At 40.7% G+C, this 57,671-nt stretch carries 49 protein-coding genes and 3 pseudogenes (2 of these 52 running past the window's edge); 22 read left to right on the top strand and 30 right to left on the bottom strand.

All coding sequences use genetic code 11. The annotated features are described in order from the left end of the window. On the top strand, positions 1–45 hold the 3' end of the coding sequence (locus OIZ54_RS01875; protein WP_264389541.1) for a YHYH protein. 945 nt of this gene lie to the left of the window's left edge; 45 of the gene's 990 nt are visible here — the last part of the coding sequence; its start codon lies off the left edge, out of view; its stop codon occupies positions 43–45. 23 nt (positions 46–68) lie between these two features. Continuing rightward, positions 69–593 carry a hypothetical protein gene (locus tag OIZ54_RS01880; RefSeq protein WP_264389543.1) on the top strand — a complete coding sequence of 175 codons (525 nt, stop codon included), beginning with the start codon at positions 69–71 and terminating at the stop codon, positions 591–593. Positions 594–648: 55 nt separating this feature from the next. On the opposite strand, the gene OIZ54_RS01885 is transcribed toward OIZ54_RS01880, so the two are convergent. After that, positions 649–2,466 (bottom strand): protein kinase domain-containing protein, encoded by a 1,818-nt coding sequence (locus OIZ54_RS01885; protein ID WP_138576310.1) that lies wholly within the window; start codon positions 2,464–2,466, stop codon positions 649–651. 235 nt (positions 2,467–2,701) lie between these two features. On the opposite strand from OIZ54_RS01885, the gene OIZ54_RS01890 reads away from it, so the two are divergent. After that, positions 2,702–4,717, top strand: a complete 2,016-nt coding sequence (locus OIZ54_RS01890; protein WP_264389544.1) for a TonB-dependent receptor — start codon at positions 2,702–2,704, stop codon at positions 4,715–4,717. 60 nt (positions 4,718–4,777) lie between these two features. Here the strand turns inward: OIZ54_RS01890 and OIZ54_RS01895 are convergent, their stop codons facing one another. Together OIZ54_RS01895 and OIZ54_RS01900 are read right to left on the bottom strand one after the other, a co-directional pair. Then, the gene (locus OIZ54_RS01895; RefSeq protein WP_054982492.1) at positions 4,778–5,437 is read right to left on the bottom strand and encodes an NADPH-dependent FMN reductase; all 660 of its coding nucleotides are present in this window, start codon (positions 5,435–5,437) and stop codon (positions 4,778–4,780) included. A 162-nt stretch (positions 5,438–5,599) separates the two neighbouring features. Further along, positions 5,600–6,400: a hypothetical protein gene (locus OIZ54_RS01900; RefSeq protein ID WP_264389545.1), complete on the bottom strand. Its 801-nt coding sequence runs from the start codon at positions 6,398–6,400 to the stop codon at positions 5,600–5,602. Positions 6,401–6,829: 429 nt separating this feature from the next. Between OIZ54_RS01900 and OIZ54_RS01905 the strand changes: the two genes are divergently transcribed. Continuing rightward, complete coding sequence (locus OIZ54_RS01905; protein WP_024032231.1) at positions 6,830–8,029, top strand: Nramp family divalent metal transporter; 1,200 nt, start codon at positions 6,830–6,832, stop codon at positions 8,027–8,029. 13 nt (positions 8,030–8,042) lie between these two features. Here OIZ54_RS01905 and OIZ54_RS01910 read toward each other — a convergent pair whose 3' ends face one another. The 4 genes from OIZ54_RS01910 to OIZ54_RS01925 form a co-directional block, all read right to left on the bottom strand. Beyond that, positions 8,043–8,948 (bottom strand): cation diffusion facilitator family transporter, encoded by a 906-nt coding sequence (locus OIZ54_RS01910; RefSeq protein WP_264389546.1) that lies wholly within the window; start codon positions 8,946–8,948, stop codon positions 8,043–8,045. 76 nt (positions 8,949–9,024) lie between these two features. Further along, on the bottom strand, positions 9,025–9,480 hold the full coding sequence (locus tag OIZ54_RS01915; protein ID WP_264389548.1) for a hypothetical protein: 456 nt from the start codon (positions 9,478–9,480) through the stop codon (positions 9,025–9,027). Between the two features lie 17 nt (positions 9,481–9,497). Beyond that, complete coding sequence (locus tag OIZ54_RS01920; RefSeq protein WP_264389549.1) at positions 9,498–9,734, bottom strand: hypothetical protein; 237 nt, start codon at positions 9,732–9,734, stop codon at positions 9,498–9,500. A gap of 71 nt (positions 9,735–9,805) precedes the next feature. Continuing rightward, a complete protein-coding gene (locus tag OIZ54_RS01925) occupies positions 9,806–10,819 on the bottom strand; it encodes a DUF5924 family protein (protein ID WP_024032227.1) in 1,014 nt (337 codons plus the stop codon). A 556-nt stretch (positions 10,820–11,375) separates the two neighbouring features. Here OIZ54_RS01925 and OIZ54_RS01930 point away from each other — a divergent pair. Together OIZ54_RS01930 and OIZ54_RS01935 are read left to right on the top strand one after the other, a co-directional pair. After that, on the top strand, positions 11,376–12,350 hold the full coding sequence (locus OIZ54_RS01930; RefSeq protein ID WP_138576296.1) for a DUF1852 domain-containing protein: 975 nt from the start codon (positions 11,376–11,378) through the stop codon (positions 12,348–12,350). A gap of 29 nt (positions 12,351–12,379) precedes the next feature. Beyond that, positions 12,380–13,411 (top strand): methionine synthase, encoded by a 1,032-nt coding sequence (locus OIZ54_RS01935; RefSeq protein WP_138576294.1) that lies wholly within the window; start codon positions 12,380–12,382, stop codon positions 13,409–13,411. A gap of 113 nt (positions 13,412–13,524) precedes the next feature. Here OIZ54_RS01935 and OIZ54_RS01940 read toward each other — a convergent pair whose 3' ends face one another. The 8 genes and pseudogenes from OIZ54_RS01940 to OIZ54_RS01975 form a co-directional block, all read right to left on the bottom strand. Then, entirely contained in the window at positions 13,525–14,328 is an 804-nt protein-coding gene (locus OIZ54_RS01940; RefSeq protein ID WP_138576292.1) for a Stf0 family sulfotransferase, read from the bottom strand. 449 nt (positions 14,329–14,777) lie between these two features. Next, positions 14,778–14,990 (bottom strand): annotated as a pseudogene (locus OIZ54_RS20325) (hypothetical protein); the annotation flags it as partial. A 38-nt stretch (positions 14,991–15,028) separates the two neighbouring features. Further along, complete coding sequence (locus OIZ54_RS01950; RefSeq protein ID WP_264389551.1) at positions 15,029–16,918, bottom strand: putative bifunctional diguanylate cyclase/phosphodiesterase; 1,890 nt, start codon at positions 16,916–16,918, stop codon at positions 15,029–15,031. 502 nt (positions 16,919–17,420) lie between these two features. Beyond that, positions 17,421–17,675: pseudogene (locus OIZ54_RS01955) on the bottom strand (transposase); the annotation flags it as partial. Between the two features lie 88 nt (positions 17,676–17,763). Next, on the bottom strand, positions 17,764–18,129 hold the full coding sequence (locus OIZ54_RS01960; RefSeq protein WP_138576288.1) for a hypothetical protein: 366 nt from the start codon (positions 18,127–18,129) through the stop codon (positions 17,764–17,766). 118 nt (positions 18,130–18,247) lie between these two features. Continuing rightward, a complete protein-coding gene (locus OIZ54_RS01965) occupies positions 18,248–19,549 on the bottom strand; it encodes a S41 family peptidase (RefSeq protein ID WP_264389552.1) in 1,302 nt (433 codons plus the stop codon). 160 nt (positions 19,550–19,709) lie between these two features. Further along, complete coding sequence (locus OIZ54_RS01970; protein WP_264389553.1) at positions 19,710–20,147, bottom strand: DUF695 domain-containing protein; 438 nt, start codon at positions 20,145–20,147, stop codon at positions 19,710–19,712. Between the two features lie 115 nt (positions 20,148–20,262). Further along, a complete protein-coding gene (locus OIZ54_RS01975) occupies positions 20,263–20,622 on the bottom strand; it encodes a hypothetical protein (RefSeq protein ID WP_138576282.1) in 360 nt (119 codons plus the stop codon). Positions 20,623–20,862: 240 nt separating this feature from the next. Between OIZ54_RS01975 and OIZ54_RS01980 the strand changes: the two genes are divergently transcribed. Further along, positions 20,863–21,114 carry a site-specific integrase gene (locus tag OIZ54_RS01980; RefSeq protein ID WP_264389554.1) on the top strand — a complete coding sequence of 84 codons (252 nt, stop codon included), beginning with the start codon at positions 20,863–20,865 and terminating at the stop codon, positions 21,112–21,114. Positions 21,115–21,252: 138 nt separating this feature from the next. Next, positions 21,253–21,790: pseudogene (locus OIZ54_RS01985) on the top strand (tyrosine-type recombinase/integrase). Between the two features lie 276 nt (positions 21,791–22,066). Here OIZ54_RS01985 and OIZ54_RS01990 read toward each other — a convergent pair. From OIZ54_RS01990 to OIZ54_RS02020, 7 genes are all read right to left on the bottom strand, one after another. Then, the gene (locus tag OIZ54_RS01990) at positions 22,067–22,837 is read right to left on the bottom strand and encodes an SDR family oxidoreductase (protein ID WP_264389555.1); all 771 of its coding nucleotides are present in this window, start codon (positions 22,835–22,837) and stop codon (positions 22,067–22,069) included. Between the two features lie 9 nt (positions 22,838–22,846). Further along, a complete protein-coding gene (gene mmsB / locus OIZ54_RS01995; RefSeq protein WP_004587907.1) occupies positions 22,847–23,746 on the bottom strand; it encodes a 3-hydroxyisobutyrate dehydrogenase in 900 nt (299 codons plus the stop codon). Between the two features lie 10 nt (positions 23,747–23,756). Further along, positions 23,757–24,908 (bottom strand): enoyl-CoA hydratase/isomerase family protein, encoded by a 1,152-nt coding sequence (locus OIZ54_RS02000; protein WP_264389556.1) that lies wholly within the window; start codon positions 24,906–24,908, stop codon positions 23,757–23,759. Continuing rightward, positions 24,908–25,693, bottom strand: coding sequence for an enoyl-CoA hydratase (locus OIZ54_RS02005; RefSeq protein WP_248442405.1), 786 nt, complete (start codon positions 25,691–25,693; stop codon positions 24,908–24,910). The genes OIZ54_RS02000 and OIZ54_RS02005 overlap by 1 nt, the downstream gene beginning before the upstream one ends. 10 nt (positions 25,694–25,703) lie before the next feature. Continuing rightward, the gene (locus tag OIZ54_RS02010; protein WP_138611235.1) at positions 25,704–26,861 is read right to left on the bottom strand and encodes an acyl-CoA dehydrogenase family protein; all 1,158 of its coding nucleotides are present in this window, start codon (positions 26,859–26,861) and stop codon (positions 25,704–25,706) included. Positions 26,862–27,002: 141 nt separating this feature from the next. Next, positions 27,003–28,493, bottom strand: a complete 1,491-nt coding sequence (locus OIZ54_RS02015) for a CoA-acylating methylmalonate-semialdehyde dehydrogenase (protein WP_264389557.1) — start codon at positions 28,491–28,493, stop codon at positions 27,003–27,005. Positions 28,494–28,596: 103 nt separating this feature from the next. Continuing rightward, a complete protein-coding gene (locus tag OIZ54_RS02020; RefSeq protein WP_264389558.1) occupies positions 28,597–29,778 on the bottom strand; it encodes a thiolase family protein in 1,182 nt (393 codons plus the stop codon). A 330-nt stretch (positions 29,779–30,108) separates the two neighbouring features. Between OIZ54_RS02020 and OIZ54_RS02025 the strand changes: the two genes are divergently transcribed. From OIZ54_RS02025 to OIZ54_RS02065, 9 genes are all read left to right on the top strand, one after another. Further along, positions 30,109–30,543, top strand: a complete 435-nt coding sequence (locus OIZ54_RS02025) for a MerR family transcriptional regulator (protein ID WP_004587901.1) — start codon at positions 30,109–30,111, stop codon at positions 30,541–30,543. Between the two features lie 48 nt (positions 30,544–30,591). After that, on the top strand, positions 30,592–31,767 hold the full coding sequence (locus OIZ54_RS02030; RefSeq protein WP_024034119.1) for an isovaleryl-CoA dehydrogenase: 1,176 nt from the start codon (positions 30,592–30,594) through the stop codon (positions 31,765–31,767). 10 nt (positions 31,768–31,777) lie between these two features. Then, positions 31,778–33,385, top strand: a complete 1,608-nt coding sequence (locus OIZ54_RS02035) for a carboxyl transferase domain-containing protein (protein WP_248530904.1) — start codon at positions 31,778–31,780, stop codon at positions 33,383–33,385. Between the two features lie 13 nt (positions 33,386–33,398). After that, entirely contained in the window at positions 33,399–34,169 is a 771-nt protein-coding gene (locus OIZ54_RS02040; protein WP_264389561.1) for an enoyl-CoA hydratase/isomerase family protein, read from the top strand. 8 nt (positions 34,170–34,177) lie between these two features. Then, the gene (locus tag OIZ54_RS02045; protein WP_264389562.1) at positions 34,178–36,169 is read left to right on the top strand and encodes an acetyl/propionyl/methylcrotonyl-CoA carboxylase subunit alpha; all 1,992 of its coding nucleotides are present in this window, start codon (positions 34,178–34,180) and stop codon (positions 36,167–36,169) included. Further along, positions 36,169–37,071, top strand: coding sequence for a hydroxymethylglutaryl-CoA lyase (locus tag OIZ54_RS02050; RefSeq protein ID WP_264389563.1), 903 nt, complete (start codon positions 36,169–36,171; stop codon positions 37,069–37,071). Before OIZ54_RS02045 ends, OIZ54_RS02050 begins: the two co-directional genes overlap by 1 nt. Positions 37,072–37,116: 45 nt before the next feature. Next, positions 37,117–37,815, top strand: a complete 699-nt coding sequence (locus OIZ54_RS02055) for a CoA transferase subunit A (protein ID WP_264389565.1) — start codon at positions 37,117–37,119, stop codon at positions 37,813–37,815. 15 nt (positions 37,816–37,830) lie between these two features. Further along, on the top strand, positions 37,831–38,487 hold the full coding sequence (locus OIZ54_RS02060; protein ID WP_264389566.1) for a 3-oxoacid CoA-transferase subunit B: 657 nt from the start codon (positions 37,831–37,833) through the stop codon (positions 38,485–38,487). A gap of 315 nt (positions 38,488–38,802) precedes the next feature. Continuing rightward, positions 38,803–39,684 carry a LysR family transcriptional regulator gene (locus OIZ54_RS02065; protein ID WP_004587893.1) on the top strand — a complete coding sequence of 294 codons (882 nt, stop codon included), beginning with the start codon at positions 38,803–38,805 and terminating at the stop codon, positions 39,682–39,684. Between the two features lie 855 nt (positions 39,685–40,539). Here the strand turns inward: OIZ54_RS02065 and OIZ54_RS02070 are convergent. Beyond that, positions 40,540–41,295: a substrate-binding periplasmic protein gene (locus OIZ54_RS02070; protein ID WP_256845974.1), complete on the bottom strand. Its 756-nt coding sequence runs from the start codon at positions 41,293–41,295 to the stop codon at positions 40,540–40,542. Positions 41,296–41,411: 116 nt separating this feature from the next. After that, entirely contained in the window at positions 41,412–42,701 is a 1,290-nt protein-coding gene (gene msrA, locus OIZ54_RS02075) for a peptide-methionine (S)-S-oxide reductase MsrA (RefSeq protein WP_264389567.1), read from the bottom strand. 196 nt (positions 42,702–42,897) lie between these two features. Here msrA and pxpB point away from each other — a divergent pair, with 196 nt between their 5' ends. From pxpB to OIZ54_RS02095, 4 genes are all read left to right on the top strand, one after another. Beyond that, positions 42,898–43,557 (top strand): 5-oxoprolinase subunit PxpB, encoded by a 660-nt coding sequence (pxpB, locus tag OIZ54_RS02080; protein ID WP_264389568.1) that lies wholly within the window; start codon positions 42,898–42,900, stop codon positions 43,555–43,557. A gap of 1 nt (position 43,558) precedes the next feature. Next, positions 43,559–44,491, top strand: a complete 933-nt coding sequence (locus OIZ54_RS02085; RefSeq protein WP_264389569.1) for a biotin-dependent carboxyltransferase family protein — start codon at positions 43,559–43,561, stop codon at positions 44,489–44,491. 438 nt (positions 44,492–44,929) lie between these two features. Then, positions 44,930–46,603, top strand: coding sequence for an asparagine synthase B (asnB, locus tag OIZ54_RS02090; RefSeq protein WP_264389570.1), 1,674 nt, complete (start codon positions 44,930–44,932; stop codon positions 46,601–46,603). Then, the gene (locus OIZ54_RS02095; RefSeq protein ID WP_264389571.1) at positions 46,587–47,426 is read left to right on the top strand and encodes a PhzF family phenazine biosynthesis protein; all 840 of its coding nucleotides are present in this window, start codon (positions 46,587–46,589) and stop codon (positions 47,424–47,426) included. Before asnB ends, OIZ54_RS02095 begins: the two co-directional genes overlap by 17 nt. 4 nt (positions 47,427–47,430) lie before the next feature. Here OIZ54_RS02095 and egtD read toward each other — a convergent pair whose 3' ends face one another. After that, positions 47,431–48,405 (bottom strand): L-histidine N(alpha)-methyltransferase, encoded by a 975-nt coding sequence (egtD, locus tag OIZ54_RS02100; RefSeq protein ID WP_264389572.1) that lies wholly within the window; start codon positions 48,403–48,405, stop codon positions 47,431–47,433. After that, positions 48,402–49,676 (bottom strand): ergothioneine biosynthesis protein EgtB, encoded by a 1,275-nt coding sequence (gene egtB / locus OIZ54_RS02105; protein WP_264389573.1) that lies wholly within the window; start codon positions 49,674–49,676, stop codon positions 48,402–48,404. Before egtB ends, egtD begins: the two co-directional genes overlap by 4 nt. Before the next feature lie 435 nt (positions 49,677–50,111). Here egtB and OIZ54_RS02110 point away from each other — a divergent pair, with 435 nt between their 5' ends. Further along, positions 50,112–51,692, top strand: a complete 1,581-nt coding sequence (locus OIZ54_RS02110) for a BCCT family transporter (protein WP_264389574.1) — start codon at positions 50,112–50,114, stop codon at positions 51,690–51,692. Positions 51,693–51,810: 118 nt separating this feature from the next. Here the strand turns inward: OIZ54_RS02110 and OIZ54_RS02115 are convergent, their stop codons facing one another. The 4 genes from OIZ54_RS02115 to OIZ54_RS02130 all read right to left on the bottom strand — a co-directional run. Next, positions 51,811–52,515, bottom strand: a complete 705-nt coding sequence (locus OIZ54_RS02115) for a 3'-5' exonuclease (protein ID WP_264389575.1) — start codon at positions 52,513–52,515, stop codon at positions 51,811–51,813. Positions 52,516–52,518: 3 nt separating this feature from the next. After that, a complete protein-coding gene (locus OIZ54_RS02120) occupies positions 52,519–54,414 on the bottom strand; it encodes a DUF294 nucleotidyltransferase-like domain-containing protein (RefSeq protein WP_264389576.1) in 1,896 nt (631 codons plus the stop codon). A 137-nt stretch (positions 54,415–54,551) separates the two neighbouring features. Continuing rightward, complete coding sequence (locus OIZ54_RS02125) at positions 54,552–57,629, bottom strand: efflux RND transporter permease subunit (protein ID WP_264389578.1); 3,078 nt, start codon at positions 57,627–57,629, stop codon at positions 54,552–54,554. Between the two features lie 2 nt (positions 57,630–57,631). Further along, a protein-coding gene (locus tag OIZ54_RS02130; RefSeq protein ID WP_264389579.1) for an efflux RND transporter periplasmic adaptor subunit crosses the window boundary here: on the bottom strand, positions 57,632–57,671 show its 3' end. 977 nt of this gene lie beyond the right edge of the window; 40 of the gene's 1,017 nt are visible here — the last part of the coding sequence; its start codon lies off the right edge, out of view; it ends in the stop codon at positions 57,632–57,634.

Here is a 57,671-nt window from a genome sequence, read left to right on the forward strand (position 1 = left end):
GATACTTACCCGTTTTTTCAGCGCTGTGTGAAAGGCGAACTGTAAATTAGACTATAGGCAAAGTGAGTATGATGAATATACAAAAAAAAGCACTGGTTGCGCTTATATTAGTAGCTAACATGGTTATAGCTCCAGTTGCTTATGCACATTTAATGGTGGCTCAACATGGAACATTAAACGTGATTGATAATCATGCCTTTATAGTTCTCTCGTTGCCTATTTCGGCATTTAATAACCTTGATGACGATTTGAACAAAAAAGTCTCTTTGGATGAATTTAACGCCCATAAAAAGCAAATCCGCAAAACCATAATGCGAGGGGTTTATTTAAACGATCATCATTATAAGTTTTCTTTAGAGGGCTTATTACTAAACCCTGAAGTGTCGCATACTGATACTAATAACATTGAGTACATAACGATTACGGGCCGATATACAGTGCCCGATATAAGCGCACAGCTAAAATTAAACGTTAGGTTATTTAGTCAAAATTCTGATTTAAATAAGTACCACATTACCGCCACTAACAAACAGCAAAAAATGACTCATCAGTTTGCCTTAACACCCCGTACGCCTTTTAGCACAGTGTTTTAAACTAACAATTAAGTAGCCAAGGGCAGACTTAATATTTAGCTGCCCTTTTTTATTTTTACTGCGCTAATAATTTTGGATTTTTAGGAAAGAAATTCTCTGGTTGTTTTTCACAAAGCGAAAATTCGCGAGTGTTTTTATAAGGAAGCTTCATAAATCCTGCTACACCCACATCAGTAATGTTAACTGCATACTGCATTAATTTATTAAGTAACCGTTTAAACTCTACTTCTTTGCTTTCATCGAGTAAGCGATAGTAATGGTGTATTTTCATTCTATCTGGCAGTGCTTCAAATATAATACAGCCAGTATGATGAATTTGGTTTAGCTCAAACACGCATCTAATCACTTTTTTAGGCAGTTGTAGCTGCTCATCAGGGTCTTTACCGTCTTCAAAGTAAGAATGTGGACGTGCAATTTCGTTTGCCTTCATACTGACCACTTCATAATCAAGCTCAGGGAGGTTATCAAACTTAAACGCCCCGGTTCCATCTCGCTCTAACTGAATGGTTTTACGCGCATCAAATAAACAACACTTAAATAAACCTTTTTGACTTATTGCTTGAGCAAGCATCACGGTATTATTAATGGCATCGGTAAAGGCTGTTTTTAAACTTTCATCATGCATAATAAGCGATGACTCAACAAACACCGACTCATCTTTCCAATGAAAACTCAATCCACCCACTACCGGGTATTTAGCTAGGCGGCTGATAGAGGCCAAAAAGGCTTTTTCGGTATCGCCGGTATCAAACAAAAACTCTTTATAGTAGCGGTCTAATTGAGCATCGTTAACATCTAGCAGCTGCTGATTATGATCGGCTTGTCGTAAAAACTGTTTGCGCGAGCTATATACTACGGTGTCGGGCTTATCACCTTTGCCAAACCAATACGGGATAGCAGGACGAGGCTCCGCTTTTTTAAGCTCAGGTAAATACGCCTGAGCCATTTTGGTAATGTTACGCATAAAGTAATCGCCTGCGCCATCGCGTATGGTTTTATTTTTAGACAGCATGCCATCAATTACATTGGCAAGCTCTTTGGGTAAGCCAAGCGAGCTTGCAGGAATGGCTTGCGCACCAAAACGACACGACTGAGCGGAGGCAAGTGCATATAAAGTAGAAGCCACGCCTTGTTCATCAAAGCGTGGTGATGACTGCTCACCCGACATTTGCGCATCACCTATAAAATACACATCGCCCATTCTGGCATTAGTAGTGCTTAAATCTCCCGACATTAAATCCATAAAATTACTGGCTATAGGCTCCCCCTTACTATCAACCTGTGCGTAAACAGAGCTTCCCCAATCAACTAAAGACAGCGCATCGCTTTGCTCATCCCATACTAAGTTAGAAGGTTTAATATCGCCATGCACTATAGGTTGAGGGGTTAAACCATTTTTATGATTACGCAAATCAATTAATACATTACGCAGCCGCACCGCTAATTGCATTATATGGGCGGCACTAAAACGCCCTTTTTTTAGCGATACTTTTTCAAGGTCTTCTCCAATGGCACGGGCCATCATTAGAATACCTTGCTTTTTTATACGCTCAAAAGCATAAAAGGTAGGCACTAGCGGGTTATTAATTTGCGAGAGCATATACGCTTCGTCTTCTAGGCGGTCGCGCACACTTTGGGCAAGCGTAATACGCGAGAACTTAAACACCCAAGGTAAGGCGTTTTCGTCATTGCCAGCAAACACAAACCCAAACGCCCCTGAGCCAATCATCTCTACATTTTTATACCCAAGCGCACTCAGTTGTTTAATACAAATATTAAGCCATTGACGGTGTTTTTTGGCATCTCTATGTGACAGCAAATAAACAGATTGCTCTTCGTTAATATAAAAATTGCGAATTTCTTTGGCTTTCAATACAGGCTCTTTGTTTTATAGGTTAAATAGTGAGTTAGCCACTTGATTATTAGTGTTATATAGCCAGATTACAATACTCACTAGGTAGTTTTTACTAATACCTAAAGAGCTAACTAGCCAAGTGCTAAACATGCACTATTACACCTTGCTAACAAATGTTGCATCCAATCGATTAGCTAAGCCGTATTTAAACTATCTGCTTATTTTAGATAGTAAATACATAGGGATTTTAGCGATGAAGAGATTAGCTTTACTTACACTGAGCACGTTATATAGCATTAGCACCTACGCTAATATAGAGACCCTTACTGTTTATGGGCATAGAGATGGTTTAATTGGCGAGTCTATAAGTGCCTCAAGCGGTATCATTGGTCAAGGAGAAATACAGCAGCGCCCCATGCTCAGAAGCGCCGAAATGTTAGAGCTTATTCCAGGCATGGCGGTTACACAACATAGTGGCTCGGGTAAGGCTAATCAATACTTTATTAGAGGCTTTAATTTAGATCATGGCACCGACTTTGCCACCAGCATTGAGGGCATGCCCATAAATATGCGAAGCCATGGACACGGGCAAGGTTATACCGATCTTAATTTTATTATTCCAGAAGCTATTTCAACTATTAATTACCAAAAAGGATCATACAGCGCTACACAAGGGGACTTTTCAAGTGCGGGGAGTGCGCAATTTAATTTAGCTAATAACTTAAAGCACAAGCAAATAGAGCTAAGCATTGGTGAAGATAACTATAAACGTGCAGTAGTGCTTAGTGCAGTTGATGTATCTAATGCCAAGTTAATAGCAGCAGCTGAGTGGCAAGGCTACGATGGCCCATGGGATGATATAAACGAAAACGTAAATAAAAAAAATGCCCTACTTCGTTATGTTGGCAAAGCTTTAAATGGAGATTTATCTATTACAGCAATGGCCTACGACAACACATGGCAATCAGCCGATCAAATTCCACAGCGCGCAGTGTCACAAAATATAACGTCACCCTTAGGGTCGCTTGATACCACCCTTGGGGGGAGTTCGAGTCGCTATAGCCTATCAAGTGTTTGGCAAGGCAAGCATATAAAAACCAGTATTTATGCCATAAATTACGATTTAACGCTGTTTTCTAACTTTAGCTATTTTTTAAACGACCCTATAAATGGCGATCAGTTTAACCAACAAGATAGCCGCACTATTTATGGTGGTGAGCTAAGTTATCAATTTGACTCCCTTACTGCTGGTTTAAATATGCAGCACACTGCTGGGCTTGAGGTTCGCCATGACGATATAGACAAGGTAGGACTTTATAACACTAAAGCGCGAGAGAGACTCAATACAATAAGACAAGATGCCATAAAACAAACAAGCTATTCGAGTTATTGGCAAACAAAAATACTTTTCACACCTAAATTAGAGGCAACAGCAGGCGTGCGGTACGACTATTTTGATACCGATGTAAGCAGTATCACACAGGTAAATTCGGGCAAAGCAAACGATGACTTAGTAAGCTTTAAAGGCAGTTTAAATTATAAACTTACTGATTTGTTAGTCGCTTATGCAAACTGGGGGCAGTCTTTTCATTCAAACGATGCCCGCGGCACTACCATTAATATTGACCCTGTTAGCCAACAAAATGCCGAAAAAGTAGATTTACTGGTAAAAAGTGAAGGTGCTGAACTAGGCCTGCGTTTTGCCGATGATCAAAACGTTAATTTATCCGCCGCTTTATGGTGGCTTACACTCGACTCAGAGCTTTTATTTGTAGGTGATGCGGGTAATACAGAGCCCAGTGATGCATCAAAACGTTATGGTCTAGAGCTAAGCGCGTATTACTGGATTAATGAACGCTTTAGCCTAGACATGGAAGCCTCGTTTACTCGTTCAAGATTAAATATAAACTCTGACAAGAACTATATAGAAGGCGCAGTACCTGTTGTTGCAAGTGCAGGTTTAAATTGGCATATGAGTAAAATGTGGCAATCATCATTTAGAGTACGCCACATAGGTAAACGTACGCTTTCTGACTCTGGTGATATTCGCTCTGAACCATTAACGGTAGTTAATAGTGCTATTAGCTATAAACAAACTCACTGGAAAGTCGATTTTGAACTACTGAATTTATTTGATAGTACCGATCACGATATAGAATACTACTACGCTTCGCGCTTACCGGGCGAGCCTGCACAAGGTGTAGAAGATAACCACTTTCATCCTATTGAGCCTCGCACAGTCCGCTTATCAATTAGCTTATTATTTTAACCGAGCAAAACACTGTATATAAAAACAGTGCACATATAAAAGCGCACCTTAATACATTTTTTAAGGTGCATTTCGCTGAGATGGCGCTGTTTTAAAACTTTTTAACATAGCGTGGGGATCTACGTTTTTACTATGTTGGCTGCTCGCCTGTGCCCACCACATCAGTTGGCTAAAAGTACGCGAATAATAATTAAACCACGATTTTTCTTCTTCGCCCTCTTGCATTGAACCATCGCTATTTAGCACCTCTTGCGCCTTTGGTACATGAACCATTGCAGAGACTGGCAAACACCCAAGTTCTGATAAAAAGGTACGTAAACTAATTGCCGCACGTAATCCTCCCCATTGCCCTGCCGAATAGGTGACAATAGCGCTTGGCTTATACGAGAACAACGAGCTGCCAAAATGGTTTAGCAAATCAGCTAATGCCGGGCTCATACTATGATTGTACTCTGGGCTTACCATTATATAGCCATCTGCTTGGGTAATTTTATCTGCTAAGGCTGTTAAATGTGCTGGAGCTTGGCTTTTTGCATAGGCAAAATGAGGTTTAAATACATCCTCTGAAGGAAAGTCGAGCGCGTCTATAAGTTCAAACTCGTGCTCGCTGTAGCGCTGATTTAAACATTTGAGGCATGACTCAGCCACTCGCTCTCCTAATCGTGCTGGCTTAGGGGGTGTGCTATCTCTAACGGTGCCTAAAAAAACTAAAAATTTCATAAAAGCCTCCTTAATTGAGTGTTGTACCCACTATACCTTAAACCTAAAACATATTAAAAATGCGAGACTTTTATTTGTTTGCACAATTTTTAGCACTCTAAACAAAAATTAATAAGGGTGGCACCCATCACTTACGCTTTAACGCTAACGCCAAGCCTACCCTCAATTAAATTGATAACTAACACCAAACCCTGCCCAAAATAAGGAGCGTAAATGTTCATCATCGCTATAGTGTGCTGCATCTTTGTTTATTGCAACGCTGTAACTGGCATAGCCAGATAGCATGACATTATTTAATAGTTGATAAGATAAATTAGCAGCAAGTTTTACGTTATTAAGGCCATTGTGCCCATCGCTTACATAACCACTATTAAAACCCGCCGTAGTTTGCAGCTCCAATCGCATTAAATCACTAAATGCATACTCTTTTGTAATTGCCAGCTCTATAAAAGAGCCACTGAGCGATAACGAGTGGTAAATACTCGCCATTGCATGTATATCCCAATCATATGCATAGCTTATATCGAGGCTAAGCTCATTATCATGGGAATTTACTCCTTCCTCGCGTGCTTTTATATGGTTGTAACCTGCATACAAAGTTAGGTGCTCTGCAAGCTCAGTTGAATAAATAGCATTTAAATTTAGCTCATCGTAGTCATTATCAGTGCCTGTTGCTAACCAAGGGATAAACGTAAAGTCATTGTAATTTATTTCGCCCGCAATAGAGGCTAAAGCGCTACCGGGCAAGTTATCGCGCCCTTCTGTCACATAATGGCTTTCCCATAAAGGATGAATATGAAAATTTAATTTTTCATTTTCGTGGTCAGGGTGTGCAACGCTTTTTATATTCCCGCCTACACCTACCTCAAGCTCGTGTAGCGATTCATTCGCAGCGCTTTTACTCGTACCTAAAGCCAGCGAAATAATGCAGATTAAGTGAGAGATTTTTAAATTAGTTTTCATTAAAAGGTCCAAAACCAAAAAGTTGCGCATAATAGTGCTATTTAACGAAGCTCAGCATTAAAAAGATGCCTTTTTAAACAATTTATTTAAAAAATGGCTCACATCATTAAAAAACTAAGTAACTTGCTCATTTTACAATCTATAAGGTAGGATAAAAATGAGAAACCAACAACGCACATGGCTGATTTATAAATATAACTCGCGCATATTGTGCAATTAACAAGCAGGTAAGCGTTTGGCTCTTTAAATCTATATATAAGTTGGTATCCTACGCGGCTTTTTGATAATCATATTAAAATAATTACCCAGAGTTTAAGGTTAATTAGCCAAGGTGGGGCTCTCGCTGCATGGCACGTAAAGTGGCAGCAATCTAGGTTCAACGTAATAAAACGTTGTTCTAAATTTAAAAGCAAATATTAAGGTAACAGTATGCGATTTGGCCCAGGATTACTTGTAACAGCCGCATTTATTGGCCCCGGAACAATCACAACGGCAAGTGTTGCCGGTGCAAACTTTGGGTTTGCATTAATTTGGACATTACTTTTTTCGGTTATTGCCACTATTTTGTTGCAGTCTATGGCTGCTCGATTAGGAGTAGCAACAGGGCAAGATTTAGCACAAGCGTTACGTGCACACATTAAAACCCCTTATCTTAAAGCGCTTGCTAGTTTTTTAGTAATAAGTGCTATTGGTGTAGGTAGCGCTGCATATGAAGCCGGAAACCTCAGTGGTGCAAGTATGGGGTTGGTTGGTATTTTCCCAGGGGTAAGTGCACAAATATGGACGCCGTTAATTGCCGTATGTAGCGCTATTCTTTTATACAGTGGTAAGCACAAAGTGGTAGAAAATGCATTAATACTGCTGGTGATCCTTATGAGCCTGGTATTTATATCTACCCTAATTATGGCTGCGCCACCAATGGCTAAAGTACTCGCTGGGTTTATACCTACAATGCCAAGTGGTTCAATTACAACGGTATTAGCCCTCATTGGCACAACCATTGTACCGTATAACTTATTTTTGCACTCTGGTGTTTTGGCAGCGCAAGATCATTCTAAAAGTGATAAAGACACTGTTATTAAACAAACTAACTTAGATACAGGTTTATCAATTACGCTCGGTGGGGTGATCACCCTTGCCATTTTATCAACCGCGTCTGTTGCCTTTTATGGCACCGATGCCGGTAAAATTAGTGCAGCAAATATGGCCGTGCAACTTGAGCCATTACTTGGCGAAGCAGCGCATTACTTTTTTGCTATTGGCTTATTTGCCGCGGGATTAACCAGCGCAATAACAGCACCATTAGCAGGCGCGTATGCGGTATGTGGCATGCTTGGTTGGTCAAGCGAAATGAGTAACACCCGTTTTAAAACAGTCGCCATTACTATTTTAGCTTTTGGTGCATTTGTGGCCTCACTGGGGCTTGACCCTGTTGCGGTAATAATATTCGCACAAGCTGCAAATGGATTACTACTGCCCATCATTACCGCGTACTTGGTGTGGTTAGTGAATCAAAAATCAGTCATGGGAAAATACACCAACTCAACACTTTTAAATGTGGTTATATTACCCGTGCTACTACTCATTTTTTCGTTAAGTTGTTACAAGCTATCAGGGTTAATTTTTTAAAACCAATTAACGTTTAACCATGGGAATGCCCATGGTTAAACATACAACCTGTGCTGCCTTGGCTGCTCTCAACTTGAATGGTGGCGTGTTCAATGTCAAAGTGGTCATGTAAATGGTGCTGTACTTCAATTAAAAAGTCGTTATTTAATGCGTTGTTGTCAGTTACTAAGTGAACAATAAGCGCAGACTCTGTGGTACTTAGTGGCCACACATGTAGCCCATGCACACCTGTTACATGCTCAATGCTTAAAAAATACTGCTTTAGTTTTTCTATACTAATATTTTTGGGTACGGCGTCTGTGGCGTATTTGAGCGAGTCTTTAAATAATCCCCATGTGCCAATAAACACAATCACGACAATACTCAAACTTACAACAGGGTCTACCCATTGCCAGTTTTTAAATAAAATAACAATGCCAGCAATTACCACCCCTAAAGACACCGCTGCATCGGCCGCCATATGTAAAAAAGCACCTCTAATATTTAAATCGTGCTTTTGCCCCTGCACAAACAACAACGCAGTTAATGTGTTAATTACCACACCAATAAGCGAAACCACTATAACCGTCATGCCTGTAACCGGCTGAGGGTTTTCAAAACGCTCTATGGCATGCCAAGCTATGCTAGCAAGGGCAGCCATAAGTAAAACAGAGCTCATTAAAGACGCTAACACCGTTGATTTTTTATAGCCAAAGGTTCGCTTGTCGGTAGCGGCTTTACTTGCCAAAACATTTGCCCCCCACGCAAGTAATAAACTAACCACGTCGCTTAGGTTATGCCCTGCATCGGCTAAAAGCGCGAGGGAGTTGGCAAAAAAACCGTACCCGGCTTCTATCACGACAAATATAAGATTGAGTAAAACGCCTATAGCAAACGCGCGATTATAGTTACTAATATGATGGCTGTGATCGTGACTCATGTTACTCCTTACATAGTAAATAACTTAATTAACCTGAGCTGTGAAAAATCTATTTTTAGCGCTCACTGTGTTTAATTTATAAGGCTGATGAGGTATGTGTTCGGAAAAGTTTAAGCGTACCTAATAAATAAAACAGCCCATAAATACTGCATACAATTGAGCTTACAATCCAAAATACAATTGAGTTGTGATGAATTAACTGACTGGTTGTTACAAAAGGAGCGATTAATCCTGCTATCCCCCTTAGTAAATAAACGCCTGTTATTAATACTAAAGCCGTTTTTAATAAAGGCAGCTTTAAAATAACGCCCGCGCCAGAGAGCGCATACATGCCCCATATAGCAAGTATGGCTGATATAATTAATGTAACAAAGGTAGGATACGTACTTCCCTGCTCAGCCAACTGCGCCATGTGTTCGCCAGCACCAAAAAAGCGATACCAATCAGGGCCGCCAAAAATACAGGCAATATGTAAAAGTGACGCTATAAAACTTAAACCCCCTGCTATAACCAATAGCTTATTAAACTTCATATACTTATAAGCCTAAGTTACTGGCTTAGGTAAGCAACAAAACCAATTAACGCTGCGTAAAAACTAAAACCAAGCAAACATATTAGGTAAACGTTTTTGGCTTTATTTGCCTTAAAGCTCACATAATCTTTAATGTCAGCTTTAAACTTACCAAAGGTGAATACGTTTAAAATTGCACAGCCGGTAGAGTACAAAATAAACCCTAAAATGGTTTCTATCATTAGCCACATAACAATATCTAAAGCAATGCTCATAACACTCATCCATTAAGTAATGTAAAAACAGCGTATCAAATCTCTAGTTGATTATCAGCGTATTTATAGCGTTAAGGTGTAACAATAAATTTCGTAAGCCCTATTAATTGCCCCGACTCAGTTACCACTTTTACTTGCCACTTGCCTTTAGCATCATGCGGAAAATTTACTTTATGAGTCCATGCTCTGTAGCCTTGTTTTCGCCCGCCATTAATATTGAGCGTAATTCTGTCGACCTCTTTTTTATTGTGTATCCATACATGAAATATTTTTTCGTTTAGACCTCTTGGCGCTTTTACTGCGGTCCATGTGTATAACCCTTCATGATGAAGTGTATATAAATCAAGAGTATCTATACTTCCTAGTGGTTTTTTATGCTCAACATCTACTTTGTGTGCCAAGGTAATATCGGTTAAACGCAGGGCTGCTGGCGGTACAAAACTGCGAAGCTGCCAAACCCCGGCGCTTATTACGCATAAAATTAAAACTAAAATAGGAAAACGCCACCAGCGCGCATCAGGCATTAAGTTTGTTAAGCTAGGTAAAGTAATAAGCACTGAGGTTACAAGCGCAATTGCTAAGCTTTGGCTCGTAGTTAGGTTTAATAAAATAGGTAACGTAACAAGCAAAACCACAAATAATGCAAAGTTATGAAATACTGTAAACAGCGTGCGGTTTTTAGCTAACTTTTTATAGTAAAATGGATCTATTACCGATATAAAGGCACATATAATAATCAGCGATGTAAAGAGTGCTTGTGGGTGATCCCACTGGGTAACCGCTAAAAAAAACGGTAACGCAAAAAATAGGCTTTCTTGCTGCACCATTTGCAGTGCAAAGCGCATTACATTAGGAGATACGGCTACCCCAAAGCGCTCTTGTACTTTATCGCGTAGCCAATTGTCGATGATCAACCAAAACCAGCTCACCAGTAAAACAATGGCAATAACTTGCGAGAACGACTCTTTTCTATCAACCATTACATAGCTTGCAACACCTGAGCAAAACGCCAATACAGCCAATAGCCCTGGTCGCTTTTGCATTGCCACTATAAATTGAGTAATGAGATTTTTTAGTTTGTTCATTTATTTTAGTGTCCGTACATAATGTACTTTATTATTATCAAGTTAGTTAAGTCAGTGTAACTAAGCGTAGATGAACAACACATAGATGCCTGCGGGTATTATTGTTAGTTGTTGCATTAAAAACCACTCCCTTTTAACCGCTATTTTAATAAATAAGTGCCTATAACTCGCCGTAAAATTACAGTAATTTTTAAAACTGTAATTTTAAGCGTTAATTAAAATAAGGGTTACAGCCGTGCCTGAATTTTATTAATGCGCAACGTGAATTTGTCACAATAAACACTTCTAGACGTCTAAGCACCTATAAATTATACGCTGCACTATTTTTTTACATGCCCAAACACAGGTATATGTTCTCTCAGTAACACATTTAATTTATATAAATGAATCAAACTCATGTTTTATGTGAAATTAAACCGTTTTTATTAAAGCACCAATCAACGTATAAATTATCCATCGGCCAGCGCTTATAAGCATTAAGCCTGTTTATTACAAAACCACCCTTTGAGCACGCTAAAGGCTCAGGTTTTAAATATACAATATGGATAGAGTCACCATGAGTAAAAACATTACATTCAATATTAAAAGTCAGCGCCTTGATGAAAACTACCAACCCGCTGAAAACACCCGTATAACCACTAATTTTGCAAACTTAGCACGAGGCGAACACCGCCAACAAAACTTAAGAAAAGCGCTAAATATGATCAACAACCGCTTTAACACTCTTGCTAATTGGGATAACCCAACCGCTGAGCGCTACAGTGTAGAGCTTGAGATTATTTCTGTAGATATTGGTTTAGATGAAAACAGCCAAAGCTTTCCTTCTATAGAAATATTAAAAACGAATATTATTGATACCAAAACAAACAAGCGCATAGAAGGTATTGTTGGTAATAACTTTTCATCGTACGTTCGCGACTACGACTTTAGCGTGTTACTGCAGCAACATAATAAAAATAAACCACAATTTAGTATTCCCGATAATTTTGGTGAGCTGCATGGTAAATTATTTCAATCGTTTGTAAGCTCAAAAACCTATAAGCAACACTTTAAAAAACCACCGGTAATATGCCTCAGTGTGTCAGATAACAAAACCTATCATCGCACTGCCAACCAGCACCCTATTTTAGGTATTGAATACCAACCAAACGAATCTTCGTTAACAGAGCAATACTTTAAAAAAATGGGCCTACAGGTGCGTTACTTTATGCCTGCAAATAGTGCCGCACCCTTTGCCTTGTTTTTCTTTGGTGACTTACTAAACGATTACACCAACCTTGAGCTAATAAGCACCATTAGCACAATGGAAACCTTTCAAAAAATTTATCGCCCAGAAATTTATAACGCCAATGCCAAAGCGGGTAACGCCTTTAAGCCTAATTTAAAAAATGCCGACCACTCACTCACGCAAATTATTTACGACAGAGATGAGCGCAGTAAATTAGCCGCAGAACAAGGCAAGTTTGCTGAAGAGCATTTTATAAAACCGTATAAATCAGTGCTTGAGCAATTTACATCAGCAAACGTCTAACCTTATTTTAATAAAGGGTCACTCTTTTTATGAAAACATTATTACCTACATCTACAGCTGGCAGTCTACCAAAGCCCTTATGGCTTGCAGAGCCAGAAACCCTTTGGTCGCCGTGGAAGCTTCAAAACAACGAACTTATTGAAGGCAAAAAAGACGCCCTGCGCATTGCACTTCACTCACAACAACTCGCTGGTATTGACATAGTGAGCGATGGCGAGCAAACACGTCAGCATTTTGTAACTACATTTATAGAGCACCTAAACGGTGTTGATTTTGAAAAACGAAAAACCGTAAAAATACGCGACCGTTACGATGCAAGTGTTCCAAGCGTAGTGGGCCCTGTTAGCCGTCAAAAACCTGTATTTGTAGAAGACGCTAAGTTTTTGCGCTCGCAAACTAACCAACCTATAAAGTGGGCACTACCCGGCCCAATGACCATGATAGATACTCTTTATGACGACCACTACAAAAGCCGCGAAAAATTAGCCTGGGAATTTGCCAAAATACTCAACCAAGAGGCCAAAGAGCTAGAAGCCGCAGGCGTAGATATTATCCAATTTGATGAGCCCGCGTTTAATGTATTTTTTGATGAAGTAAACGATTGGGGCATTGCCTGTTTAGAACGCGCAATTGAAGGGTTAAAATGCGAAACTGCTGTGCATATTTGTTATGGCTACGGCATTAAAGCCAACACCGATTGGAAAAAAACACTCGGCAATGAATGGCGCCAGTACGAAGAAGCTTTTCCTAAATTACAGCAATCAAATATTGGTATTATCTCACTTGAGTGTCACAACTCACACGTACCTATGGACTTACTTGAACTGATCAGAGGTAAAAAAGTCATGGTAGGCGCTATTGATGTTGCCACCAATGAAATAGAAACACCTGAAGAAGTAGCCGCTACTTTACGCAAAGCCCTACAGTTTGTAGATGCCGACAAACTCTACCCCTGCACAAACTGCGGCATGGCCCCGCTTTCGCGCGAAGTTGCGAACGCTAAGCTTAACGCATTGAGTAAAGGCGCGGAAATAGTAAGAAAAGAGCTATTAGAGAAGTAAAGGTTTATCTAAAAGTGACTATCATTAAATTGGCCCACTAGTATATTTTTACTAATGGGCCATTAAATATAAAAAGCACGAGGAAAAAATCGCTTAACCTATAAATATACAAATTAAGACAACACTTTCTTAACCTTTTTCTTAATCTTTTTTATAAGTTCAGGTTTTTGTTCAGGAATTAATTTACTTGATAAGTTAAACTCTGAGCAAAAACGTTCTTCCCATTCTTTGTTTAGCTTATTACTTTGTTTACTCGTAACTTGTTCAGTAGGTATATCTTCAACATTTACTGAAACACCCATAAATTTAGCTATATCAGAAATAGTCTTATCCAAATTATTTTTGACATTATCAAAATTCATTTCCATATAATTACAGTCACTCGCCGCGAGAGAATATCGCCAAGACGAGTTATTTTTAATAATACTTTTAAGACTTTTATCAATACTCGAGTAATCATATTCAGGGTTTTCGTTTACAGGCTCTTGCCCCGCAATCCATACCCCAGTTTGGCTTGCTATTGATAAAGACACAGCTTGATTAAGCACATTTTCTCTTGATAACAAAACATAATAAGCATCAGGAAAATAATTAACTAATTGTTCAAATCCACCAAATTCTTCAATGTGCTGATAATGTAACTTTATTCCAAATACCCCATTGGGTGATGTTCTGCGTTTTTGTATCTCATCTAAAACCTCATAAAAATCATCGGTTTTAAATTTTTCTTTCCATTTTTTTAAATTAGCAGGATTGGCATATTCTAGGGGAAAACCGAACGCATGCGTATTATGTAAAGCATGACCAAGCATATGACTACCACAACGTTCAGTTGATGCGATAATAAGCACTTTTGTAGGTTTAGAAACTCGTGGGTAATCATGCTCTTCTAAAAACTGTTCCTCATATAAGTGCATAAACAGATCCTTGTTGTTTAGTGAAAATAATAATAAATCATTAAAAATACTACACCTATAGAATAGGCTTGTAAATATTGTATATTTTCATTAAGCAACATATATAGTGCAATAGATTGATAATAAAGGGATTAAAAAGTTCAAATATTGTACACACGCATTATTCTTCAGAATAATCTACATTTTATAATTTTGTTAAAAAAACGATAAATCCTATCGTATTGAAAATATATTAGATCCGTATTTTAAATAAACAGAGAATTTTAAATAACAATCCAATTTTCTAAAAACCTCTAGAGCCTTATAAGTTAAGGGTACAAATAGCAAAATCGATAACTGTTTTGTACTGACTAAAAAAAGGCGAGCTAATAAACCATGAGTCACTTGTTTAGCATTCCCAAACCTGAATTACACGCATAAAAAAAACTGCAAGATTGCAGTTTTAACATTTACTGAATGGTTTTTAATTTATGCGAGTAGTTTTCGCAGTTGCTAATATTTGAAAGCCGTTTGCGCTTTAAATTTTCTCAGTCACTTATTTGTGAAGTGAGATTGCCTAATGCACCATGAAAGAATCGACCTGTGCAGTTATCTTCTTTACAAGCTCTGCGACCAATGTCTTCATTTTTGGTTTCGGATAATTCACGCATAAACCAGCGCACTTATTTTAAAAATAAGTGCGCTGGTTAAGTTAATTATTTTAGGATTTAAGTAACGCGCAAAAGTCATCCCACGGTAATGGCCGCGATAAATAGTAGCCTTGTGCCCAATCACAACCAAGTTCTTTGAGGTAAGTCATTTGTGCTTCGGTTTCAACACCTTCAGCAATCACTCTAAGATCGTAAAGCTTGGCCAAACTTTGGATGATCATCACCATTTTGTTACGTGCCTCGCGCTCTGAAAAAAGATCATTTACAAATGAGCGATCTATTTTTAAGCAATGAGCTGGGTAGTGTATTAATTGATTAAATGCCGTGTAACCTGTACCAAAATCATCTAATGCTAAGGATACGCCAAGTTCATTTAGCGCATTGAGCGTTTTAAGGCAGGTAACATCACCAGCAACAAATGCCGTCTCTGTAACTTCTAGCTCAACACAGTTAGGTTTAATTTGGTGATGTTCTAATAAATTTTTTACCTGTTCAGAAAATAGCTCGTTGTGTAGCTCAACACCCGAAATATTAATACAAATTTTGCCACTAAAACTGTGTTCTTTTTGTAAAACGCCTTGTGCTTCTAAAGCGTTGTCTATAACCCATAAATCAATATCTTTAATAAGGCCTGTTGCCTCAGCCACAGGGATGAATTGATCAGGCCCATAACCTTTCAATGCGGGGCTGTGACACCTAAGCAGCACTTCAACGGCTACAATAGAGCTATCTTTACAAGCAAAAATAGGCATATAAACTAAACTAAAATGCGCTTCATTTAAGGCAAGTCTAAGCCCTTTTTCAATGAGTTGGCGTTCACGAAGCTTGTCAGCAATGTCTTGGGTAAAAAATTTAAAGCAATTACGTCCATTATTTTTAGCGTCATACATTGCTGCATCAGCATGATGGAGTAAATTTTTGGAGTCAGCAGAATCATCGGGGTAAACAGCAATACCAATACTTGCGTATATCATGTGATCTACATCATCAACACTAAAACCCCCTTTAAAAATATTTAAAATTCTTGCGGCCACAGTACTTGCATCAAGGGGGTCTTTAATATTAGGTAACAGTACAACAAACTCATCGCCAGCAAGCCTTGCTAAACTTTCTGTTTGTGGCTTATATAGTTGATCATTTGGGCGTATAACATCTAAAAGCCGCTCACTAAATTTAAGTAAAACTCTGTCCCCAGCTTCATGGCCATGCTGATCATTAACCTGCTTAAAGTTATCCAAATCTATATAAAGCAAACCAATGCGCTGTTTATCTCGCTCAGCACGGTTTAGCATACGCTCAAGGTTAGTTTTAAAGCTCCATCGATTAGGTAACCCCGTAAGCTTATCGTAATAAGCCATTTGGCGAATATCATCTGCATGCAGTTGCATAATAGTTTCGTAGGCTTGCTCTTCTGAACGTAAAGCAGCTAAACAAATAGAATTTAAAGCCAGCATTGTAAGCATGAAGCGAACGGATTCGGTGAGTGAGTAACTAGTCATTAATAAAGCACTTAATGGCGTAAATAAAAGCAAAGCACTTGCAATACTAAAAATACTAAATACAAAAACAGCAGGCCAAAAGCGGTTTATAAAAAGATTTATAGCAACAATAGGATAAATCCACAGCATTCCGGTATTGTTCTCACCGCCAGTGATTAATAAGCTCATCGATAAAACAAACAAAATACCGCTAAGAATTTTTGCCGCTCGCTCAACATTACCACTTCGCTTTAAAAGATAAAGATTGATTAACCCCACAAGTGCATTAATTAATAATATGGTACCTAATACATGCGAACCACTAACTAAGCTCAAACCTCCAAATGCAGCAAGAAAAAGCACACCTAAAAAGGTCAAAACATGGCAAAGTGTATAGCGCCTGCGTTGGCGCACCGCCAGCATTTCTTGCTGGCCAATTATATTTTCTGGTGTAGAAGACATGTGAATAAATTATTCCTTAAAGCACTTACTAAAATCACTTCACGACATCTGTAGCTGTGATAATAAAAAAACTTATTACTAAATGTTAAAAGAATAAACGAGATAGCTACTCTGTCAAATAAGTTATTGTTTTTTAACGTTGTTAATTATGGAATAGTTTACATTAGTGACTTAATTTTGCTGATAATGGTTATAAATAAAGCTCACTTTGGCTAAATAATAAAGACTCTGCCTTTCTCTCGAATTTATATTTCAAGTATATAACCTTTAAAGCTGACCAACTAAGTAATAACGCTTAATAGAAACCAAACTTGACACCCACTTTTATTTACAAATAAAATGTAACAACAAATTTACCAATCAGATTAAGAATTTATCTTTTATTTCTGGGTCACTTTTCATTTCATCTAATAAATAAGTCATTAGCATTCTTAGATCTAAATTTCATACATGAAAATAACTGCAGGATTGCAGTTTTAACTTTTACTTAGTGGTTTCTGATTTATGCGAGTAGCTTTTCGCAGTTGCTAATATTTGAACGCCGTTTGCGCTTCAAATTTTCACAGTAACGTGCTTGAGAAGCGGGTCTGCCTAATGCACCATGAAATACGCGTGTAAATTGGGTTGCAAGCTTGAACCAGTTTTCTGGTGATATATTAAGGCTTACTAGCAAAGGAAGGGTTATATTATCAATGTGCCCGCGTTTATCCTCTCGCATTATTAGCCCTGTTAGCTCAACGAGCTCTAGACTTGTTTTTTATACTAAATAAAAGCTACTATCTAATTGCGTGAAGTGCAAAATTTAATATGGGTGTCTCATTAATAATTCCTAGGTGCGTGCATTTTTAAACCACAACCCTAGGTGGTTTACCATGAAAGTCCAAGTACAATTTTTTGAGATTATCTGGCACGAGAGGCCAGCCACGTTCAATACCTTCTTTGGTTCCTTTCCAGAATAAGTGCTCTGTATAATATACATCTATGTACTCGAATTCCGCCTTGGTTGCAGTATCTAGTTTCTCGCTCATGTACTGCAACTGTTCTAGTGCTTCTTCTAAATCGCCTTGGTTTAACAAAATAGTTGTCAAATTTGCGAACTCTTCCATTAGAAATGTGAGTGCCCAACTCTCATGTTTTTCCATAAGAGGACCAACATTAGGAAATTTAGTGCGGATCTCTTTTAAGAACTGTGTTATTTCTGATTTAGCCATTGATTTTCCAGAAGCACCTAACGCTTTGCTAAGCGGCAATAAAATAGCTGGCTAAAATTAGCGAGGAACGAGCAAAAGCCAGCTGTTTTTGTCCATTTAAGCAACTTTTTAGCAATTTTTACATCGTTCTCTGAAACTCTTTTGCATCCTCGCCAAAAGAGAGCATTTTCAATGCTACGGCTTCTTTATCTTTATATATAGCTTGCAACCGTACTTCAGTAAACGCTTTAAAAATAATAGTTTCTTTATCAAGTAGCTCTATTTCAAAAGCTGGATCATCTAAATATTGATAAAAAAGTTTGCCATTTTCTTGAAAAACTTTGCGCTTACCATACGTACCTATAACTTGATTGAAATCACTCTGACTTGGCTGGTACGGGCTGGATTTTGCTTTAACCAATGGATAGACCCATTGATGCAAACTAAGGTTGCTACTATTACTTTTGATTAAGGAATTAAGCACCTCAGCATAAGCTACATTAAGTGCATTGTCGCTGTTCGTTTCTATATTTGGTTTTACACCTTTTCTTTCCCAATTATCTTTTGTTCGAGGGTCAACAGGTCGTGTAGATGGTAAAGTGAGAATATAATCGTTATTGGCTATTTCTACACTTCTACCATGAGCGGCACCAGCAGTTACCTCTCCAACAATGGTTGCTCTAGACAAACTTTGCATAGCATAGCTAAAGGCTTCTGCAGCGGATGCAGAATTTCTGCTGGTGAGAATATAAAGTGGAGTATCTTTAAACCTAGGACCCGGAACATATGGAGACGTCCAATCTTGCGTTTGAGTTAACACACCGTTTTCACGTTGTTCAAAGGTTGATAAGTGGACGGTATCTAAGTCAAAAAAGTAACTCGCTAAGGAAGTTACCATAAATGGGCTACCACCAAAATTGTTCCTTAAATCAATAATGATACCATCGGCATACTGTAAAAATTTAATCCCATTTTCAAGCGTCTCACCACCTAAATGACTGTCAGAGAACATTCTTATATCGAGGTAACCAATGTTTCCATCAAGCATTTCAACTTTTTTAAAACCATAGTTATCTGTCGGAGTCTCCATGGCTCGACTATCCGAAAACGCTTTAGTTTGTGCTGATGAACGGTATGTTTTCAGTTCATTTACCCATTGTGGGTCATAAACGACAGAGAGGTGTTTATCATTAGCAATTTTGTTTAATTCTAAAGTCATAAAATTAGCTATATCTTCAGCTGACTCTAGGCGACTGCAATCAGAGAGAAATAGCTTGGAGCGCATTAACTTAGATAGCTTTGTTGCCGTATTTTGAATTACGTAGTTATCTTCAAGCTGCTTAGCAATAATTTCTGACACATCACGACAATCTGCCGCAGCAACTGAATTACATAAAACTAATGAGCCAATGGCGAGGGATTTTAGTATTTTATTATTCATATTCTTCCTGAAATTTTATTATTATTTTTTAATAACGTCCGAACACACCAAAAGGGGTTAAAAAAATTTGCACATGCTAAATTAAATTGCTAACACTTTACATAAGCGGTTTTGGCCGCTCTTGCCAAAATCCGGTTTATGTAAAGTGTTAGTTGCGATATCAACTACATAGGTCATAAACTTCTCTTAATTTTGACCATCTTTCATCAGTTTCTACCTGCATTTCTATAGGAAGTTTCGCAAACTTGGACAAAGCCGAGTTAATTCTTTCACCTACTGAGCTGATATCATTAGTATAAAAATGCCACTCTCTAGTACCATTAAAAGTGTAAGTAAAAACAAATATGGCGAGTCTATCGTCATCAAGAACTGGTACTATTGCGTCTTCAAATTGCCGCATTTCTTCAATCTGAGCGTCGGATGGTAAACCACTCGAATTAGACTGTTCAAAATCCCAAAAAATTGTGAGCTTTTTAGGGTAATTAGTATGACCTAATAAAAAGTGAAGTTCAGGACGGTATCGAATTAACCCAACCGTTCCATTAACTTTTTTATCTGCAATATTCCAAGACGCAATGTCGGCAGATTCAATGTCCATATTCATTCCTTTTAGCAACTAGCTTTTAAATAAGGGGCGCAGACATGTGGGCTATAATGCGAAGCAGCCCACGTGTAGCGTCCCAGCAAACGAAGTGAGTGACTTAATTTTTTTGTTATGTGTAAACATTCAAAACAACCTTGCCATTACTAATACTGACATTACCAAAGCATGCCGAGATGAAAAAACCTGACTCTGTTTTAATGAAGCTATCTATGTAGCCATAGTCAATCGAACCGTCAATGTCGGTTGTCGGTTCGATTGCCGATTGCCCATTAACACAAGATATTGATGAAAAGTTAGAAAAGGTTAAAACAGCTTTCTTGTAACAAGTGTATTCATTTGGTTTGGGTTCAACATAATGAACTGATGAAGGCCAAATACTTGCTTCAAGTTGTATGGAAAACTGATTTTCTGAAACTTCCCATCCCAATACGAAAGAATCTTGAAGATCAATTCCATCCATAGAATCCAAAATTTTCTCCTTGCACATAACAATTTAATAGTGCGCTCATCGCGCATATTTCTGCCAACGATAAGCTCATGTATTTTATAAATCATTTTTACCAAATAACTTAACACATTGCTATATATAATTTTTTACTAGCACTCAAACTCTCAATAAAAGACAAAATGCGCTCGTCGCTCATTTTCTTGAATATTGGAGTAGCACAACTATACTGTATGTAAATACAGTTCTATTATTGGTGGTAATATGAAAACACGTTCTCCATTTTTAAATTTTATAGCCGATTATATGCTGGTACGTCAGTATTCATTTCGCACCGTAGATACGTACCTAAGATGGATTGCATCTTATATCCATTTTCATAATAAACACCACCCCGCCTCAATGGGAGACAATGAAGTCGAGCGCTACTTAGAGCATTTAGTGTTAAAGCAAAACGTTGCACCACGTACGCAAGCCACTGACTCAATTCATTGTCATTTTTATACAAACATATAATAAAAAAAGAACTTTCATTAAATTCAAATTTTGCCCGTAGTAAAAAACAAGCAAAGCTCCCTGTCGTGATAACCCCAGAGGAAGTTAAAATGTTGATGGCTGCGATTAAATAAGCGCTATTATTTAATCGCAGCCCTTATGTATGGAAGTGGTTTAAGAGTAATAGAAGCGGTGCAATTAAGGGTGAAAAATATTGATTTTGATTATAAATGTATTCAAGTATGGAATGGCAAAGGAAATAAACATCGTATTGTAACGCTCGCTACAGAGCTGTTCCCTATGCTGAAAACTCAAACTTTGAACGTTGATGACTACCTAAAGCTTGATTTAAATAACACTAAATATGCCGGCGCGTGGATGCCATATGCCTTAACAAAAAAATATCCTTCAGCCGCAAAAACACTAGCATGGCAGTATTTATTTCCTTCTCATATATTAAGTTCAGACTCTCAAAGTGGTGAAATAAGGCGACATCATTTTCATCACTCTTGTATTCGAAAAGTGGTTAAAAAAGCCGTCAAAAATCAGGGTTAACAAAATAATAACACCTCATACATTGAGGCACTCTTTTGCTACTCATCTACTGCAAAATGGCGCCGATATACGCTCAGTACAAACACAACTAGGTCACAACGATGTGCGTACAACACAAATAATACCCGCTGTATTGAATTAGTGAGCAATTATAGCGGCAGATAAATAGCTCAGTAACAAGGCAAAAACTTAGTTATATAGTTTATCTACATGAGAAGTTTTTAACGCAGTTAATGAGTTATTTAGAGCGCTAAAATGATCAACGTTTTAATACAGCGGGTATCCTACTCATGTAGTACAACAAAATGCCAACGGGGTTATGAGCCCTTTTTCAAGATTATCAATCTCCCCGATTTAAAACAAAAAAGCACAGCCCACAAGGGCCATGCTTTTTAAATCAATCTTAACCCAGTTCGGTTTACAAACGAATACCGCCGTCTATTTCAACCACGCGACCGGTGAAAAAGTCGTTTTCGATTATGTATTGTGCGGTATGGGCTATTTCGTCGCTTTCGCCTAAACGCCCTACGGGTGTTACTGCAAGCATACGCTGTTTGGCTTCGGGTTTCATGGCGTCGGTCATGGCGGTGCTTATTACACCTGGAGCAATAGCGCCTACACGTATACCAAAACGGCCAAGCTCTTTAGCCCATGTGGTGGTAAGTGCCACTACGCCTGCTTTTGATGCCGCGTAGTTTGTTTGGCCTATGTTACCTGCTCGCGCTACGCTCGACATATTGACTATAACGCCGCCTTTGCCTGATTCAATCATATGGCTTGCAGCTTCACGCCCTGCTAAAAATACGCCAGTGAGATTTACATCAATTACTGATTGAAATTGCTCAAGGGACATTTTTTTAACCACTTTGCCGTCTTTAGCTTTTATAAACATGCCGTCGCGTAAAATACCGGCGTTGTTTATAAGCACGCCAATGTGGCCAAAATCGCTTTTAATGGTATTAAATACGTTTTCTACTTCGCTCTCAACAGTTACGTTTGCGGCGTAGCCTTTAATAGTGCCAGATACACCTTCCAGCTGTGTTAGTTTCTCGCACGCTGTGTTTAATAACTCTTGCGCCATATCTATAAGTGCGATGTTAGCGCCCATAAGGGCAAATTTTTGCGCCGTTGCAAAGCCTAAGCCTTGTGCGCCACCGGTTATTACTACCGTGTTATTTTTAATTTCCACGCCTTGCTCCTACTTAGAAAACAGTTTAAAAATGGCGCTAAAATCATCACTGCCAGCACCTTGGTGCTGTAGCATAGTGTATAAATTTTTAGCCATTGAACCCATTGGGGTTGAAGAATTACTTTGCTGCGCGGCTTCCATGGCAAGCCCTAAATCTTTAGCCATTAAATCGACCATAAAGCCCGGTTTGTAATCGTTACTTGCAGGGGCTGTATCCATTACGCCTGGGCATGGGTTGTAAAGTTCAAGGGTCCAGTTACGGCCAGAGCTTGCAGTCATAATGTCGCTAAGTACTTTTGCATCTAGCCCATTATTAATACCCATTTGCAGGGCTTCGCTCGTACCTGCCATTAAAATACTTAACAGCATGTTGTTACATATTTTTGCAACTTGTCCTGCGCCAATATCGCCTGCATGGAATATGTTTTTACCCATATCATTAAGCACAGGTTGTGCGGTATTAAACGCGGCTTTACTACCACCAACAATAAACGTAAGCGTGCCTGCGGTTGCTCCAGCAACACCGCCCGATACCGGTGCATCTACAAAGCTAATACCCTGCTCGCCAAGTGCGCTGCCAACCACACGGGCCGACTCTGCATCTATTGTTGAGCAATCTATCACTAAGGTGTTGTTGCTAAGCACATTAATTAAGCCGCTATCGTCGTTATTGCCTAAATAAAGTGATTTAACATGTTTGCCCGCAGGTAACATACTAATAAGTATATCGGCATTGGTTGCACATGCATTTGCATTATCAGCTGCGTGTGCGCCTTTACTTGCAAGTTCATTTAAGACCGACTGGTTTAAATCAAATGCTGTAACATTATGGCCGGCTTTAATTAAGTTAGCTGCCATTGGGCCGCCCATATTACCTAAGCCGATAAAACCAATATTGAGTTTAGTCATCGTCTTTCCTTTATGTGTGTGTTGGTGTGTCTAAGCCATTGAGTGGGTGGTTTTCGCCAAAGCGGTTAGCAAAAAAGCTCTCTATTATGGCTTGTGGTACATCAATCAGTGTTTTGTATTGCCAATTAGGCGCGCCGTCTTTATCTATTAATAGTGCTCTTACGCCTTCTTGAAATTCACCTACTTCGCCAGCCCGTACCGACATACCCAGCTCCATTTTAAAACACGCTAGTAAGCTTTTGCCTTTACTGGCTTTTAGCTGCTCACTTACTAGCGCGCAACTTAGTGGGCAACCATGCTTAAGTGACTTTTGGGCGCGTTGCAGCCATTTATCGTCAGTAGCTAGGCCTAAAATATAATCAACTTGTTCTTGTAGCGTATTAAATTCAGCTAATTTTTGAATGGTTGCTAAGTTAGCTTTAATATTGCCTTTGGGCATACGCGCAGATTGGTTATCTAAATCGGTTAATAATTTAGTCAAACGCTCATGATTTAAACTTGCGGTTTTGCCCCACTTAGCCGCTAAAATTTGCGCTAGCATGGCATCATATTTAGTGCTGTCGATAAAGTAATCGGCTAGCGATACAAAGCGTGCATCTTCACAATTAATAGAGGCCGATGTTAGCCCTAAAAATAGCCCCACACCTTGTGGCATTTTATGTAAAAAGTAACTGCCGCCTACATCTGGGTATAAACCTATGGTTTGCTCTGGCATAGCAATGCGCGATGTTTCGGTTACTACGCGGTGGCTAGCACCGGCCATTAGGCCTAAACCGCCCCCCATAACAATGCCATTACCCCAAACAAGGATTGGTTTATCAAAGGTATGAATAAGGTAATCAAGCTGGTACTCTAGGGTAAAAAAGTCTTCCACTAAGCTTGTTGGTTTACCTTGCGCCATTGCATGATGAAGACTCACTACATCGCCACCGGCGCAAAATGCTTTATCCCCTGCGCCTTTTAACAATACCATTGCAATTGCATCATCGCTTTGCCAAGCCCGCAGCTGCGGCTCAAGTAATTTGATCATGTCAAAATTAAGGGCGTTTAGTGCTTTAGGTACGTTGAGTGTAATAACCCCAATTAGGCTGCCGTTTGCTGCACTTGCCGTTTCAAATAGCACGGGGTCATCGGCATTATTTAATAACGTTAAATTACTCATTAGCCATTTACCCAATTAGCGCGGCGTTTTTCTAAAAAGGCATTAACGCCCTCTTGTTGATCTTGTGTATCAAACAGCCCTACAAACAATTCACGCTCAAGTGGTAATACACTTGCCATAGGTTGATGTCGCCCTTTTTGAATTAGTGTTTTACATGCAGCTACCGAGCTTGGGCTTTGTTCGCTTACTTGGTTGGCAAGTTTTAACGCCGCTGCAAAGCTTTCCCCTTGTGGGACTACTTCCTCTACTAAACCAATTTGTAGAGCTTTATCGGCTTTTAAGCGCTCGCCACATAAAATCATGCGTTTTGCCCAGCCTTCGCCAACAAGCCATGCTAAATTTTGTGTGCCACCCGCGCACGGTAATAAACCCACTTTTGCCTCTGGCAGTGCCATTTGTGCCTGCTCTTCTGCTATACGAATATCACACGCAAGCGCTACTTCTAGCCCGCCGCCCATGGCATAACCGTTAATGGCCGCAACCGACACCCCTGTAAAATTAGTCAGTGCTTCAAAGGCTTCACCAAATACACGCGACATATCAGCGGCAACGCCTTTATCGCCACTGGCAAATACGTTTAAATCGGCACCGGCGCTAAAAAACTTCTCGCCTTCGCCAGTAAGCACTAAGGCATAAATGTTTTTGTTGCTATTAAGCTCGTTAACTTTGTTTTTTAAATCAATTAAGGTGTCTTTTGTCCAGGTATTAGCTGGTGGGTTAGACATAGTTAAAATAGCAACATGGCCTTCGGTAGTCAGTTCAATACTCGGGTTAGATTGTGACATAACTTGCTCCTTATAAAACGTCGCTTGCAGACTCGGCTAAAATACGGCGCGCTATAATTACACGCATAATTTCGTTAGTGCCTTCTAAAATTTGATGAACGCGTACATCACGTACATGGCGCTCAAGCGGGTATTCTTTTATGTAACCGTAACCACCATGTACTTGCAGTGCCTCGTTACACACGTTAAAGCCAACATCGGTGGCAAAACGTTTAGCCATGGCGCAGTAGGTAGTTTTTTCACTATCGCCGGTATCAAGTTTAAATGCCGCCAGCCTTACCATTTGGCGCGCAGCTACAAGCTCAGTGTTCATATCTGCAATTTTAAACTGCAAAGCCTGAAACGCAGCCAAGGGTTTACCAAATTGAGTGCGCTCTTTTAAGTACTCTTTTGCCGTGTTTAGCGCAGCTTGTGCTGTACCAATTGAGCACGTGGCAATATTAATACGCCCGCCATCTAGGCCTTGCATGGCAAATTTAAAGCCTTCGCCCTCTTTACCTAATAAGTTATGCGCCGGAATACGCACATCTTCAAAACTAATTAAGCGTGTTGGTTGTGCGTTCCAACCCATTTTTTCTTCTGCTTTACCGTATTCAACGCCTTGTGCGTCGGCAGGGACTACAAATGCCGAAATACCCGCAGCACCTTCGCCACCGGTACGCGCCATAACCACTAAAACTTCAGTTTCACCCGCACCCGATATAAACATTTTTGAGCCGTTAATAACGTACTCATCACCTTCAAGCACAGCTTTTGTTTTTAGTGATGCTGCATCTGAGCCCGCCCCTGGCTCTGTTAAACAATAAGAGGCAAGTAGCTCGCCCATTACTAGTTGCTCTACGTATGCATCTTTAACTGCATCTGTACCAAAACTTGCTACCATCCACGTGGCCATATTATGAATAGTTAGCATGGCCGTTGTAGCTGTACAGCCCATCGCAAGCTGCTCAAATATAATGCTTGAATCTAAGCGTGATAAACCAAGGCCGCCGGCTTCCTCTGGCGTGTATAAACCGCAAAAACCAAGCTCGCCCGCCGCTTTAATCGTATCTTTAGGAAAAATATGCTCGCGATCCCACTTTGCTGCATGTGGAGCAAGTTCTGATTCTGCAAATTGGCGTGCAGTTTCTGCAAAGGCTTGTTGATCTTCTGATAAGTTAAAGTCCATGGTAGACCTCTTTAATTGTGTTGTTAGTGTGTCCCATTAGGGTAAATGAGTGAAGAGCGGCAAAGGCTGATGTGTGTGTTCTAGTTGCTTGTCAGCGGATTTAGCCTTTGCGCCCTTCTTTATTATTATTTTTGAGTGTGTTTATTTTAAATTAATGCTCATGTTTGGACCTGAAGCGATGTCGTCTTCAAACCAACGTGAAGTAATGGTTTTAGTTTCTGTGTAAAAACGTATACCTTGCTTACCATAAGTGTGTGTATCGCCGTAAAACGAGCCTTTCCATCCCGTAAACGAGAAAAACGGCAGCGGCACCGGAATAGGCACATTAATACCCACTTGGCCTACTTCAATTTCATTTTGAAATTTACGAGCCGCAGCGCCACTTGAGGTAAATAACGAGGTACCGTTGCCGTACGGGCTTTCGTTAATAAGGGCAATTGCCTCATCAAGCGTATCTACAAACATACAGGCAAGCACAGGGCCAAAGATTTCTTCTTTGTATAAGTCCATTTCTTTTGTAACGTCGGTAAATAATGTTGGGCCAACCCAGTTACCTTGCTCAAAGCCCTCTACTGTGTAGTTTGAGCCATCAATTAAACAGGTGGCGCCTTGCTCTTTACCGCTTGCTATAAGCGATAAAATACGCTCTTTTGCTGCTTTTGATGTTTGTGGGCCGTAGGCTGCGTCTTTGTCATCCCACACGCCTGGGCGTACGGCTTCAAAGCCTGCTTTTATTTCATCTACCCACTCACTTGCTGGGCCTACAAACACAGCCACCGAAATACCCATACAACGCTGGCCTGCTGCACCAACCGATGCGCCAACTAGGTTATTTACCACGTGCGATTTACTCGCATCTGGCATAATAACCATGTGATTTTTAGCACCCACACACGCTTGTACTCGCTTAAGGTTTTGTGTGCCTTTAGAATAAATATACGCACCTACACCACACGAGCCCACAAACGAAATTGCACGCACTGCTTTATCTTCTAGTAGGCGGTCTACTTGTGGTTTTGTACCATGAACCACTTGTAATACGCCTTTTGGTGCGCCGGCTTCAATAAATAGCTCAGCTAAACGCATTGGAGTGAGCGGGTCTTGCTCAGAGGGTTTTAAAATAAAGGTGTTACCACATACAATAGCCAGCGGAAACATCCAAAGAGGGATCATCGCCGGAAAGTTAAACGGCGTAATGCCTGCACATACGCCAAGGGGCTGCATGTAAGAATAGGTATCGATTTTACGGGCAACGTTTTCCATTGTTTCGCCCATCATTAGTGATGGTGCGTTAGCTGCTTGTTCTACTACTTCAATACCGCGCCATACATCGCCTTTTGCATCTTCAAACGTTTTACCTAGTTCGTGGCAAATAATGGTTGCAAGCTCATCGTGGTGCTCTTTTAACAGCGCCGCGTATTTCATCATAATGCGGGCACGCTCGGTAATGGGCACATCTTTCCATGTTTTAAATGTTTCTGAGGCCGAGGCAATCGCTGCATCCATTTCTGAGTCGGTAGTGCATGGCACTTGCGCAAGTACTTCTTGGTTTGCTGGGTTAATTACATCAATAAGCTCGTTTGAAGCCGACTGAACAAATTCGCCATTTATAAGTAGTGGAACTTGGTGCATGGGTAAATCCTGTTGTTAGTGTGTTCTTTTAAAAAATGGCACCGTTTTGTTATTAGTATCAGTACGGTGCATTTTAGTTGCTGTTAGTTAATTAACTGTTTTGTTAGTAAGCCTCTACAGCCATGGCTACAGCTTCGCCGCCGCCAATACATAAAGACGCAATTCCTTTTTTAAGGCCACGGTTTTTAAGCGCGTGAATAAGCGTGACTAAAATTCTCGCGCCGCTGGCACCAATTGGGTGGCCAAGTGCACACGCCCCACCGTTTACGTTTACTTTGCTCTCATCAAGTTTCAATTCGTTAATAGCAAGCATGGTAACCATTGCAAAGGCTTCGTTAACTTCCCACAGGTCAACATCAGCAGTTGTCCAACCTGCTTTTTCAAGCACGCTGTTCATTGCGCCCACAGGTGCTACTGTAAATTCGCTTGGTTTTTGAGAGTGCGTGCTGTGCGCTACAATTTTACAAAGCGGTGTTAAGCCTTGCTCTTTTGCTTTTGATTCGCTCAATAATATAAGCGCTGCGCCACCATCAGAAATTGACGATGAATTAGCCGCAGTGATGGTGCCGTCTTTTTTAAAGGCAGCACGCAGGCTTGGTATTTTTTCTGGGCGGGCATTACCGGGTTGCTCATCAACCGATACGGTTACATCGCCCTTGCGGGTTTTTATGGTGTGCGGCGCAATTTCGTTTTCAAAGCTGCCGTTTTCGATTGCCGCATTGGCTTTACTTAACGAGCTAAGTGCAAACTCATCCATTTGCTCACGGCCAATGCCGTACTCATCGGCAGTATCTTGTGCAAAACAGCCCATTGCTTTGTTATCGTAAGCATCTTCTAGGCCATCGCTCATCATATGATCTTTAATTTCGCCGTGGCCCATACGCATACCGCCACGTGCTTTAGGTATAAAATACGGTGCATTACTCATGCTTTCCATGCCGCCAGCAATTGCGCTGCTAATTGAGCCCGCTTTAATTAAGTCGTGTCCTAGCATGGCGGCTTTTAAACCAGAGCCACATACTTTATTAATGGTGGTAGCACCCGTGCCCAGAGCAAGGCCTGCTTTTAACATTGCTTGGCGTGCTGGCGCTTGGCCAAGGCCCGCTGGCAATACACAGCCCATAATTACTTCATCTATTGCATCATTTGCTAAACCAGTTTGTGCAAGCGCACTTGCAATGGCGGTTGCGCCTAGCTCGGTAGATTGTGCATCGGTCAATGCGCCCATAAACCCGCCCATTGGCGTACGCTTTGCTGCTACAATTACCACTGATTCTAAAGTCATAATTAACTCCGTTGTATTTATATGCAAATAGTTGTTAGAATATTTGCTCTATTAATTTAGTATTCATTTATTGTTTAACACCCTTACACAATACTAACGTTTACGCTAACGTCAACTAAAAAGCGTTTAATTTTTAGTTTTAAAAGTGTAAGCATTATTTTCCAGTAACGGCGAAGTGAACAATCAATAAAAATAAACTATTGAATATTAATGATATAATTTAACATTTCACATCAACACTCCTTTATAAATAGTTTCATACCACACCAAGCTTTACCTTTACGTAAACTTCACTTATATTGGAGTTATTCGAATGAGGTAAACACAACTATGAAACCAGATAACCAAACAAACTTTGCAAGTTCTGCAAAAGCGCCAAGCAGTAACGATCAAACCTTTAGTATTAGCGATTTAGCTAAAGAGTTTGATATTACCACCCGCTCTATTCGTTTTTACGAAGACCAAGGTTTAGTAAGCCCAGAGCGCAATGGCCAAACCCGTATTTATTCAAAACGCGACAAAGTTCGCTTAAAACTAATACTGCGAGGCAAACGCTTAGGCTTTACATTGGCTGAAACAGGCCGTTTGTTTGAACTGTACGACGCTGATAAATCAAGCGCTAAACAGCTGGTGACTATGCTCGATTTAATAGCAGAGAAAAAAGCCGACCTTTCTCAGCAAATGGACGACATAAAAGTTGTGCTTATGGAATTAGTGACAGCGGAGCGCCGCTGCAGAGACACACTTAATAAAATAGACGAGTAGCCTATTTTAATAATAAAAACACACTGACAACACACACAGGAATGAATCATGAGCACTATTTCACTTTATAAAGAGATGAACTTTGGCCTTGGCGAAACCGCCGATATGATCCGCGACCACGTAAATAGCTTTGCAAGCCAAGAAATTGCGCCACTGGCTGAACAAACCGATATGGACAACGCGTTTCCTAATCAGCTTTGGCCGCAAATGGGCGAAATGGGTGTACTAGGCATGACCGTATCTGAAGATTTTGGCGGTGCAGGCTTAGGTTACTTAGAGCATGTAATAGCCATGGAAGAAATTAGCCGTGCGAGTGCATCAATTGGATTAAGCTATGGTGCGCATTCAAACTTGTGTGTAAATCAAATTAACCGTAACGGTAACCAAGCACAAAAAGAAAAATACTTACCAAAGCTTATTAGCGGCGAACACATTGGTGCCCTTGCCATGAGCGAACCAAATGCAGGCTCTGACGTGGTATCAATGAAACTTAAAGCTGAAAAAAAAGGCGATAAGTACATTTTAAATGGCAATAAAATGTGGATCACCAACGGCCCCGATGCACACACATTTGTTATTTATGCAAAAACAGATTTAGAAGCCGGCGCTAAAGGCATTACCGCATTTATTGTTGAAAAAGACTTCCCTGGTTTTTCTACCGCGCAAAAGCTAGACAAGCTTGGTATGCGTGGCTCAAACACGTGTGAACTGGTGTTTGAAAACTGCGAAGTACCCGAAGAAAACATTTTAGGTAACCTAAACGAAGGCGTTAAGGTACTAATGAGCGGCCTAGATTACGAACGTGTAGTACTTGCTGCAGGCCCCCTTGGCATAATGCAAGCCTGTATGGATATTGTTGTACCGTACATTCATGAACGTAAACAGTTCGACACCCCTATTGGCCAATTTCAGTTAATTCAAGGCAAAGTAGCCGACATGTATACACAAATGAACGCAGCGCGCTCATACGTTTATACCGTTGCAAAAGCGTGTGACCGCGGCGAAACCACCCGTAAAGATGCCGCCGGCGCCATTTTATATGCAGCTGAGCTTGCCACTAAAATGGCGCTTGATGCCATTCAAATTTTAGGGGGTAACGGCTACATAAACGAATACGCCACAGGGCGCTTACTGCGTGATGCCAAACTATACGAAATTGGTGCTGGTACATCAGAAATACGCCGCATGCTTATTGGCCGCGAACTCTTTACCGAAAGCCGTTAAGGATTAAATTATGACGATATTAAAATCGAGCGTTAATCCTCACGATCCTACTTTTGTGCAAAATCACAAAAACATGGCAGCTTTGGTTGATGATTTACATAGTAAAGTAGCCACCATTAGCTTAGGCGGCGGCGCTGCGTTAAAAGAGCGCCACGAAGGCCGAGGTAAGCTATTTGTACGCGACCGTATTAGCACTTTATTAGATGCAGGCTCACCGTTTTTAGAAATTTCGCAATTTGCAGCCTTTGGTGTGTACGAACAAGAAATTGCCTGTGCGGGTGTAGTTGCTGGTATTGGCCGTGTTAAAGGTATTGAATGCATGATCATTGCAAATGATGCCACGGTAAAAGGCGGTACGTACTTTCCGCTTACCGTTAAAAAGCATTTACGCGCACAAGATATAGCCGAGCGTTGCCACTTACCGTGTATTTATTTGGTTGATTCGGGCGGTGCTAACCTGCCTGAGCAAGACGATGTATTCCCTGATAAATTACATTTTGGCCGTATTTTTTATAACCAAGCCCGTATGTCGGGTAAAGGCATTCCTCAAATTGCCGTGGTAATGGGGTTATGTACCGCAGGCGGCGCATACGTACCCGCAATGGCCGATGAAAGCATAATTGTAAAAGAGCAAGGCACTATATTTTTAGCCGGCCCGCCACTTGTAAAAGCAGCGACTGGTGAAGTAGTCAGCGCTGAAGAATTAGGCGGCGCCGATGTACATTGTAAAACATCGGGGGTGGCTGACCACTTTGCAGAAAATGACGAGCATGCGCTGTCTATTGCGCGCCAATGTATTGAGCGTATTAATTACACGCGCCCTACAGCCCCTCTTTTAGAGGATGTAAAACCACCACGTTACGATATAAACGAGCTTTACGGCATTGTAGGCACCGACCTTAAAAAGCCGTTTGATGTGCGTGAAGTTATTGCCCGTACGGTGGATGATTCATCGTTTGATGAATTTAAACGCTACTTTGGTGAAACGCTGGTAACAGGTTTTGCCAGTATTTACGGTAACCCTGTAGGCATAGTGGCTAATAACGGCATTTTATTTAGTGAGTCGGCGCAAAAAGGCGCGCACTTTATTCAACTATGTGCACAGCGCAATATTCCTTTAGTGTTTTTACAAAATATTACCGGCTTTATGGTGGGTAAAAAATACGAAGCTGAAGGCATAGCAAAGCACGGCGCTAAAATGGTAATGGCGGTTTCGTGTGCCGATGTGCCAAAATTTACGGTACTAATTGGTGGCTCTTACGGCGCTGGTAACTACGGTATGTGTGGTCGCGCATTTGAACCCACCATGATGTGGATGTGGCCCAATGCCCGTATTTCGGTAATGGGCGGCGAGCAAGCCGCCGGTGTAATGGCGCAAGTTAAGCAAGATGGCTTAGCACGTAAAGGCCATAGTATGAGCGAGCAAGAAGTTAGCGATTTTAAAAAGCCAATAATTGATCAGTACGAAGAGCAAGGGCATCCGTATTACGCAAGCGCCCGCTTGTGGGACGACGGCATTATTGACCCTGCCGATACCCGCAACGTATTAGGCCTAGCTTTAAGTGCAGCTAAAAATGCACCACAGCAAGACTCTAAGTTTGGCGTATTTAGAATGTAACCGGAGCGCAAAAATGTCAGTAACACTACAAATAACAAAATCAAATGTGGCTGTACTTGTTTTAAGCCGAGTTGAAAAACGTAACGCATTTAATAGTGAAGTAATACACGAGCTAATTCAGTGCATAGAGCATGCAAATACGCTCGATATTCGCGCTTTGGTTTTAAAAACTGAAGGCAAGCACTTTTCTGCCGGTGCAGATTTAGCCTGGATGAAATCAATGGCTGATAACAACTACGCCGATAACCTTGCCGACTCTATGCAGCTCGCTAAATTAATGCAGGTACTAGCCGCCTCTCCTCATCCTACTATATGTGCTGTACAAGGCGCTGCATTTGGTGGCGCTCTGGGCTTAATTGCATGTTGCGATATTGCCCTAAGTAAAGACGATGCGCAGTTTTGTTTAAGCGAAGTAAAGCTAGGGCTTATTCCTGCGGTAATTAGCCCGTATGTAATTAAAGCCATTGGTGAGCGTGCTGCGCGCCGCTACTTTTTAACTGCCGAGGTGTTTGATGCCCACACAGCAAAACAACTTGGTTTGGTTCATCAGGTGACCGGTAATTTAAACTGTGCCCTTGATAACATGCTGCAAACATTAATCGATAACGGCCCAGTCGCTGTAAAAGCCGCTAAATCATTAATTAGCGATGTAGCAAATAAGCCTATTAATGATGATCTTATTGAACTCACGGCCGAACGTATTGCAAATATTCGGGTATCGGACGAAGGCCAAGAAGGACTAAGCGCCTTTTTTGATAAACGCCCTCCCGCTTGGCAACTGTAGGACTAATTATGAACACACACACATTAAAAAAGATACTCATTGCCAACCGTGGTGAAATTGCATGCCGTATAATGCGAAGTGCAAAGCAAATGGGCCTAACAACGGTCGCTGTTTACTCTGACGCCGACAAACACGCACAACATGTAAAAATGGCTGATGAGGCCTACCACATTGGCCCTGCACCAAGTAAAGACTCATACCTTGTAACAGATAAAATTTTACAGGTTGCAAAAACAAGCGGTGCCGACTGTATACACCCTGGGTACGGTTTTTTATCTGAAAACAGCGAATTTGCTAACGCCTGTGAAGCTAACAACATTGCGTTTATTGGCCCACTTGCAAGCAGCATAGAAGCCATGGGCTCTAAAACCCGCGCCAAAGAAATTATGGCCGCGGCAAATGTACCATTAGTGCCAGGGTATTACGGTGATAACCAAGACCCTGCTTTTTTACAATCTGAGGCTGAAAAAATTGGTTACCCCGTGCTCATTAAAGCGGCCTTTGGTGGTGGCGGTAAAGGCATGCGCGTTGTTGAGCAAGCCAAAGATTTTAAAAGTGCACTTGAGGGCGCACAGCGTGAAGCAATTGCGGGCTTTGGTAACGATTTAGTACTGCTTGAGCGCTATGTTAACCAGCCTCGCCATGTTGAAGTACAGGTATTTGCCGATAACCACGGTAACTGTGTTTATTTAGGGGATCGTGATTGTTCCCTGCAGCGCCGACATCAAAAAGTAATTGAAGAAGCCCCAGCTCCGGGTTTGTCTGACGAACTACGTAAAGAAATGGGTGAAGCCGCAGTACGCTGTGCCCTTGCAATAAACTACAGAGGTGCAGGTACGGTTGAGTTTTTACTGTGTGGCAATGAGTTCTTTTTCATGGAAATGAACACGCGCCTGCAAGTAGAGCACCCAGTGACCGAAATGGTAACTGGTGTAGATTTAGTTAATTGGCAAATTAATGTTGCTGCAGGGCAAACACTGCCACTAACGCAATCAGACATACAACTCCAAGGCCACAGCTTTGAAGCGCGTATTTATGCAGAAGATCCAAGTAACGACTTTATCCCCTGCTCGGGTACAATAGAAGCGTTAAGCACACCGCTTAACAGTGATTTTGTAAGAATAGATACAGGTATTGCACAAGGCGATGAAATAAGCCCGTATTACGACCCTATGATTGCAAAACTTATTGTGCATGATGATAACCGAGAGCAAGCATTATCGCGTTTACGCCAAGCACTTGAGCAATTTCACTTAGCGGGTTTTAGCACTAACATTGGCTTTTTACACAACTTAGCAAGCCACCCTACATTTGCTCAAGGTGCGCCAAGCACCCACTTTATTGCCGAGCAAGGCGATGCATTGGTAAGTGTTGATAGCGCCGCGCTTGAAAAAGCACAACTAATTGCAGCCTTTGCCTACCTTGAATCGCTTGGTGCTAAAAAGACAACTCAGCAAAGCGCAAGCCCGTGGCAACAACTCAGTGGTTTTACACTTAACGCACCACAAAAATTGGATGTACCATTTACAGACTTAGCTATTAGTGCGGTTAAAACTAAAACGGGTTATGTTGTAACGCATAATGATAAGTCGTTCGATATAGCGGGCTTTGTAAACCAAAACGTATGTAATGTGTTTATTAATGGGGAAAAATTTACCGCCCATGTTTGCCACTTTGATAACAGTATTAGCGTGATGTTTGCTGCGCTGCAAATTAAGCTTGCTTTAAACACTAAACATTACATTAGCAGCCATGAAAGTGACGCCCTGCCCCTTGCGGCGCCACTTAATGGCACTGTGGTTAAGCATTTAGTTGATGTAGGCAGCACCATTACCAAAGGCGATGCCGTAGTGATTATTGAAGCCATGAAAATGGAATACACGCTCAACGCCCCGCACGATGGTATTTTACAAAGCTACTGCTTTGATGAAGGCGAATTAGTTTCGCACGGCGCTTTATTAGCAATTGTAGAAGACACCACGGCGCAGGAGGCATCGTGATGGCAGCTTTTCCAACTGAAGTTAAAATTGTTGAAGTAGGCGCGCGTGATGGCCTACAAAACGAAAAATCAGTCACTGCAGCTGATAAAATTTCATTAATAAATGCACTTAGTGACGCGGGTTTAAAAAATATTGAAGCCGGTGCTTTTGTATCGCCTAAATGGGTGCCACAAATGGCCGATTCAGCCGAGGTGATAACAGCGCTTAATTTACTCCATGTAAATTTAAGTGCGCTTACACCCAATTTAAAAGGCGCCCAAGCAGCCCATGCCGTTGGCATAAAAGAATTTGCCATATTTACCGCGGCAAGCGAATCGTTCTGTCAAAAAAATATAAATTGCAGTATTGATGAGAGTATTGAGCGTTTTAGCGACGTTATGGCATTTGCAAAAGCCAATAACATACGTGTACGCGGTTATGTAAGTTGTGTACTCGGTTGTCCTTATGAGGGAGAAATAGACCCCCATAAAGTACTTAGCGTTTCGCAAAAGCTTTTAGATTTAGGCTGCTACGAAATAAGCCTTGGCGATACCATAGGTGTTGGCACTGCAAATAAAGTTACCCAGCTTTTAACACTTTTGCTTGAACATATTGATAAATCAAAACTGGCAGTGCATTTTCATGATACCTACGGGCAAGCGCTCACAAATATTTACACAGCGTTAAGCTTAGGTATAGCAACGGTTGATGCCGCTGTTGCAGGCCTTGGCGGCTGCCCTTATGCCAAAGGCGCGTCAGGAAATGTTGCCACCGAAGATGTGGTTTACTTACTCAATGGGCTTGGCATAGAGCATGGAATTGATTTACAAAGGTTAAGTAGCGCTGGTTGGAAAATTACACAAGCACTTGGCAAAACGCCTGTAAGCAAAGTTTCAATTGCATTAGGCAACACACAAAAATAATAGCTTAACTTGCCAAATGGCAGTTAATACAATGAGGAGAGTCTCATGGCCGGTTTTGATAAAGTGGTTTCTAGTTACGAAGCTGCAATGGCAGGGTTAAAAGACGGCGATACCGTTATTGCTGGCGGCTTTGGCTTATGCGGTATTCCTGAGGGCTTAATTAAACAAATTAAGGCAATGAACACCAAAGAGCTAACCGTGGTTTCTAACAACTGTGGTGTAGATGACTTTGGATTAGGAATTTTACTTAAAGATAAACAAATTAAAAAAGTAATTGCCTCCTACGTGGGCGAAAACGCCCTATTTGAGCAGCAATTACTAAGCGGTGAAATAGATGTAGAGCTTACCCCGCAAGGTACCTTGGCTGAAAAAATGCGTGCTGGTGGTGCAGGTATTCCTGCATTTTATACCGCTACAGGTTACGGTACGCCCGTTGCAGAGGGTAAAAATGTAAAAGAGTTTGACGGTCGCCCTTATATTTTAGAAGAGTCGATCACCGGTGAGTTTGCCATTGTCAAAGCGTGGAAAGCCGACCGATACGGTAATTTAGTATTTAGGCACACTGCCATGAACTTTAACCCAATGGCCGCAACAGCAGGTAAGATTACCGTTGCCGAAGTAGAAGAAATAGTAGAGCCCGGTGAACTTGAGCCAAGCCAAATTCATACCCCAGGCATTTTTGTAAATCGCGTTATTAAAGGCGACTTTGAAAAACGCATTGAACGTGTAACAACACGAGATTAAGCAGGAGCATAGGTTATGGCATTATCACGTGAACAAGTTGCAATGCGCGTTGCACAGGAACTACAAGACGGCTTTTACGTTAATTTGGGCATAGGAATTCCGACACTCGTCGCAAACTATGTACCTGATGGTATTGAAGTTATGTTACAGTCAGAAAATGGGCTTTTAGGTATGGGTCCCTACCCATCAAAAGCCGAGCTAGACGCAGATATGATAAACGCGGGTAAAGAAACCGTGACAGCTGCCACAGGTGCAGCCATATTTAATAGTGCAGATAGTTTTGCCATGATACGGGGTGGTCATGTAGACTTAACCGTTCTGGGTGCATTTGAAGTAGACCAAAGCGGCAACATTGCCTCGTGGATGATCCCCAAAAAGCTGATAAAAGGCATGGGGGGCGCAATGGATTTAGTCGCTGGGGCAAAGAATATTATTGTTACTATGACCCATGCCAGTAAGCATGGTGATTCTAAATTATTAGAGTCGTGCACATTACCGCTAACGGGCGTTAATTGCGTTAAAAAAATAGTAACAGATTTGGCCGTACTTGAAGTTAAAGACGGCGCATTTCATTTACTCGAGCGCGCTCCGGGCGTATCGGTTGATGAAATAATTAGTAAAACAGCAGGTAAATTACTTGTTGACGGTGAAGTACCAGAAATGGTTTTTTAACGCTTTACCATGTACCGACCTCATTCCCAGTGCCAATGGCGCTGAGTTACCCAAAATCCCTCGCAAGAGGGATTTTTTTTGCCTGCCATAAACTTTTTTTCAGTTTTAATACAGTTGTAGTAAATATTATCTATAATACAAATAGCTTTTAATGTAAGCGCTTAGATTATTTGCACTAATTTGTGGATTGTCTGCACCTTTTTTGTGAACTAGTGCTATATTTAAAATTAAACTATTGATATTATTATATTAAATTATTGGTTCGATTATTGCCTATTAAAGGCGTCTTAAATTAATTAAACAATTCTGGAAAACATGCAAACTCCTATTCGAGGCCTCCGCTCTTTTTGCTTTGCAGCAAAAAGCCTAAGTTTTAAACATGCAGCTAAAGAGCTGTACTTAACGCCCTCTGCGGTAAGCCATCAGATAAAACAACTTGAAGAACAACTGGGCATTGAACTCTTTCAACGCCAAACCCGATCCATTAGTTTAACGGCTGCGGGTAAAAACTTTTTTGATGCCATTTCGCCTATTATCTATACGCTTGAAAACACCATCAACGAATTCAGTCAATTGCAGCAAAACACTAATATAACCATTACGCTGCCTGAATTTTTTGCCAGTGAACTACTTATGCCTAAATTAAGTGAGTGGACATCTGAGCACCCTAATATAAATTTACAAATGGATACGCTCAAAACCCGTAAAGAGCTAACCCGTCACAGTGATTTATCGATTGTTTTATCCTCAAGTAAACCCACTGAGGGCCTTACTACAGAGCTATTTAATCTTGAATATATACCGGCGTGTAACGAAAAACTGTTAAAACAGTGGAAAGACGATCACTGCCAAGCACTAAACCAAGTACCATTAATCCTTCACAAAGCAAGGCCGTGGGCATGGCACCAATGGGCTGAAAAAGCAGGTATAGATGACTTTTCGCCTACGCAAATTATACAAATCGATAGTATGTTTGGGGTCGCTCGTGCAGCGCAACAGGGTATTGGTATTTCACTCATACCGCTGCCTATTAGCCAAAGCTGGTTTGATGAAAAATGGCTTTACAAATTATTTCAACAGCCCCTTACCACCAAAGATAAATACTATTTAGTACAGCATGAAGCTAATTCGCCAAATCCCGCGCTAGATTTATTTGCTAAATGGGTTGTATCTACATTTAGCAACATTCAAGGTTAGTGTTACCTTAGTAAATGCAATTTACATTTTTGGTTTGTTTACGCCAATTTTAATGTGTGCAGCACGTAGCAAGTGCTAAAGCTGCACACAGTAAACTGTAAAGCTCCTTCTTTTTTACTTTCTTGCAGCCTAACAATACCGTTTAGTGATTTATTATTAATTAAATATTTTTATTTAATCATTCGTTTTTGCCCCGCAAGCTAACCTATAAAAATTTATCTCTTTAAATCAATAAAATAACACAACACGTTAGACTAAAGTCTATAGCTTAATTTTTTTCACTTATTGGTTTTATTTTTATCGTTTGTCTGACTTTTACGATTATTCTAAAGTTAACCCATCGCAAGCAAACAGCTAAACGTTTTTATTAATTAGACTTTATTTACTGTTTTGCACCAAATAAATGCAACCTTTTTAGATGTGATAGCTCTAACAAGGTAAGAAAAGAATCTTATATTGTGTGTGTAAGATGTTGTCAGTGTGAAAAAGCAGTTCAAGTTAGGTGGTGACTTGGTTTGAACTGTTTTTTATTCCACCAGCAGCACGCAGCAATAACTAAATTAGCTACTATGTAGCAAACCAAATCTTATATTGTGTGTGTAAGATGTTGTCAGTGTGAAAAGGCAGTTCAAGTTAGGTGGTGACTTGGTTTGAACTGTTTTTTATTCCACCAGCAACACGCAGCAATAACTAAATTAGCTACTATGTAGCAAACCAAATCTTATATTGTGTGTGTAAGATGTTGTCAGTGTGAAAAGCGGTTCATGTGAGGTGGTGACCTTATATGGGCCGTTTTTGTTTTATAAACACGATTACCTGCCCCACCGTTTTATACCAATTCGCTTAAATTTAGTATTATTCAACTATAAAGTTATGCTTTTGTTTAAGCTCTTCAATGGCATTTTCATTGTCTTTTAAAAATACATTAAACTTTTTAACGAGCTGTGGGTGTTTAATGCTCGATAACATAAACGCTTGGTGATCAACAGGCAACTGATGCTGAAAAAACACAGGGACGGGGGTATCAAAAAACTCTTCTATATTGTATTTAAGTACATCGTGTGAAATATATATACAATCAACTCGCTCTTTATGCAGCAAATAAATCATCTCAATAACGTTATCATTTTCGAGTACTTGCAAGCCTGGCATTGAGGTTAACTTTTCAAGCCCTTGCAATGTAAAGCCACGCACTTTTGCAAGTGATTTGCAATCTTCAAGTTTAATATTGTCTTTTAAGCTCGCTAACCCTGTATGTGTAACTAACGAAGGAACAGAATAATTAATATTTTGTTGATGCTGATTTTTATAACTTACTTGCCAATTAGGGTTGTCGGGGTATTTAAAGTCAACATGGTGATGCTCTATAAATTCTTTATAAAGGCGCGGGATAGGCAAAGTGTAAAATTCAAATTTAATATTTTGTTGTTTTGCAAATAGTTCCAGTAACTCTTTACTAAAACCAAAATAATCACGCTTATTAGTGCCACTGCCATCGTAATAAGGCAGGTATTCTATATTCTCTACCCCTATTACATATTTTTCGGTTGGCTGTGCTAATACAGGGCTTATAGTTATAAGCCCTGATACAAGTGCTAACGTGTTAATCAATTTGATAGTAAAATGCCGTTTATATCGTTTGGATTACTAATTTATATATCATAATCACAGTTAATTAAAGTTTAGATTTATTAAATATAAAAGAGCGAATTAATCGCTCTTATAAATTAGCTTTTGTCACGAGGTATAAACTCTAACACAGTAGCATTAATACAGTATCTATCTGTGCCTCTTGGCCCCTCACCTTTAAATAAATGCCCTAAATGTATACCTGTGCTTTTTGATTTGAGCTCTATTCGAGTCATCCCCCAGCTGGTATCTTTATGCTTAGTAACACTATTTTTAACCGGATGTTTAAACGACAGCCACCCCGTGCCCGAATTAAATCTATCGCGGGTATCAAATAATGGCTCACCACTTAATTTATCAACAAATACGCCGTCGGGAGTGTTTTTAAATTCTTTATACTCTTTACAGTAAGGTCTGTCGGTGCGCTCATTAAATGCAACTTCGTAAGCATCACTATCGCCTAGCTTAAAGGCGCCAAGCGCTTTGTAAAATTCAGCGGGGCTTGCATAGCCTTGACGCGCGTACACCTCTTTTCCATTTTCTAAAAACAAAATGGTGGGGGTTGCCCAAGTTGCCGATTTTATAGTTAGGCCATTAAGTTCATTTGCATGGCGAAATGTCATTGGGATTGAACCTTTGTAATCGTTAGCGACTGTTTTTTTAAATTTTTCACAGTAAGGGCAGTATTCGCGCGAATCAAGTACCACAATCTGCTTGCCCGTGAGTAAAACACTATTGTCTACATCTGCTTTTTTAGTTTTATTAAATACCACACCCGTGGCGTGGTCTGGGCAATAGCCATTTGGGTTCTTTTGTAAATAATTTTGATGGTACTCCTCAGCAGATACAAACCCCTCAAGCGGTTTTATTACTGTTTTAATTGGCCCATAACCGGCTTCACTTAATAACGGCTGATACTCGGCTTTAACTTGCTCTGCAAGCTGCGCTTGCTCTCTAGTGGTAGTAAGAATAATTGAGCGATACTGCGTGCCAATATCATTACCTTGGCGATTCGATTGTGTAGGATCATGGCTTTCAAAGTAATTTTGTAATAGCGCTTTAGAAGAAATAATATTGCTGTTGTACATCACTTGCACTACTTCAGCGTAGTTGTTTTCGTCAAACCGGCGAGATTGGTCGGTGATATTTTTATAGGTTGCTTTAAAGCCGTGCCCGTCTGCATAGCCTGACTCTGCATCAATAACCCCTTCTAGTGCTTCGTAGCGCTTTTCGGCTCCCCAAAAACAGCCAGAGCCTAACACAATGGTTTTTATATGCATTGTGGCCTCTACGTTGCTGTGCTCTATTTTTTCGGTTGATAAAGCAAAACAGCCGGCGCTAAATGTAATAGCGGCGCCTAATAAATAAACTGAGCGAGAAAATGTCATAAATACCTCTTCATACCTGCGTGTTTTAATTAAGACCCAACATTCCTTGTTTTAATTTCAGTAAATAAATACGTGCTAAATTTGAATACAGTTTGAGTCTGCATTTCTTTTTCGTTTATTTTTCTTATGGCTAGGTACTGAATAAATTGACAAAACTATGTTAGCTTTGCTGCACGTTGTATAAAAAGATTAAATTATGACTGCATTTTTACAGGTATTTACTTTAACAAATAACAGTTTGCTATTAGATGCCACACAGCATAAACAAAACAATGTGTTAGACACTCAAAAAAAAATTTGGGCACTCACTAAGCAGCTAAAGCAAAGTAACGAATTTATCGATTTAGTCCCAGGCATGAACTCTTTAACGCTTTATTTAAAATCGGCAAGTAATTTAGAAAAATGGCAAAACGCCTTGCCTGATTTATGGGACAAAGTACAAGCAACAACATTTAAAGGCACTCACCATAAAATACACACTACTTATAAAGGAGAAGATTTAGATTTTGTTGCCAAACAAACTAATTTAACACCCCAGCAAATTATTCAAATACATAGCCAAGCCACTTACCACGTTTTATTTTTAGGGTTTCAGCCCGGGTTTGCCTACCTGCATGGATTAGATTCACGCTTGCATATCCCACGCAGAGACACTCCGCGTACTAAAGTACCTAAAGGTGCCGTTGCTTTAGGCGCAGAGCAAACTGCCATTTACCCAGCAGAAACACCTGGCGGTTGGCATATCATTGGCCATACAAACACACCCCTTTTTGATAGCACACACTCAGATCCTTGCTTATTTAAACCCGGCGACACGCTATCGTTCGTTTCAATAAACACAATGCAAGGAGCATAAAGTGATAAAAGTTCTTAAACCCGGCGTACAACTTACAATTCAAGATGGCGGGCGCTGCGGTTATCGTCATTTAGGTGTAAGCAAAGCGGGTTGTTTAGACCCTTACGCACAAATAATTGCCAATAAATTAGTGGGTAACAAAGATAATGAAGCTGTGCTTGAAGTTACGTTAGGCCTGTGCGAGTTACAGTTTGAAACCGATACTGTTATTGCCCTACAAGGTGCTGATTTAAACGCTGCGCTTGATGAAACGCCCTTGTACCCTGGCTGGAGTTACCAAGTAAGAGCCAAACAAACTTTAAGCTTTGATACAGGCCGCGCTGGTTTGCGTGCCTATGTAGCCGTACAAGGTGGCATTGATGTTAAAGATATCATGGGCTCAAAATCAACCGATTTAAACGCGCTCTTTGGTGGTTTAGCAGGTAAAGCACTTAGCGAGGGCGACATTATTCCTATTAAAACATCGCCCGTGCCAATAACGCGCTTTATACAGCGCGGCGCTATTACTCTGCCTAAACTAAAGGTGATTAGGGTACATGCAAGCCCACATGCGCAACTATTAGGTGATACGCTACTTAAACAGTTTTTTTCAACGGCGTTTAAAGTAAGCCATAACAGCAACAGAATGGGCCTTAGGCTAACAAACGAAAGTCCCCTAACTCATAGTCACTCACTTGCCTCTCTTGGTACAGGCCCGGGCTCTATTCAATTACCGCCCAGTGGTGAACCTATTGTATTACTTAACGACGCACAAACAACCGGTGGCTACCCATTACTTGGCACGGTAATAGAGGCTGATTTACATCAGTTTGCGCAATTTAGACCCGGTGACTCAATTGAATTTAAGCAAGTAACCCATGAGCAAGCTAGATTAGCAAAACAAAAGCTTAAAGGTCACTTACATCAGCTAAGCTTAGCGCTTAAATATAGTTAACTCTAAGGTGAGATATAAAGCTATTACAAGGAGCTAATAAAAGTACAAGCGGCGCTCTACTTAACTTGCAATAAGTAAGTGTAGATTGGTTAATTAAGCACATAAAATAAAAATACGCTAATGCAAAAAATTATAATAAGGCAATTTAAGGTCTACTTTAATTTACGCACACACTTGGTGCATTTGTGTCGTGTACTTTTTTTCAAACACTGCACTAAATGCCTTGCTAACGCCACTTTTAACACCAAAAGTGTTGTAAATATAGCCGCACTTGTGCGTAACGCACTCATTTGGTGCACTCACTTTTCAGTTGGTGCATAAATTATTCTTAATTAATTATAAAAGCAGTGTGACTTGAGTAATTATTTCTGATAAAACAAGGTTTCGCAGCACAGCAAAGTTGCCCTGCTGCACACATAATAGGAATGAGGAGTTACTATGTGTTCAATTTTTGGTGTATTAGATATTAAATCTAACGCCACTCAGTTGCGTACCCAAGCAATTGAAATGTCAAAACTACTAAGGCACCGTGGCCCAGATTGGTCTGGTGTGTATTCATCTGAAAAAGCGATTTTAGTGCATGAACGCTTAGCCATTGTTGGTGTATCAAGCGGCGCACAACCATTATATAACCCTGAAAAAACAAATATTTTAGCGGTTAACGGCGAAATTTATAACCACAAAGAGCTGGCAGCAGAGCTAGAGGTTGATTTTGAATTTCAGACTCAATCAGACTGTGAAGTTATTTTAGCGCTATACAAACAAAAAGGGCCTGACTTTTTAGATGACTTAAATGGTATTTTTGCATTTTGTTTATACGATGAAGAAAACGATGCGTACTTAATTGGCCGCGATCATATTGGTATTATTCCGCTTTATACTGGTCACGATGAGCATGGTAATTTTTATGTTGCCTCAGAGCTTAAAGCGCTTTCACCAATTTGTAAGCACATTGAAGAGTTTCCACCAGGGCACTACCTATACAGCAAAAATGGTGAACTAACGCCTTATTATAAGCGCGATTGGGAAACCTTTGATGCAGTTAAAGATAACAGCGCACAAGCGCAAGACGTAAAAGAAGCGCTAGAAAGCGCTGTAAAACGCCAGCTAATGTGTGATGTACCGTATGGCGTATTGCTATCGGGCGGTTTAGACTCGTCGGTTATTTCGGCTATTACGCAACGTTTTGCTGCTAAACGTATTGAAGATAACGATGAAAGCGACGCATGGTGGCCTAAGCTGCATTCATTTTCTGTTGGGCTTGAGGGTTCACCTGATTTAGCCGCTGCGCAAAAAGTAGCGGATATGATTGGCACAGTACATCACCCTATTCACTTTACCATTCAAGAAGGTATTGATGCGCTTCGTGAGGTTATTTACCATATTGAGACGTACGATGTAACCACCATCCGTGCCTCAACGCCAATGTATTTAATGGCGCGCCAAATTAAAGCTATGGGTATTAAAATGGTATTATCGGGCGAAGGCGCTGATGAACTATTTGGTGGCTATTTATACTTCCATAAAGCGCCAAACGCACAAGAGTTTCATGAAGAGCTAAACCGTAAAGTGTCAAAGCTGCATATGTTTGACTGTTTACGTGCCAATAAGTCAATGGCTGCATGGGGCGTAGAAGCGCGCGTACCGTTTCTTGATAAAGAGTTTGTTGATGTGGCTATGCGTATCAACCCTGAAGCAAAAATGTGTAAAGATGACAAAATTGAAAAGCACATTTTACGCGAAGGCTTCGATGGCTACCTGCCTGAAGAAGTACTGTGGCGTCAAAAAGAGCAATTCTCAGACGGTGTTGGCTACAGCTGGATAGACACGTTAAAAGAGTTTGTAAACGAGCAAGTAAGCGACCAAGAGCTTGCTAACGCTAAGTTTAAGTACCCTATTAACACGCCTGATTCTAAAGAAGCGTATTACTATCGCTCTATTTTTGAATCACACTTCCCAGGTGATGCATCAGCTAAATGTGTACCACATGGTAAGTCGGTTGCGTGTTCAACACCTGAAGCACTTGCATGGGATGCATCATTTCAAAATAATGCTGATCCTTCAGGCCGTGCTGCTGGCGTTCACAACGACGCGTATGCAAGCAAAGGCTAAACGCACCCTTTTATCGCAACGTAGGCTACAACAGCCTAGGTTGCGATATATAAAGCACCTTTATTCAGTTCCTGTATTTTCTAGTTCACAGCATAACTTAGCCGGTTCAAGTGCGTTAATTGTTATTTATACGCAAGGGTTAAGTACCCGTGTAATGCAAAAAATTGCATCAAATTCGCAGCACCCTGCTAGCGTTTTTTTAAATGAAAATGAAATTTCTCACCGTGTATGTAACATTCGCTGGTTTAACCAAACTTCAGAAATTAAGCGCTGCGGCCATGGCACCCTTGCTGCTGCAAAATGTTTATTAGCACACTTTGGTTTTTGCCCTTCACATTTTATTTCAAACGATAAAGAACGGTTTAAAATCAAGCGAGCTACAGGCCGGGTACAACTTCAACTAGCGGCTATTAATTTAAAAAAGAGTGATGAGGTTAACAGCCTTAGTGATGTGTTTTCGCACTCTATAAAAGCTACTTACGCAACAGCTTATAAAAATGGCTATACCGTTGTACTGTTTAAAAACATAGCTGATTTAAAGCATTTAGAGGTTAATTTTACACATTTAGTAAATGTGCATAACAATGCGGTAATTGCACTGCAAATACATAGTATTAATAAAAACAGCGCAAGCGCATATTTTAGGTATTTTGCGCCGCAATTTGGGGTAAATGAAGATACTGCTACAGGCTCTGCCGTGTCGGTTATTGCGCCACTTATTTTTAGACTGCATGGTTTAAATAAAGTAAGCCTTATGCAGCAGTCACCAAAAGGCGCGCTGCTAAACTATACGTTTAGCAGCAATCAGGTAGTTGTAAGTTAAGCTATTACATTGGCCTTAGTAGGCAAAGTGCAAAGTAGCTTTTCTCGTCTTGCCATGTTTGTTCAAGCGATAAATTAGCCTGAGCAGCAAGATTTTTAAACGACTCAAGCGTATATTTGTGCGAGTTTTCAGTGTGAATGCTCTCTCCCGCTACAAAGTCTATTTGCTTATCGTTAATAACCACGCTTTGATTACACTTGCTCACTAAATGCATTTCAATGCGGCTGTGCACTTCGTTAAATCGCGATTCGTGTTTAAAATTATCTAAAATAAACGTGCCATTTAATTCGTTATTTATACGCTGGAGCAAGTTTTTATTAAAGGCGGCGGTAATGCCAGATTTGTCATCGTAAGCATCAAGTAACACTTGTCGCTCTTTTACTAAATCAATACCTATTAATACATAGCCATCAACACCACATAAACGGTGGAAATTATTCATTATTTCAATGGCTTTTACTGGCGCAAAGTTACCCAGTGTAGAGCCTGGAAAATAAACTAAATTTGTTTGGTTGTCTAAGGCGGTGTCTTTTGTTAACTGCTTAACCATTTGGCTATGGGTAAAATCACCTAGTAATGGCGTAATGGCCAGCTCCGGAAATAACGGTGATAAATGCGCTAACGAGTAATTAAGCATCTCTGATGATATTTCAAAAGGAACAAAGGTTTTTACATTGCTCATATGGGCGAGTAAATACGCGACCTTTTTACCGGAGCCACAGCCAGGCTCAATAATTGATAGGTTCTCGGGCAGTCTATTAGCGATAGCTTTTGAGTAATCTTCTAATATGGCAAGTTCAGTGCGGGTAACATAGTACTCTTGCAATGAGGTTATTTGCTCGAATAAAGCCGCCCCTTTATCATCGTAAAAATACTTACACGGCAGCGACTTTTGCTGTTGAGCAAGTCCATGTAATACATCATTTAAAAAGTCTAGATCGGTTATTGATTGCTGATTAATTGCTGTTACTTGGCTCATAGTATGTCCTTTGCTAGTCTAATGCCGCTGCACATCCACGCTTGGTGCGGATAAAAAAAGTTACGGTAGGTCTGTCTTAAATGATCTTTTGGGGTAAACACGCATCCGCCACGCAAAACCATTTGGTTATTCATAAATTTACCATTGTATTCCCCTGCGGCTCCGCTAAAGGGTTTAAAGCCTGGGTAAGGTAAATAGGCGCTATTAGTCCACTGCCAACATGTATCGCTTAACTGCGAGATATCATCTGGGTTTTTACATACACTTGGCGTAAGCAAATCATTTTGCTGTTGCTTAAGTGCTTGCTGCTGCGCTACATACTCCCATTCAAACTCAGTAGGTAGACGCGCATTTACAAAATTAGCATAGGCTGCCGCTTCAAAATAACTTACATGGCTCACTGGCGCATCTAAATTTAAAGGCTGCAGTCCGTAGAGAGTAAATTCAAACCACTGCCCGTCAATATACTGCCAATATAAAGGGTGACTAAGTTGCTCAGTGTTTATATTAGTCCAGCCATCACTTAACCAAAATGAAGGGTTTTTATACCCGCCCGCCTCTATAAATTGTAAGTACTCTCTATTAGTCACTAATCGGTTAGCAAAACTAAACGCATGGATAAGGGCTTGATGTTTAGGTTGTTCGTTATCGTACGAAAAACCGTTTTTAGCATCAGCCCCTATATTGGTTATGTTTTGGCTAAATTCGGTATATTTTAAAGTGCCTAACGAATCACTCACCTTTATTAAGTTATTTGGGGTTTGGCTGTAGGCAGGAAAGCTTGGATTAAACGAAAAATTATATTTAATATCCATTAGCATGAGCTCTTGATGTTGCTGCTCATGATTCAGCCCAAGTTCTATAATATTGCACAGTGTTTGGTTAATGCCTAATTGAAGCAGCTCGTTTAGCGCATTATCAACATAAGCTCTGTAGCGCAACACCACCTCTAAACTGGGGCGAGATAAACATCCTCTATTAGCACGCTTAAATTGCTCACCTATGCCGTTATAGTAGGAGTTAAAAAGCACCTTAAATTGTTCATCAAAGAGCGTGTAGTTAGGCAGATACTTAGCAAGTAAAAATGTTTCAAAAAACCACGTGGTGTGAGCTAAGTGCCATTTCATTGGGCTTGCATCATCCATTGCTTGTAGTTGGCAATCTTCTGCGCTGAGGTTTTTTATAAGTGTAAGACTATGTTGGCGAATTGACTGAAATTGAGCGTGTATTTTTTCAGTACTGTGCGCTTCATTCGTTTTCGTGTTTAGCATATTAAAGTTAGTCCTTTTCACTCTTTGCGATTAAATAAAGCCTACCCCAGATTTTACCTTTATGCATGTTACATAATGATTAAATCGAACCCTCTACCCATTTAAAACGTAGACTAATGTATTAACGACTAAACGAGTTTGGTGGCGCTGCTTTAATTTTAGTTTAATAACAAACTAATTTTTAACACTCACTGAATTAACAATAGCTTATCTTTTTAGTGATAAATAGCTTTTAGCGCTAAGTAATCAGGCATATATAACCAAATAGTTTTACATTTACGATTTAACTCATACACTATTAAGGGTATGATCAGCGATTAATTTAGTTAGTCTTCAAATAAGTTTTATTGTAAATAATGCAACTTACTGTGTGGCTAATTAACTTAGTGTTATGCCGGAACTCTCTGGCTTGTTAGGACAACATAAGAGGTATTCATGAGCGAAAATCATGACAAGTATAGTATTGATAATACGGACTACACCGTAGGTCAAGATAACGTGCAAAAATGGGGATTTGATATACATAATCCTGTTTTTGGTATTAGTGCCGGTTTGATTGTCATCTTTTTAGTCGCCATTCTCGTTTCGGATGCGCAAACAGCCAAAGCAACGCTTGATGGTATTAAGCTCGATATAATAAATAACTTTGATGCGTTTTTTATGTGGGCAGCAAACTTCTTTGTTATATTTTGTTTGGCATTAATTGTATCGCCATATGGTAATATTCGTTTAGGCGGAGAAGGAGCTAAACCAACGCACTCGCGTATGTCATGGCTTGCCATGTTATTTGCCGCAGGTATGGGTATTGGGTTAATGTTTTGGGGTGTTGCAGAGCCTGTAGCTTACTTTACCGGCTGGTACGAAACCCCACTTAATGTAACCGCAAATACGCCAGAGGCTGCAAAAGTGGCCATGGGTGCAACCATGTTTCACTGGGGTCTTCACCCGTGGGCTATTTATGCCGTTGTAGCGCTCTCACTTGCGTTTTTTACTTATAATAAAGGTCTTCCTTTATCAATCCGTTCAATTTTTTATCCACTATTAGGCGACAGAGCTTGGGGCTGGCCTGGTCATATTATTGATATTCTTGCCGTACTTGCCACTTTGTTTGGCCTTGCAACCTCGTTAGGTTTAGGCGCGCAGCAGGCTTCTGCAGGTATTAATCATGTATTTGGAACTGATGGCGGCGTAGGCGCACAATTATTGGTTATTATTGGCGTTACCTTACTGGCTATTATCTCAGTAGTACGCGGCATTGATGGCGGCGTAAAGGTTCTTAGTAATATAAACATGCTTATTGCATTTGCCTTACTCCTGTTTGTTGGTTTAGTTGGCTTTGCTGTGGCAATCGGTAACGTACCAAATACGGTTATGGGTTATGTTGAAAATATTATTCCACTGAGCAACCCACATGGCCGTGAAGACGAAACATGGATGCACGGTTGGACTGTATTTTACTGGGCATGGTGGATTTCGTGGTCACCGTTTGTAGGTATGTTTATTGCGCGTGTTTCTCGTGGTCGTACAATTAGAGAGTTTTTAATCGCTGTATTATTAATTCCTACTGCGGTTACTATTTTATGGATGTCTATTTACGGCGGCATTTCAATAGACCAAGTTGTTCAAGGTGTTGGTAGCTTAGGCGTAAACGGTTTAACCGATGTGCCTATGGCGATGTTCCAAATGCTAGACGAACTGCCTATGTCGAGCGTGCTTTCGTTCCTTGCTGTGGTTTTAGTATTAGTGTTTTTCATTACCTCTTCTGACTCGGGTTCATTAGTTATCGACTCAATTACAGCAGGCGGTAAAGTGGATGCGCCAGTACCACAACGCATCTTTTGGGCTACGGTTGAGGGCTCTATTGCTGCTGCTCTATTATGGATTGGCGGTACAGAGGCGATTCAAGCATTACAAGCGGGTGCTGTTTCAACAGGTCTTCCGTTTACTTTAGTGTTACTACTAATGTGTGTCAGCCTATTATTAGGATTACGTACTGAGCCTCGCGCTGTTAAATAATTAGTCGCTTGCCAGTAAACTAAAAAACGCCGCATAATATGCGGCGTTTTTATTAGCTAAGCTAAACGCTTTTTAATAATTTAACTCTGTATTGCACTCGCTAAAATTTAAAATAGATTTAACTTAGTAATTCAGCCAGTGGCGTATCATCGCGGTAATGGTATTGCAGCTGTGCAATTAACAGCTCTGCTGTGGCTAATGCATCAGTTAGCGCATTGTGATTATGATAAGCAGGCAAAGAGTATCGACTGCGGCAATCTGTGAGTCTCAGTGAGCCTACCTTTTGATTAAACAAACGCCCTATTAAGCCTTGGCGGGCGCGCAATGCTCGTTGCTCAATCTCCATGGTATCGACTAATGCAAACTGGATCCCTTCGTTAATTCTCGCAAGTAATGCATTGTTTAAAAAGTGCCGCTCTATCGCTGCATAATGCACCACCACGACTTTACCACTAAGTGCATTAAGTAGCGGCCCTAGTCGAGAGGTTAAATCGGGAGCATCATCCACTTCTGAATGCGTAATACCATGAATAACAATCGACTCCTCACTTAAGCTTCTACGAGGCTGCACTACCCAATGCTTAGCATGTGTGCAGTACACTCTTTGCATTGTAAAGGGGACTAAGCCAATACTGACTATATCGTCCACCTCACTATTTAGACCGGTTGTCTCAAAATCAAGAGCCACAAACGAAATATCTTTAATAGGCGTGTGCGTATCACCATAAGCGTGCTGATAAAACGCTTTTAAATGCTCATTTTTAGCGTTGTTAGCCAGTGCTTTATAATGAGCCTGCCAGTCAAAATACGATTGCTTAGCCATTCGCTACTTAACACCCGCATTGGCTGAGTAACTAAACTTTAAGTAGCTTTGTGCTTTTTCGAGTATGGCAAACGCCTCTTTTAAATTGCGTTGCTCAAACGGCGAAAGTAAATGCGGGTCGATGTCGTTATCGGGCTCTTCTTCTTGCTCTATTTGCCATGCTTGATGGCGAATTCGCATCATGGCAATGTATTCTAACGCGTCACGTAAATCCTGTGCTTTACCCTCAGGTAACAGGCGCGATTCAATAATATCTTCAAGGCGTTCAAACGAATTTTGCTTACGAGAGCCTATTGCCAGTGCATGCACTCTTATCACATCAGAAAGCGGCGCGGTACCTCTGCGTTTTAAGTTCATTGAGCGCTTATGCTGGCCGTTATGCTCAAGCACAAAGCCTTTAAAAAACCCAAGTGGCGGTGTGCGGTTTCGGGCATTGGCGGCCATATTAGCTAAAAACACCCGATTTTGTTTACTTTGCTTAGCAATAAAAATTTTAAGCTCATCGGCCCATTTTGTTTTACCCCACACCCCATCTAAATCAAAAAATATTGAGCTGTTAAGTAGGGCTTGTGGTTTAGGTAAGGCTATCCACTGTGAGAATTGATCAAACCATTGCGAACGTGTTTTACGCCATTTTTTGAACGAGGCCATAATTTCGCCGCTGCAATAGGTATAACCACATTGCGCTAAGCCATCACACACAAAATCAGAAATATTTTGAAAATACTCGTTGTGTTTTTCATCATCGTAATTGTCATCCAAAATAAGCGCGTTATCTTGATCTGTTACAATAAGTTGTTCATCTCGCGCCATAGAGCCTAACGCTATAAAACAGTAAGGTACTGGCGGCGGGCCATATTTTTCTTCAGCCAGTACTAATAAGCGCTGTTTAAAAGTACGCCCTATTACCGCCATTGCCGTACCAATCATATGTGAATTAGCATCTTCGTTTACCATACGTACAAATACATTGGGCAGCTGGCGCGCGTAATGTGCTAAATCTTCAATGGTTTGCTGCGCTAAAATACCGCGCACCAAAAGTAAACTACTTTGCGACTCGTACCTTAAAATATCGGATAGTGAAATAACCCCAATAGGTCGGCGCTTTTGTACCACAGGTAAGTGGTGCAAGTTGTCGCGCAGCATGGCAAGGACGGCTTCAAATACATAGGCATTTGAATCAAGCAGTACAAGATTAGTCGACATAATTTTATCTGCAGTAACATCAAGCCCTAGGCCTTCGGCTACCACTTTTGTGCGTATATCGCGGTCGGTAATAATGCCTACAATTTGCCCATCGTCTTCTTCTGGGTCGTCGCTTATTGGTTTGTCTAAATCGGTAACTAACACAGAAGATACCGCTTCTTCTGTCATTACTTTCGCAACATTTTGTATGGTGGTTTGCGTACTTAGCGTTACCACATCGCGGTGAATGAGCGACTTAACTTTGGCGGTTGTTAAATCGTTGCTGTCGGCTTGCTCAACTAACGCTTGGCGAAGACGTACATTGCCATCGGCTTCAAAATAATCAGCAAAGCTGTCAAACTCGTCACAAAAACGGTTAAACAGCGTAAAGTTAATACAATACACTAGGGTGTCTTCGAGTGCCTTTGCAGGAAAGCGCACTTTACGATTCATCAACAAGCCCATTTGGCCAAAAATACCGCCCACATCTAAGCGGTTATAAAGCTCGTTATTACGACGATAAATTTCCACAGAGCCACTGCGAATTATAAATAAATCAGCGATGTCTTGGCCTAACGTTAAAATATCAGTTTGCGAGCGGTAGTAAGCTACCTCAACTTGTTGCGCAAGCTCGTTTAAAGCGTTTGTCGGTAAGTCGTCAAATGGCGGGTGCTGCGCTAAAAACTGCGCAATTTCAACTTGTTCGGCTTGCATTGGGGATTCCTTGTGGCCACACAAAAAGGCATGTATATGCTTAAGTGGCTATCTTAACAAACAAGTAGTGCCAATCAAGCCATAACCATGCCCAGTACACTTTTAATTTAAAAGCGTTGCTGGGCATGGCTTTAAGGTTAGATTTTTTCAAGCTCTTGTGCGAGCTGCTTAGATTCATCCCCCCTTGGCGTGGTAAAGCGTGCTAAGCCTAAGTAAATTACCGGAGTAAGATAAAGCGTAAACAACACCGCAAGTGCTAAGCCGCCAAACACCACCCAGCCAATTGCATTTCGGGCCTCAGCCCCTGCGCCTGTAGAGAGAATTAACGGCAATGCGCCAAGTAGAGTAGATATAAGGGTCATCGTAATTGGGCGTAAACGTACCAGCGCAGCTTGCTCGACGGCTTTTCTGACCGTTAAGCCTTGATCGCGTAATTGGTCTGCAAATTCAACAAGCAAAATTGCGTTTTTAGCGATTAAGCCTATCAGCATCACTAAACCAATTTGAGAGTAAATATTTAACGACGTGCCGGTTAAATAAAGCGCTAATATGGCAGAAGTAATACCAAAGGGTACGGTTATCATAACCACAATGGCACTATTTACATTTTCAAATTGAGCAGCCAATACTAAAAATACAATTAAAAAAGCAAGTACATAAGTTACAAGTACTTCGCTAGATGTTTCTTCATACGTTAGCGCTTCGCCTTTAAACGCAAGTGCAATACCTGGCTCTAACGATTGCTCAGACACCGTTTTTATTTGCTCTACTAAAGCAGCAATGGTTAACGATTCTGGCAACTCCATACTGAGCTCTATTGAGCGGCGCTGGGCATGACGTTCAAGCTCTGCAGCCACCCCCTCTTCAGAAATATAGGCCACACTACTTAATGGTACTAAACTGCTATTACCCGCTCTGATGTATAAATTAGCCAAATCACTTGGACTGTTTATGGTTTGGTTTTGCGCTTGGAGCATAATTGGCACAGACTGATCGCCAATGTTTAAATCTTCTACATCGTCGCCATTTATTGCTGCGCGCAAAGTAATGGCAATGTCGTCTAGCGATACACCGAGCTCTTGTGCACGGCGTCTGTCTATATTTACTCTTAGTTGTGGTTGCGATGGCTGATAAGAAATACGCACAGGTGCCACCTCAGGAACGGCTTTTTCTAATGCCGCAGAAAACTGCTGAGCCGCTTTAAATATTTGCAAATAATCTTGCCCAAGCAGCGCGATTTCAACGCCTCCCCCTTGACCACGTAGATTTAAACTATTAGCCCCACCTGGGTAAGCCGGTGCTCCTGGAATATCGCCAAGTGGCTGGCGTATCTTATTAATAATTTCTTGTTGGCTAAAATGGCGCTCATCCCAATGCTTTAATGGCACAGTAATAAACACAATATTAGGGTCCCATTGGCCTACCACAGTATAAATTGACTCAATTTCGCCGCTATCGACAAACGGAAGTAAAATATCTTCCATTTTTATCGCTTGCCTATCCATAAAGTTTAGTCCTACACCATCTGGGCCACGTGCAAATATACGAATTTTTCCTCGGTCTTCTGTGGGTAAAAGCTCGCTGTCTAAACTGGCGTACAAAGCACCTGAGCCTGCTGCAACCAATAAACAGAGCGCAAACGTAAGCCATGCATGGTTAAGCACTTTATGAATTGTTTTTGTATAAATACCACCCAACCAATGGCCTAGTTTAGCAAATGGGTGAAAACCGCCCTGCTTTAACTTTAATTTGGAGGTAAGAGCAGGCACTAATGAAAGTGCCACAAAGCTTGATATAATTACCGCACCGGCAAGTACTCCACCAAACTCTCTAAATAAGCGACCCGCAGTAGAGGGTAAAAACGCAATAGGTATAAATACAGCGGCAAGTACAGCCGTGGTTGCTACAACAGCAAAAAACACTTCGCGCGTGCCTATTACAGCAGCTGCCCGACGCCCTAAACCTAGCCCCCGCTGGCGCTGAATATTTTCACTTACTACTATGGCATCATCAACAATTAAGCCTGTGGCTAATACAAGCGCCAACAAGGTTAAAATATTTATTGAAAAACCCAGTGCCCATATAAGTGCTAAAGACCCTATTAAGGCAACAGGAATAGCAAAAGCAGGCACTAAAGTGGCGCGCCAAGAGCCAATAAATACCCACAAAGTGACAACCACTAACAATACTGTAAGTAATAAAGAGTAAATTACTTCATCTACTGAGCTTCTTATAAATTGTGCGTCATCGGAGGTAAGTGTAAATTCCATTTCTGGAAAGCGCGTTTGCATGCTTGTAATGAGCTTGAGCACTTCATCTGATATTTCAATTGTATTTGATTGTGCTTGTCGAATAATTTCCATACCAATTACGGGCTTACCGTTTAGCCTTACCATAGAGCGCGGATCGGCAGGGCCAAAATACACAGCCGCAATATCACTAACTCGGGTATCGCCTTGTATTATAATATCCCCAACTTGCTCTGGAGTAATAGAGGTTGCATCGGCACGTACAATAATTTGCTGATCGTTTGACTTTAAACTCCCTGCTGGCACATCAAACGGTGCTTGGCTAAGCACTTGTGCTACATCAGGCACTGTTAAATTAAAGCTACTTAGTTTTAGCGGGTCTATTCGTACCCTTAATACGCGTTCTCTATCTCCGTTTAAGCGTACATCTGCGACACCTGGAATAGTTAAAAATTGCGGCGCTAAGTCAACATTTACACGCTCGGTAAGTGCTTCAAGCGATAAACTTTCACTTGAAACAGTCAGAGATACAACTGCCTCGGCGTCGTTGTCGGCTTTAATAATAGAAACACGTTCTACTTCCTCTGGAAGGTCTCGCTCTACACGTGCAACAGACTCACGCGTTTCATTCGCGGCGTCATCTAAATTTATGCCTGGTCTAAATTCGACCACAATACGTGCATTTCCCTCTTCACTTTGTGCGCGTATTGATTTAACGCCACTTACACGCGCTACTGCGCCTTCTAATTTGCTGGTTACTTCGGTATCAACGGTCTCAGGCGAGCCACCAGGAAATGGCGCCGAAACCGTAATACGTGGTCTATCTACATCAGGAAGCTCTCTTACTTCAACACCCGCAATAGCGGCAATACCTGCAATAATAATTAATAAGTTAAGCACCACAATAAGTACTGGGCGGCGAATCGACATTGAGGGTAAGTCTTGCATCATAGGTTGCTGTTTCATACCTACTCCTGCGTGTCTTGCGCGGGTAAATTAAAGCTTAGC

Source organism: Pseudoalteromonas sp. A3, from assembly GCF_025942345.1.
Taxonomy (GTDB): domain Bacteria; phylum Pseudomonadota; class Gammaproteobacteria; order Enterobacterales; family Alteromonadaceae; genus Pseudoalteromonas; species Pseudoalteromonas atlantica.

Coding starts and splice junctions, on each gene's coding strand:
- OIZ54_RS01880 (WP_264389543.1), top strand. CDS start 69: ATGATGAATATACAAAAAAAAGCACTGGTTGCGCTTATATTAGTAGCT.
- OIZ54_RS01890 (WP_264389544.1), top strand. CDS start 2,702: ATGAAGAGATTAGCTTTACTTACACTGAGCACGTTATATAGCATTAGC.
- OIZ54_RS01895 (WP_054982492.1), bottom strand. CDS start 5,437: ATGAAATTTTTAGTTTTTTTAGGCACCGTTAGAGATAGCACACCCCCT.
- OIZ54_RS01900 (WP_264389545.1), bottom strand. CDS start 6,400: ATGAAAACTAATTTAAAAATCTCTCACTTAATCTGCATTATTTCGCTG.
- OIZ54_RS01905 (WP_024032231.1), top strand. CDS start 6,830: ATGCGATTTGGCCCAGGATTACTTGTAACAGCCGCATTTATTGGCCCC.
- OIZ54_RS01910 (WP_264389546.1), bottom strand. CDS start 8,948: ATGAGTCACGATCACAGCCATCATATTAGTAACTATAATCGCGCGTTT.
- OIZ54_RS01915 (WP_264389548.1), bottom strand. CDS start 9,480: ATGAAGTTTAATAAGCTATTGGTTATAGCAGGGGGTTTAAGTTTTATA.
- OIZ54_RS01920 (WP_264389549.1), bottom strand. CDS start 9,734: ATGAGCATTGCTTTAGATATTGTTATGTGGCTAATGATAGAAACCATT.
- OIZ54_RS01925 (WP_024032227.1), bottom strand. CDS start 10,819: ATGAACAAACTAAAAAATCTCATTACTCAATTTATAGTGGCAATGCAA.
- OIZ54_RS01930 (WP_138576296.1), top strand. CDS start 11,376: ATGAGTAAAAACATTACATTCAATATTAAAAGTCAGCGCCTTGATGAA.
- OIZ54_RS01935 (WP_138576294.1), top strand. CDS start 12,380: ATGAAAACATTATTACCTACATCTACAGCTGGCAGTCTACCAAAGCCC.
- OIZ54_RS01940 (WP_138576292.1), bottom strand. CDS start 14,328: ATGCACTTATATGAGGAACAGTTTTTAGAAGAGCATGATTACCCACGA.
- OIZ54_RS01950 (WP_264389551.1), bottom strand. CDS start 16,918: ATGTCTTCTACACCAGAAAATATAATTGGCCAGCAAGAAATGCTGGCG.
- OIZ54_RS01960 (WP_138576288.1), bottom strand. CDS start 18,129: ATGGCTAAATCAGAAATAACACAGTTCTTAAAAGAGATCCGCACTAAA.
- OIZ54_RS01965 (WP_264389552.1), bottom strand. CDS start 19,549: ATGAATAATAAAATACTAAAATCCCTCGCCATTGGCTCATTAGTTTTA.
- OIZ54_RS01970 (WP_264389553.1), bottom strand. CDS start 20,147: ATGGACATTGAATCTGCCGACATTGCGTCTTGGAATATTGCAGATAAA.
- OIZ54_RS01980 (WP_264389554.1), top strand. CDS start 20,863: ATGAAAACACGTTCTCCATTTTTAAATTTTATAGCCGATTATATGCTG.
- mmsB (WP_004587907.1), bottom strand. CDS start 23,746: ATGACTAAACTCAATATTGGTTTTATCGGCTTAGGTAATATGGGCGGC.
- OIZ54_RS02000 (WP_264389556.1), bottom strand. CDS start 24,908: ATGAGTAATTTAACGTTATTAAATAATGCCGATGACCCCGTGCTATTT.
- OIZ54_RS02005 (WP_248442405.1), bottom strand. CDS start 25,693: ATGTCACAATCTAACCCGAGTATTGAACTGACTACCGAAGGCCATGTT.
- OIZ54_RS02010 (WP_138611235.1), bottom strand. CDS start 26,861: ATGGACTTTAACTTATCAGAAGATCAACAAGCCTTTGCAGAAACTGCA.
- OIZ54_RS02015 (WP_264389557.1), bottom strand. CDS start 28,493: ATGCACCAAGTTCCACTACTTATAAATGGCGAATTTGTTCAGTCGGCT.
- OIZ54_RS02020 (WP_264389558.1), bottom strand. CDS start 29,778: ATGACTTTAGAATCAGTGGTAATTGTAGCAGCAAAGCGTACGCCAATG.
- OIZ54_RS02025 (WP_004587901.1), top strand. CDS start 30,109: ATGAAACCAGATAACCAAACAAACTTTGCAAGTTCTGCAAAAGCGCCA.
- OIZ54_RS02030 (WP_024034119.1), top strand. CDS start 30,592: ATGAGCACTATTTCACTTTATAAAGAGATGAACTTTGGCCTTGGCGAA.
- OIZ54_RS02035 (WP_248530904.1), top strand. CDS start 31,778: ATGACGATATTAAAATCGAGCGTTAATCCTCACGATCCTACTTTTGTG.
- OIZ54_RS02040 (WP_264389561.1), top strand. CDS start 33,399: ATGTCAGTAACACTACAAATAACAAAATCAAATGTGGCTGTACTTGTT.
- OIZ54_RS02045 (WP_264389562.1), top strand. CDS start 34,178: ATGAACACACACACATTAAAAAAGATACTCATTGCCAACCGTGGTGAA.
- OIZ54_RS02050 (WP_264389563.1), top strand. CDS start 36,169: ATGGCAGCTTTTCCAACTGAAGTTAAAATTGTTGAAGTAGGCGCGCGT.
- OIZ54_RS02055 (WP_264389565.1), top strand. CDS start 37,117: ATGGCCGGTTTTGATAAAGTGGTTTCTAGTTACGAAGCTGCAATGGCA.
- OIZ54_RS02060 (WP_264389566.1), top strand. CDS start 37,831: ATGGCATTATCACGTGAACAAGTTGCAATGCGCGTTGCACAGGAACTA.
- OIZ54_RS02065 (WP_004587893.1), top strand. CDS start 38,803: ATGCAAACTCCTATTCGAGGCCTCCGCTCTTTTTGCTTTGCAGCAAAA.
- msrA (WP_264389567.1), bottom strand. CDS start 42,701: ATGACATTTTCTCGCTCAGTTTATTTATTAGGCGCCGCTATTACATTT.
- pxpB (WP_264389568.1), top strand. CDS start 42,898: ATGACTGCATTTTTACAGGTATTTACTTTAACAAATAACAGTTTGCTA.
- asnB (WP_264389570.1), top strand. CDS start 44,930: ATGTGTTCAATTTTTGGTGTATTAGATATTAAATCTAACGCCACTCAG.
- OIZ54_RS02095 (WP_264389571.1), top strand. CDS start 46,587: ATGCAAGCAAAGGCTAAACGCACCCTTTTATCGCAACGTAGGCTACAA.
- egtD (WP_264389572.1), bottom strand. CDS start 48,405: ATGAGCCAAGTAACAGCAATTAATCAGCAATCAATAACCGATCTAGAC.
- egtB (WP_264389573.1), bottom strand. CDS start 49,676: ATGCTAAACACGAAAACGAATGAAGCGCACAGTACTGAAAAAATACAC.
- OIZ54_RS02110 (WP_264389574.1), top strand. CDS start 50,112: ATGAGCGAAAATCATGACAAGTATAGTATTGATAATACGGACTACACC.
- OIZ54_RS02115 (WP_264389575.1), bottom strand. CDS start 52,515: ATGGCTAAGCAATCGTATTTTGACTGGCAGGCTCATTATAAAGCACTG.
- OIZ54_RS02120 (WP_264389576.1), bottom strand. CDS start 54,414: ATGCAAGCCGAACAAGTTGAAATTGCGCAGTTTTTAGCGCAGCACCCG.
- OIZ54_RS02125 (WP_264389578.1), bottom strand. CDS start 57,629: ATGAAACAGCAACCTATGATGCAAGACTTACCCTCAATGTCGATTCGC.